We start from the raw sequence: 57,671 nt of genomic DNA, 5'->3' as shown, positions 1-57,671 counted from the left end.
TTAAACTCATCTCTGAGCAGTTTTATATCAAGATACAGCTTTATCACCCTGCTTTCAAAATCAATCATCTTCTCCCAATCAGAACAATATAAAACCTTTTTATCTTTTAAAACCCCGTACTGCATACTTAAAGGCGCATTATTTAAAAATATAATATCAATTTCATCAGTCCCCAGAAATTTGCTCAAATCAGCATAAAGCTCTGATCTCAAATGCAAATACTCTTCTTCCGGCATATCATCACTCAATAATACCGCTATGTCAATATCACTGAGCGGGGTAACCCTTCCCGCAGCATAAGAACCAAAAAGATAGGCTGCCACAATTTTAGCCCGATAAGGGACAAAAATATCTCCTAGTCCGGGCAAAACTTTATCTACTTTATTAAAATCAACCTTGCTCCTTTTTATCATTTTTTCATCTCCTCAAAAGCCACTTTTCATGCTCCATCATGATTTTACCTTATTTTTCCTTTATAAACAACCTGCCCATAAAAAATTCCCGGTTTTAAAAACCGGGAACTTAAAGTTTTTATTTACCAGATAAAACCCATTTTAAATTATTATTTTCCGTAAATATCCTGGCTTTTTTGCAGTTGCACAGATAGGAAAGATAGGAAGAGACAGTTCCTGAAATAAGTATGTACTGATTGCGGTTATCAGGAAGAGCCATCTCTTTTATCACCCGAGCCACAATCTCTTCCCGGCTGCGGGGGACTTTTATAAATTCCTGGATTACGTCTAAAATACATTTTATTATCTCTTCATTCTTGATTATGGTTTCTCTTACATCGTTTAATACTCCTCCATGGGCAACTACCGTATAAGGATAAATATTTTCCCTTAGATACCGCAAAGTATCGAGGTGTTTACCCATATCAGCCATATAAACAAAAGGGAATTTTTCCAGATTATGTTCCGTTATCACCGCATCTCCGCTGAAAAGCACCCCATCCGGGGTAACCAGCCCTGCATGTTCCATAGCATGGCCAGCCAGGTCAAGCACTTTAAAACCCTTTTCATTTATAACCAGTTCTCCAGGTTTTACCTTATGGGTAACCTGGCTGGGCTCAGGCATCAGAAATTTGTTGCGCAGCATATCAACCGGGCTTGCTGTATAGAGGCAAAAAGGGCCTAAAAGCTCATTTTCAATAAAGGCTGCTTCAAAAGAGGTAGCATAAATATCGCATCCATACGTTTCCTGAAAAAACCGGTTTCCTCCACTATGATCGGCATGGGCATGGGTATTAAATATAGCCCTTACCTTAAGTTTTTCTTCATCCAGGACTTTTTTGGCTTTTTGGGCAAAAGCACGGCTGGCACTGCTGTCAATAAGCAGGCAACTCTCATCAGGGAAAATATAGACGCCAATCAAGCTGGGAAAATTTATACAGCAGGTATTGCCTGCAACCAGCTCCAGTTTCAATTTCTTCGGCCTCCTTACAAATCCATGCTGCATCACATCAGCAAAACCTTCAGCAAATCCTCCCTGGAAGCAGCAGGCAGGTAGTCTGCCACCTCTATTTCATTTATCCTTTCTTTTATATCTTCTTCGGCATAACGTGTGCCAAGCAGCAATTTCTCAAACTCTTCTATTTCTTTAGCAGCAAAAAAATCTCCATATATCCTGCAGCCTTTAATAACCCCTTTTTCCACATTAAGCCTTATATCCATGCTTCCCCAGTCAAAGCGCATTTTTTTCTGCACATTAAAAGCCGGAGAAGTACCGTAAATCCATTCCCAGGTTTTAAACTTTTTATCCCTGAGTTCATTTATAGCTTTTAAATCTTCTGCCGTCAATTCATATTCCTGGTTAAAATCTTCTTCCTCCAGGATAGTTTCGGTTAAAATCTTTTTAAAATCCTCAACCGACATGGGAAAAGCCAGATGCTCACTTATGTTGGTTACCCGGCTGCGTACCGACTTTACCCCTTTGGAAACCATCTTGTCCGGATCTACATTAAGTGCCTGCACCATATCTTCAATATTGACATCAAACAGGATAGTCCCATGGTGCATCACCCGGTTTTTATAGCGGTACTGGGCATTGCCGGAAAATTTTTTGCCCTCGATAGTTATATCATTGCGCCCGGTATGTTCAGCCTGGATGCCTATTTTCTCCAGGGCTTTTATTACCGGACGGGTAAATTTTACAAAATCAAAGCTGGTGTGTTCACCGGCATCGGCTATAAAAGTAAAATTTAAATTTCCCAGATCGTGATAAACAGCTCCTCCTCCTGATATGCGCCTTACTACCTCGATCCCTCTCTTCTTTACAAAATCAAGGTTTACTTCTTCAAAAGCATTCTGATTGCGGCCTATAACTACAGTAGGCTTATTCTGGTAAAAATAAAAAACCGTCCCTTCCGTAAAATTTTTGGTAGCATACTCATCTAATGCCATATTGAAATAAGGGTCATTAGAAGTGTTGTTTATTTTTATCATGATATTCTCCTCCTTCAAACCGCCATCATCTAGAAAAAAGACCAGTATAAACATACCGGTCTTTTTGAAATGTTATCGGAAATATTGCTGGTATTAAGCATAAAGCGGATATTTCTTGCAGAGTATGCGCACCTGTTCCTTAATATAATCAACATGCTTGCCTTCTTCGAATAAGGCTTTGTAGAAAAGGTCAGCAATAATAAGCATTTCTTCTTCCTTCATGCCGCGGGTAGTAAGCGCCGGAGTTCCCACCCTTATACCGCTGGTGACAAACGGGCTTCTGGTTTCCCCGGGTATAGTGTTTTTATTAACTGTTATTCCTACTTCTTCTAAAAGCTGCTCTGCTTTCTTGCCGGTCATACCTTCAATATTGGTAAGATCTATAAGCATAAGGTGGTTGTCGGTCCCGCCAGATACAATCTTGAATCCTTTTTCCATTAAAGCATTGGCCAGCACGGATGCATTCTTTACTACCTGCTTCTGATATTCAACAAAAGACGGCTGCATAGCTTCAAAGAAGCATACCGCTTTAGCAGCAATGATGTGTTCCAATGGCCCTCCCTGCGTTCCCGGGAAAACAGCCTTATCTATATCTTTGGCATATTTTTCCTTGCACAGGATTAGCCCGCCTCTAGGCCCTCTTAAAGTCTTATGGGTAGTGGAAGTAACAAAATCAGCATATTCTACCGGAGAAGGATGTATCCCTGCTGCTACCAAACCTGCAATATGGGCCATGTCTACCATGAGGTAAGCGCCGACTTTATCCGCAATTTCCCGAAATCTCTTAAAGTCTATAACCCTTGGATAAGCAGAAGAACCTGCCAGAATCATCTTCGGTTTATATTTAAGGGCTTTTTCTTCTACATCATCATAATCAATAAATCCCTGTTCATTTACCCCATAAGATACTACATTAAAATATTTTCCGGAAATATTAACCGGTGAGCCATGGGTCAAATGTCCGCCATTGGTAAGGTCCATGCCCAAAAAAGTATCTCCCGGATTCATTATGGCCAAAAATACCGCCAGGTTAGCATTAGCTCCACTGTGAGGCTGGACATTAGCATGTTCAGCCTTGAAAAGTTCTTTGGCCCGATCTATAGCCAGCTGTTCTATTTTATCAACTACATAACAGCCCCCGTAATATCTTTTGCCCGGATACCCTTCAGCATATTTGTTGGTAAGTATACTTCCCATAGTCTTGATTACTTCCATGCTGGCAAAGTTTTCAGAAGCAATCATCTCCAAACCATTCTGCTGCCTTTCCAGTTCCTCCTCAATATACTGAGCAACCAGCTTGTCCATCATAACAGAATAACTCCTCCTTTGCTAGACTTATTTTTTACGCGGAGCTAGATGTATAGCTTCGCCGTGAACATCCAGAACTGCTTCCATGATAGCTTCTCCCAGGGTAGGATGAGGATGGATAGTTCCTATAACATCCTTTATCCGCATACGGTTTTTAACCATCATGGTTCCTTCCAGGATAAGGTCACTCGCATGGGGGCCAATAATATGTACCCCAATAATTATATCATTTTCATCCGCCAAAATCTTCACCAAACCTTCTGCCTCACCCATAGTCATAGCCTTGCCGTTGGCAGCAAACTGGAACTTACCTGTTTTATAGGCTATTCCTTTACTTTGTGCTTCTTCCTCACTCATACCTACTGTGGCAATCTCAGGGAAAGTAAATATACATCCCGGTACAGCATGATAATAAACAGAAGTATTTATGCCTGCCATTTTCTCTACAGCTGCTATACCTTCTTCTGATGCCTTGTGGGCAAGCATCTGTCCTCCAATAACATCTCCTATAGCATATATCCCTTTAACACTCGTCTGATAATTTTCATCCACTTTTATAAAATCCCGTTCGGTTTCTACTCCTACTTTATCAAGATTTAACCCTTTTATGCAAGGCTTTCTTCCCGCAGACATCAAAACCAGATCAGCAGCTACGGTAAAAGGCTCTTTTTTCCCCTGAACATGTACCACAAGTTCTCTATCCTTTTTTTCTATTCTGGTTACTGCTGCACTTGTATGCACATCAACATTCTGTTTTTTAAGAAATACACCCATGCGTTTGCTTATTTCTTTATCTAAACTGCCAAGAATATTAGGCATATATTCTATAACCGTAACTTTACTGCCAAAGGCACTAAAAATACAGGCAAATTCCAGGCCAATAACCCCACCGCCAATTATAACAAACCTATCCGGAACTTCTGTAAGTTCCAGGGCTTCATCACTAGTTATAACTCCTGGCAGATCAGCTCCTTCTATCTGCAGGCGGGCAGGAACAGAACCAGTAGCTATAAGTATATTTTTGGCCTTGATTTCTTCTCCATTTACAGCTACCGCATCGGAAGCGGCCAGAGAAGCCTCTCCTTTTATAAGCTCTACACCGTTAGCCTTGAGCAGCTGTTTTACTCCGGAAACCAGATTATTTACTATACTGTCCTTTCTTGCCTTGGCCTTTTCCAAACTGAATTTAAAGCCATCAACCTGAATGCTGAACTCTTCCGCCCTTTTTAAAGTATGGATAGCTTTGGCATTTTGGAAATAGGCTTTGGTAGGTATGCATCCCCGGTTCAAACAGGTGCCGCCTACCTCATCCTTCTCTATCAGGGTTACCTGCATTCCCAGCTGGGAAGCCCGGATGGCTGCCACATAGCCACCCGGCCCTCCGCCTATTATTACTAAATCCTTCATTTCCCTGCCTCCCATTTTACAATCGGATTACGGGCTGCCCCCACTTCATCAATTCTTTTTACTACCGTAGTATGCGGGGCATTCTTGACCTTTTCCGGGTCCTCTTCCGCTTCTTTGGCAATATCGATCATGGCTTTTATAAAACTGTCCAGCCTTTCTTTACTTTCTGTCTCCGTAGGTTCAATCATCAAAGCCTCATTTACTATAAGCGGGAAGTAAACGGTCGGCGGATGATAGCCATAATCCAGAAGCCTCTTGGCTATATCCATAGTAGTAACATGGTTTTTCTCCAGCTGGAATTTGGAATTAGCTATAAACTCGTGTTTGCATAGACGGTTATAAGGTATATGGTAGTACTTGCTCAGGTGGTGCCGCAGATAATTTGCATTAAGCACAGCATTATAAGCGACATCTTTTAATCCATCCCGTCCTAAAGACTTGATATAGGTATAAGCCTTGACTACTACCCCAAAATTGCCGTAGAAATTTTTTACTTTACCTATAGACATAGGCCGGTCATAATCAAGTACATATTTATCGCCTTTTTTCTCCACCAGCGGTACTGGCAAAAATTCTGCCAAATGCGCTTTTACCCCTACCGGCCCTGAACCTGGCCCGCCTCCGCCATGCGGGGTAGCAAAAGTCTTGTGCAGGTTCAGGTGTACAATATCAAATCCCATATCCCCGGGCCGGCATACTCCCATAATGGCATTGAGGTTAGCTCCGTCATAATAGAGAAGGCCGCCACCCTCATGAACAATGGAAGCAATAGTCACAATTTCCTCTTCAAACAATCCCAGAGTATTGGGATTGGTCAGCATAAGCCCGGCCACTTCGTCATTCATCTTGGCTTTCAGGTCCTCAATATCGACCAGGCCTCTGGCATTGGATTTTACTTCTACTACATCAAAACCTACTACATTAGCAGTAGCCGGGTTAGTGCCATGTGCGGAGTCAGGCACCAGAATTTTGGTTCTCTTTTCATCTCCCCGTTTTTTATGATAAGCCTTTATTATCATTACCCCGGTCATTTCACCATGAGCACCGGCAGCTGGCTGCAGGGTAAACCTGTCCATCCCGGCAATTTCACAGCACATCTTTTCCATTTCATACATGAGCTCCAGAGCTCCCTGCACCGTTTCTTCCGGCTGATAAGGATGAATATTAGCAAATCCCGGAAGACGCGCTGCCCATTCATCAACTTTCGGATTATACTTCATGGTGCACGAGCCTAAAGGATAAAAACCGCTGTCAACACCATAAGCCTTTTTAGAAAGATCAGTAAAATGCCTTACTACTTCAACTTCACTCACTTCCGGAAGGTTTAGGCCGGTACTGCGCATAAAATCCTGAGGAATTTCTAAGGTTTCCGGAACTTCACAGGAGGGAAGGCTGAATGAATTACTGCCCGGTACATGCTTTTCAAATATAAGTTTACTCATCATTTTTCCCCTCCTAACACGGCAATCAGCTTATCAATTTCCGCTTTGGTCCGTTTTTCCGTAAAAGCCACAAGCATGGCATCCTTCAGCTCATATCCGCCTATAATACCATTGGCAAGCAGCCTGCGGTTCATTTCCCCCGGATTATCCATTTTTACAGCAAACTCCCGGAAAAATGGACCTTCATATTTAAGCTGAAAACCTTTTTTAAGAAACTCATTTTTTGCATACACTGCCATCTGGTGAGACCTTAAGGCAATGTTTTTCAATCCTTCCGGCCCTATAAGGCTTAGATAAATAGTGGCCGCCAGGGCACATAAAGCCTGGTTAGAACAGATATTGGAACTTGCCTTTTCTCTCCTTATATGCTGTTCCCTGGCCTGTAAAGTGAGGACAAAAGCCCTCTTGCCTTCGCTGTCTACTGACTGGCCTACAATCCTTCCCGGAATTTTGCGAAGGAGCTTCTCACTGGCTGCAAAAAATCCCAGATAAGGTCCGCCAAAACTTAAGCTGTTTCCTAAAACCTGCCCATCCCCTACTGCTATATCAGCTCCATATTCGGCAGGAGATTTAAGAATGGCCAGGGAAATAGGATCAACGCTCATTATCAAAAGCCCTTTGTTTTGATGTACTTTCTCAGCCAGTTCTTCAATTCCCGCTTCCAATAATCCGTAAAAATTAGGCTGCTGAACAATTACCCCGGCTGTCTCTTTATCTATCTTTTCTTTCATCGCCTCTACATCCATAAAACCGTTTCTTCCAGGCACCACTTCAAGATAGAACTTTCCTGACAGCTCATAGGTTTTTAGTATAGACAGGTTTTCCGGATGAATAGTATCCGGCACCACTATCTTTTTAGCCTTGCTAGAAGCGGCTACCTGACAGGCTTCCGCCAGGGCAGTGCCCCCATCATACATGGAGGCATTGGAAACCTCAAGTCCGGTGAGATTGCATATCATAGTCTGATATTCAAAAATGGACTGGAGTATTCCCTGGCTTATCTCTGGCTGATAAGGAGTATAGGCAGTATAAAATTCAGATCTCAGGAGAATCTGGTCCACCACCGCTGGAACAAAGTGGTCGTATGCTCCTGCCCCCAGGAAACAAGGGTATTCATCTACAGTTATATTTCGCCTGGCCTTATTGATAAGTTCGCGCCTTACTTCTATCTCGCTTAAACCAGGAGGTAAATCAAGCTCCCTTTTAAGCTTTACCTCTTCTGGAATATCAGCAAATAAATCTTCAAAAGAGCTGAACCCAATGCTTTTTAACATCTCCTCGGCTACCTGCGGAGGATTAGGAGTATATCTCATCAATATCTCCTCCCTAAAAGATTACTCTTCCTGCTCAGCGCAAAAAGCTTCATAAGCTTCCGCATTCATGAGTTTATCCAAACCAGATTTGTCTTTTATTTCGATAAGTGCAATCCAGTTAGCATAACAATCCTCATTCAGCAGTTCAGGAGACCCTTCCAGCTCTTCATTTACTTCTACTATAATGCAGGATACCGGTGTATAAACAGAAGAAACTGCTTTTACCGATTCTACCACGGCAATCCCTTCATCAGCGTCAAATTCAGCATCTACTTCCGGTAATTCAACAAAAACTATATCTCCCAAATGTTCCTGTGCATAATCCGTTATGCCTATATAAGCTTTATCTCCTTCTACTTTCAGCCATTCGTGATTTTCAGTATAAAGCAAATCTTTTTCAGTACGCATAATATATCCCTCCGTTTTTATTTATTTTTTTTGTTTCTGGTTTGTTTTTGATAAAAAGAATTTTTCATTACCCGTGCCTTTACCGGCTTATTGCGAATCATAATATCAATCTCGGTACCTTCAGAACTGTAATCTTTCTTTATCAGCGCCAGGCCTATGCTCCTGTCAAAAGTGGGAGAATGGGCACCACTGGTTACCCAGCCTATTTTTTCCCCATCTTTATATACTTCATAACCATGGCGCGGTATCCCCTTGCCTATCATTTCAAACTCAACCAGGATGCGTTTTAAGCCTTCTTCTTTCTGCCTTAAAAGAGCATTTTTGCCAATAAAATCATCTTCCGATTTAAGCTTTACAAAATATCCCAAACCTGCTTCCAGCGGGGTAATATCCTTATCTATTTCCTGCCCATATAAAGGAAGTTTGGCTTCAAACCTTAAAGTGTCGCGAGCTCCCAACCCTACTGGTACTACATCCTCACCTCCCGCTTTAAGTATCTCTTCCCAAACATGTACAGCATCTTCAGGCCTTATATAAATTTCAAAACCATCTTCCCCGGTATAACCAGTACGGGAAACTATACAGCTGACCCCAGCCACTTTTACATCCGGATTAAACCAGAAGAAATCAATGGTTTCCAGATCAGTATCCGTCAGTTTCTGCAAAATCTCCTGTGCTTTTGGCCCCTGCAGGGCAAGCTGTGCATACTGGTCAGAAACATTCTTCACTTCTACTCCAGAAAAAGCATGTTCCTTTATCCATGCAAAATCTTTTTCTACATTCGCCGCGTTTACCACCAGGAAGAAATGATGGGGATTATACTTATAGACCAACAAATCGTCTACTATTCCCCCATCTTCATAACACATCAGGGAATACATAACCTGATAGTTACTAAGCTTTTTGGCATCATTGGTAACCAGATACTGCACAAAATCTTCGGCTTTTTCCCCGGTAACTTCGATTTCTCCCATGTGGGAAACATCAAAAAGCCCGGCTTTAGTTCTTACCATGTGGTGTTCTTTGATAATTCCTTCAAACTGTACAGATAATTCCCAGCCTCCAAAATCAATAAGCTTTCCCCCATATTTCTCATGCATGGGAAAAAGGGGCGTCCTTTTAAGACTCATAACCTTTTACCTCCTTTTTAGCCATGTTGTGCTGCCAGCTGTCTTTTGAGTGCCGTTACCGTATTTTTCATTAAATAGGCAACGGTAACTGCTCCTACCCCCCCGGGTACCGGTGTTATATAACTGGCTTTCTTTAAAGCCCCCTCAAAATCAACATCACCAACAATATCCTTGCCTACTCGATTAATTCCAGCATCGATGACTATAGCCCCTTCACGGATCCATTCGCCAGGAATAAGGTTCGGTACGCCAGCTGCCACTACCAGGATTTCCGCATTGCGTACATGGTGCTCCAGCATCCCCCGCCTGGAAGTTTGATAGTGGCATATAGAAACTGTCGCTTCTTCCTTAAGCAGCATAGTGGCTACCGGCCTTCCAACGATAGAGCTGCTTCCTACTACGGTAACCTCTTTTCCTTTAAGATCAACCCCGGTCGACCTTATCAAAGCCATTATAGACTCGGCTGTACATGGATAAAGCGCTTCTGCTCCCAAAAAGAGTTTACCCATATTATAGGGAGTTACCCCTTCTACATCTTTAAGGCTGTTTATGCTCCACTGTACCTTGCGTGCATCAATATGTTCCGGAAGCGGCATATGCACCATAAGCCCATTTATAACAGGGTCGCGGTTTATGCGGTCAATCATCTTAAGAAGCCTTTCTTCGGAAGTATTGCGGGAAAGCTCAATAGTTTCATAATTTATACCAATCTGAGCTGCCAGCTTGCGCTGCGATTCCTTGTAAACAGCAGTCGCCGGATCATTCCCAACTTCAATCGTCATAAGGAAAGGTGCTACATGCTGTTTCTTGAGTTCCTCTATTTCAGCAGCAACTTCAGACAAAATCTGATCTCTTATCACTTTGCCGTAAAGCAGATTAGCTTTCTTAACATCATAAAGAGCATTCACTTTCCTTCTGCCTCCTCTTTGCTTTATTTTAGCTTTCCCTTTTAAACAGGTGGTATACAATGATGTCTATATCGGAAGTAAAAAAACGGTGAGCCTATAATATTATGTAAAATGTGTATACATAAAAAATTTCGACAGGGAAGAAAATGTGGCATTTTCTTCCCTGTCGAAATTGCTTCTTCAGGGCTTCGTCTGGATATGATCCTTTTGCCTGAAAGTTCCACCTTTGATTATGCCGATCAAAGGCTTGCCTCTTCGGCGATTTTTTAAAAAATCCTCTCTCATATCCTTCATCCGAAAGTATTCAGTTTTATTGAAAATAAAAATCCAATTCATAGAATTAACTCTTTATTTACATCTTTTGGACAATTATATAAAATTCTTCTTCCTCTTGACAAGACTTTTTTAAGTTAAAATTTTCACAACTTTATTTATATTCAAAATATTATTTTTCGATTAATTTGATATCAAAATAATCTTTTCCCGTGTCGATAAGCATATATGTACCTTTTAATCTTTGTCTGGGCTTTGCTGGGCTGCCTGGGTTTAAAAAAAGTATATCACCAATCCTCTCACAAAAAGGCACATGGGTATGTCCAAATATTACTACATCAGCCTCAACTTCCAGTGCCCTGTAATAAAGAGCATTTAAACCTTCCTTTACCCGGTACTGATGCCCGTGCAGAAGATAAACTTTTTTACCCCCTATATCAATATATTCTTCCAGAGAAGCCCCGGTCTTTCCGTTTATAAGGTCACAGTTCCCCAGAACACCGGTAAATCCAATCCTGGCCTCCCTGGCTAACCTTATTGCATCATCATAATAATCACCGGTAAATAAAAAATATTCAACTTCCTGCCTTTTAAGCATGGCAGCCAGATGATCTATGTTGTTGTGGGTATCCCCTAAAACAGCAATTCTTTTGTAATCCAAAGCCTTCCACATCATACATCCCTGCTTACAAGTTCCTTGATAACAGCCACCGCTTTCGCCAAGGCTTTTCCTCGATGGCTTATTCGGCTTTTTTCCCCGGCATCAAGTTCAGCAAAGGTAGCATTATAACCTTCCGGAATAAAAAGTGGATCATAGCCAAAACCTTTGTCTCCACGCGGAGCAAAAGCTATTTTCCCTTCACATTCGCCTCTTACTGTAAAAGTTTCTCCTTCTGGTGTACAAATAGCTATAACACATACAAATCTGGCAGTTCTTCTATCCTCTGGAATATCTGCAAGCATTTTCAAAAGCTTCAGGTTATTCTGCTCATCAGTTGCTTTTTCTCCTGCAAAACGAGCGGAATAAACCCCCGGCCTGCCATCCAGAGCATCTACCATCAAACCGGAATCATCAGCCAAACATATATATCCAGTAATTTTAGCCGTTATGGAAGCCTTTTTAACCGCATTTTCTTCAAAAGTAGCGCCATCTTCTTCAATCTCCGGCACTTCTACATCTATTTCTTCCAGCGTAATAACCTGTACCTTAAGGTCAGACAGTATCTCCGCAAGTTCCTTCTTCTTCTTCTGATTCCTGGTCATAAGGAGTATCTTTCTCATATTTTATCTCTCCTACAATTTCTTTTTGCATTTCAATAAGCCTTTCTATGCCTGCTGCTGCCAAAGCAAGCATATCATCAAGCTCTTCCCGGCTAAAAGGCCTTCCTTCTCCTGTTCCCTGCACCTCAACAAATTCTCCCTTTCCGGTCATCACCACATTCATATCTACTTCAGCTGCTGAATCTTCTGCATATTCCAGGTCCAGAATGGGTACCCCCTCATAAATACCTACACTGATAGCTGCCACATAATCTTTAATCGGTATCGTCTCAATAACCCCTTCATTTTTGAGCTTCTGCAGGGCTAAAAACAAAGCGACAAAACTGCCAGTTATGGAAGCAGTTCTGGTCCCTCCATCTGCCTGGATAACATCACAGTCAATCCAGACGGTTCGTTCTCCCAAAGCATTAAGATCTACTATCCCCCTTAATGCTCTGCCGATAAGCCTTTGGATTTCTGAAGTGCGCCCGCTTATCCTTCCTTTGCTTACTTCCCGCGGCGTCCTGGTAACTGTTGATGCAGGCAGCAGGGAATATTCAGCAGTAACCCACCCGCTTCCCGTACCTTTCAGAAAAGGAGGAACTTTATCTTCGATAAAAGCCGAACACAATACCCTGGTATCTCCCACCTCAATAAGCACTGAGCCATCAGGATGTTTTACAAAACCCGGGATAATCCTTACCGGTCTCATTTCATCAGCTGCACGGTTGCTAGGCCTTTGCATAAAATACCTCCATAACGTTTATTTTTTCCATAAGTTTCTATTCCCTATTATAAATATTATTTCCTTTTGCATCTATAGCCACAATACACGGGAAATTTTCCACCTTTAATTTCAGCAGTGCCTCCGGACCCAAATCCTTATAGGCTATCACTTCCACCTCTTTTATTTTGTGTGCCAAATAAACTCCAGCTCCTCCCACTGCTGCCAGATAGACAGAGCCATATTTTTTCATGGCTTCGATTACCTCAGCTGAACGTTCTCCCTTGCCGATCATCACCTTTAGCCCACAGCTTAAAAGAAGGGGCGTATAACTGTCCATCCTGCCACTGGTAGTCGGTCCGGCAGAACCAATAATTTTTCCCGGGGGAGCAGGACAGGGCCCTACATAATATATTATCTGCCCTTTAATATCAAACGGCAGGGATTCTCCTTTTTGCAGACTTTCTGTCATCCGTTTATGAGCAGCATCCCTGGCTGCATAAACTGTCCCTTCTACCAGCACCTCTTCTCCCATTTTAAGGTTCAATATATCTTCATCACTAACCGGTGCTTTGATTATCTTCATAACTGCCCTCCCTAAATTACCACCTTTGCTCTTCTGGTAGCATGACATCCCAGGTTTACTGCTACCGGAAGGCTTGCTATATGGGTAGGATAAGTTTCTATATTTACCGCCAGTGCCGTAGTTTTCCCTCCCAACCCCTGGGGGCCAATATTTAAGGCATTAATTGCAAAAAGCAGTTCCTCTTCCAGTTTTTTTACATCCTCCCTTTCACTGCGCACATCAATTGGCCTCATAAGCGCTTTTTTGGCAAGATAAGCAGCCTTTTCCATATTGCCTCCTATCCCTACCCCCACAATAACAGGAGGGCACGGATTAGCCCCTGCTTCCTCTACCGCTTTAACGACAAACTCCTTTATCCCTTCCACTCCCTGGGAAGGCTTCAGCATGGCAACCTTGCCCATATTTTCACTGCCTGCCCCTTTGGGCAATACGCTTATCTCAATATTCTCTCCCGGCACCAGCTCAATATGGATTATTCCCGGAGTATTATCACGGGTATTCTGCCGCACAAGGGGATCATTTACAACTGAAGGCCTGAAATAAGCTTTCCTGTACCCTTCTCTTATGCCTTCATTTACTGCTTCTGTTAGGCTCCCCCCGCTTATTATAACCTCCTGTCCCAGTTTAACTTCTACTACCACCATTCCTGTATCCTGGCACAAGGGCATCTTCTCTTTTACAGCCATATCAGCATTGGCAAGGAGTATTTCAAGTATTCTGCGGGCAATTCCTTCTTCTTCCTCATATGCTTTTTTAAGCCCCTGTCTTATATCATCAGGCAGCCTAATATTAGCATCTATAACCGCCTGACATACCCCGTTTTTTATCACTTCTGCTGCAATCGTGCGCATAGACATCCTCTCCACCATCATATATCTATTCTTAAACCAGCCTCAGCCATAAAAAGCTTCCCTTTATATGCCTCTTCTATTTCCTTTTTAAGTTTTTCTACCTCATATTCCGGCCAGAAATGAGTAGCCAGCAGAGCTTTCGCCTGCAGCTTGTCAGCCAGAGCTGCCACATCATTAGTAGTCATATGCCCCATCTTTCTTGCATATTCGGTTTCCGATTTGAAAAGGCAGCACTCAGCTACCAGAAGATCCACATCTGATTTTCCTTTATACAGTCCAGGAAAAAGCGAAGTATCGCCGGTATACAAAACCTTTTTTCCCCCGCTTTCCAGCACCACCCCATAAGATGGAATAGCATGACAGGTGCTGAAAAAACTCAAATCGATATCCCCGGCTTTTACTTTTAATCCATCCCTGACCTTTATAACCTCAAATTCCGGAACCTGTTTAAAATACTCGTACTCTTTTTCCGGTTTTTCCGGAATAAAAACCTTAAGCTTATGGGTACGCCTTTTTAGCACGAAAGCTCCTCTTACGGCATGTCTTAGAGCATATAAATCGACATAATGATCAGGGTGAAAATGGCTTATAAAAACCCCATCCAAAAAATTATAGTCTATATAGTTTCCCAAACATGAAAAAACCCCGTGTCCGCAGTCCAAAAGCAGAGAGATATCTTTCTCCTGCAGCAAATACCCGGAACAGGCTTCTCCCTTTTTGGGATAAGGTGCCCAGCATCCAATTACGGTAAACCTCATATCTTTTCATCTCCCCATATGCAGCACCCAATAGCCCCATTAAGCTGGGGATAGGGAAGCCTTATCACTTCCGCCCCCGTTTCCTTTCCCGTTATACTAAGGAGAGCAGAGTTAAATGCCCCTCCTCCCGAAAAAAGAAGCACATCGCTTTTCATTTTCTTCAGATAAGAAGCAAACCGCCGGTAAAGCGCATAATTGACTCCTGCTGCCAGTTCGGGAATAGAATAGCCTTCCACAATTCTGGCTATTATCTCGGTTTCGCCGAAAATAGCACAGGTAGAGTTTAATTCCACCGGGTTTTGGCTGTAAGAAGACAGTTCCTCCAGGCTTATCCCCAGGATAGAGGCCATATTTTCCATGTATCTGCCTGAGCTGGCTGCACAGCGGTCATTGGTCATAAAATCTACCGCCCGTCCATCTCTAACCTGTATAACCTTGGTATCCTGGCCTCCAATATCTATGAGGGTAAAATCTTTAAGTCCGCTCTGAAATATCGCTCCTTTTACATGAGCCTGAATTTCCGGTATATGTTGAGCACCGGCAACCTGGATGGTAATCTTTCCATAGCCGGTAGCTACTATTCTGTCATCACCAAAACCTAGCTCCTTTGCATCTACTTTAAGGGTTCCTTCTCCCTTGCCAGCATAGCGCCTGTAAAACCAGATGGTATCATAAACCTCGCTCTTTACCATCTTTCCTTCCTTAAACTGTACCATTTTCACACTGCGGGAGCCTAAATCTATTCCCAGCATAAATATCACCCTATCCTTACTCTTTTAGCATATTTATAAAGGCTTCTAGCCTCATGCGGCTTCTGGCATCAAGCTTTCCCGGCTTGTCCCCCTCCAGAGTCAGAAAAGGGATCTTAATCTTTTCCCGGTAGATCAAATCTTCAATCTGCCGGAAACAGAAGGTCTGGGTATAGTGAATTACCCCATCCACCCTTCTTTTATCTATTTCCTGCATTATATCCTCAAGCCTGGCAAAAGCGCCATAAGGATAAGTGTATTTAAGATACTGGTCGAATATATCATCAGAAGGAAAAGGCATAGAAAACTGCCTCTGCACCTCATTGTATACTACCCTGGCCCCCATATCCTCCAGAACCTGGTAAAAATCTGTGAATATCGGGGGAACCCCTATATAGGCAAGCCTTACCTTATCCTTATAGGGCTTGCGTTCATAAGCCCTGGCAATAAAAGCTTCAATCTCCTCTTCATATTTACAGGGATCACCATTAAAATCACTGGAGGAAACCAGATAATAATGATTTTCAAAACCTGATACCAGGTTATCCTTCCAGGTCATCTCATCCACCTTATGGCATAACCTTCTTATCCTATCCAGCCTCTGCTTAACCTCCATTACCTGTTCCATACTAACGCCAAAATAGCGCATAAGCCTTTTTATATTGTGCTCAATCATCTCCCTATCCCTTTCATAAGGGAAAGCAAACGGTATTATTTTTATCCCCTTTATTTCCAGGGTTTCCATCAAAGCCAGGGTATTGCTGCAGTCTCCATGCATAACAGCTATCACGGCTTCCAGATCATTTTCCAGAGCTGCTGCATAAAGCCCTTTTATCCATCCGCAGGTATTGCGCGGATAACCGGCTTCTTCCGCCATTTCCACCATTTTACCGGCATTTTCTGAAGTTATAAATATATTATTTAAATCCACCGGCTCTTTACCGGCAGCCAGAACTACTTCCACCGGTATGGTAGTTGTAAATCCTATCTTGCCCATTTTTTTCTACCTCATGCCAAATTTATTCTCTCTACTTTATCTATTACCTTTCCTATAAGCCTTCTTCCTACTTCATAAAAAGATTTATCATCACCGCTTACATAAAACCTGTAAGAGGGGGGTAAAGATCCATCCTGCACCAGGTTTTTGGCATGTAAAATCCCCTTTACCTCTGCCACTGTTTCCCAGGCTGGATCTACCAGCACTACATCATCGCCTACAAAATCCTTTATCACTGAACTTAAAAAAGGATAATGGGTGCATCCCAGTATTAAAGTATCAATATCCCTTTTTAAAAGCGGAGTTATATATTCTTCAACCGCCTTTCTCGTTTCTTCCCCTTCCAGCTTCCCGTCTTCGATCAAAGGCACAAAACGCGGGCACGCTTTTTCATATACCTCCAGGCGGTAATTTATCTCTTTGATATTTCTGGTATAGGCCAGGCTATTAACCGTAGCCTGGGTAGCAACTACCCCAATCTTTCCATTACGGCTCACTTTGGATGCTGCCCTGGCCCCTGCCCTTACCACTCCCAAAACCGGAAAAGGATACTCTTTTTCTATCCTGGGCAGGGTTACTGCCGAATGCGTCCCACAGGCTACTATTACTGCCTTTACCTCACTTTTTTGCATAAAATTAAGGATGCTGTAAGCATAGCTAAAAAGTTCTTCCCGGGTCTTATCTCCATAAGGAAGATGTGCAGTATCTCCAAAATAAATGAAACTTTCCCCGGGCATTTCCTCCATAAGCGCCTTTACTACGGTAAGCCCTCCCACCCCTGAATCAAAAATCCCTATCGGTTTTGATTTATCCACTAAAAAAAACACCTCTTTAGTAAAATTAAGCCAAAATAAAAACTCAATAAATAATTTATCACTTTTGTTAAATATATTCTACATAAACTTACGTTGATATATACAAAAACTCCCTTTTAAAAAGGGAGTTTTTATATACATAAAATTTTATATATTGTAATCAGGAGTTATAGCTTCTGGCCATTTAACATAGCCAGCAATAGTATCAGCTTTTTCCCCTTCTATCCTTATAACCACCCTGTCTACTGTAGGGAACTGGCATAAAGTATTAACCAGTGCATATACCAGCAGCTTTTCTTCCCTGCTGTTTTTAAGCCTTTTTACCTCTGAACTCAAATCGACTATACAAACTCCATCCGGCTTTATATTTATATCCAGCAGCTGGCTTCCGGGAGGGAAAATATTGATAAAACCAGGATTCTCAGGCCCTCTAATAAGCTCTTCTACAGTTAACCTGGCAATCCCTTCTTCCCGTTCTATATCCCGTTCTTCCATGCCCAGGCTGCTTTTATCACTTTTCACAAAATAAAGTTTTACCCTTACAGTATCTTTTGCTCCTTCACTTTGTTCAGGATGATCTTTATCATTTTTCTCAACATTTTTATCCTCTCTCGTCTTTTCTTTTATCCTTTCTAAAATATTTTTTCCGTAGTCTTCTTTAGAAATTTTTATAAGCTGTTCTAAAACAGGCGCATCCTCATCAACCGGAGCACATCCCCCGCTTATTAGACAAACCGCCAAAATAACCAGAACTATTATAAAACCAAACTTCCTCAGCATATTTTGCCGCCCCCCTATACACTTCTTTTATAAAATACTTGGGAGAACGTCAAAATATGCCTCTAAAAATAAGACAGGCAGTAAAAAAGAGAGCACCATACGGTGCCCTACATGAAGGAGGAGTTATTAAAGCAAACTACAGGTTGTACCAACGTGCAACAGTATTTAGTTACTTTGTATTGTATACTATTATACAGGATTATGTCAATAACAATTTTTGCTGTCTTTTTTTGTAGTAACTTGTCGATATCAGGCCATTTGCTTGCCTTTTAACATCGCTTTTTTCTCATATCTTACAATATTTATCAGGTTATCCCGGTTAAGGTCATCTACAAAATACAAAACCCCTTCTCCCTTATCGGCAACCTTTTCCAAAAAGCTTCGGTTCGATTCTACCCCAATGCATACAAATCTTATATCTTCCTCTGCAATAAAGGAGGCTGCTTTTAAGGTATCCGCTTTGGCATCCAGGGTCCATAAAGGTACATTAGGCACCCCATCAGTAATCAGAACCAGCAGGGGATTCTTTATCCGGCTTTCTTTAATAAGTTCCAGGGCCTTCATAATTCCATGGGCCATGGGAGTCAAGCCGGCTGGATTTATAGTCGCCAGCCCTTTTTTAAGTTCACTTTCCTTACGGGTAAATGGTACAACTATCCGGCTGCTCCTTTCCTGGAAAGCTACTACCGCTACTTTTTCCTTGCCAGACAGCAAAAGATGCTGGGCCAGATAGCAGGCAGCCTGCCTTTTTTCACCGGCCATACTGCCAGAACTGTCTAAAAGTATGCATACATTTACGGGCACATAATTCCTTTTCTGGTAATAGTGAAGATCTTCTTTTTGAATGGTAAAATCGGCATCTCCCCGCAAAAAGCTGTTCTTTTTAGCCTGCACAATACTTTCCGGTACTGCCAGATCTCCCGTCCAATTCCTCGGGTTATTTACTGTTTTATTACGGTTTATATATTCGATGCGGTGGCTTTTAAAATCACAGCTCCCCAGTTTATTAAAGCGCCCGCTGCCGCCAGACGGCATTTTTCTTATACTCCGCCTTATCTCCGTTTCCAGTTCGCACTTATGGTTTACTATATATTCTTTTAATTCCTGCCCTTTACGCGTTAGTATCTTGCCGGCGGGAGTATCCTTCAATATCCCCAGCTCTTCCAGCTGCTCAACATAATGCTCCACATCGCCCCATTTTTTCTTCTGCTGGTCTATTCCCTTGCGCTTGAAAATATTGGTAGAATAGGACTCCATAAACTCTTCAATTTCTTCCACGCCGCCAAACTTTTCAGCCAGCTTTACAATAAGCTGGTTTACATTTTCTTTGGCAGGCAAAGGAGCTGCCTTCTGCCCTTTAAACCTTTTCCACGGCAGTTTTATATAACCGACAAAACTGTCTTCCTTTTGCTTTTGCAATCCGTGTACTATATTCCTGACTCTGGCCAGTTTTACTTCCGAAGCCAGCACTACCTCTTCCACCGCTTCCGCCATTACATATACCAGGTAATATTCTTCGCAGTTCAGCCTGGCCAGAATGTGGACATGGTCATAGCCTTCCTCTCCTGCCGCGATGGGAGCGACCTTATCCTGCAGAAGATCATAAAAAAGCCCCTTCCCCTGGTTAGTCACAATATATACCCGGTGATAATACGCGCTTACCATCCGGTAAAGCTCATCTTCCGCATATTTAAGCTGGGGCTCCCGTTCCAAAAAATATTTGTACAGGGCATGATAGATGCCGCGCGCCACATCTTCAGCATAAATATCTCCCCGTTTATGATATACATCTATGTGTACAACCTGATCCTCATCCACAAAATCCAGGTAAGTCTTGCCGGCATCCCGGTTGGTCAATATCTTTATCTGTCCTTTTATTTTTTTTTCCGGCATACGGCTGTGGGCTTTACGGCTTACTACTACGCTTTCTCCCAGCCTTACCCCCTGATTCTGCCCCAGATAAAGGTTTAAATAATTGCCAACCGAAACCGCCTTATCAACATGCGCACTTTCCCCCATACATTATCCTCCCTTAAAAATCCGACGGGGTTAAACTTTTCTCTGTATTTATAAGCTCACTCCTGGTCATATCTTTAAGAGGGCGGGCCGTCTGTTTAAAATAATCAGCATCCATTTCTTCATTTTGCTTCTTTTTGCGGCCTTTAAAATTAAGTATGCTATCTCTTACCCCCCGGGAATCAACCTCATTCATAAGCCGTACCAGAGCATCACCATCAATACGATGCTTCAGCACCAGGGGGATCATGTAAGTCACATCATTTACGATAGGAGTGTTGCGCCCCTTTATAATACTATGCAAAACAGCTCCCTGCTGCATGGCTTCAATAGCCCTTATGCTTTCCAGGTTATGTTTGATATAAAGCCGGGCAATAAAATTGCGCAGGAAATCCGGCAAATCAGTATTCATATAGGTTTGGGCCCATTTAATTATATTCTGCCGGTATTTATCATTCTGCTGCCGGTCAAATTCCGGGTCAGCATGCCTGCTATTTTTATTCAACTTGCCGCAGTGTGAATTTTCTTTTAAGATATTAGCCAGAATATCAACCGAATTAGGCCTTCCCATATAGCAGACCATATCAAAACGGTCAGAAAGCTGCCTTCTTATCTCTTCCAGGGGCCCCGGCTCTTCATCGGGGTTGGAAGCAGCCCATACCGAAACATTTACCGGAATATCTACTACCGGCAGCCCAGCTTCTTCTATTTGAATATGACCAGGCTTATTTCCCATAACATCAAGCAGAATATCTGTTATTTCCGGGGAAGTGTCCGCCAGGCGGTTTATTTCGTCAACAAAGATTATACCCCGATGAGCTTGCGGTATGAGGCCTGGCAAAAGGCGGGCTTCGGGATGAAGACGGTCTGTAAGCTGGCTCAAATCAATACTGCCAGCCACCGTACCTACCTTGGCAGAATGGGAAATTTCCAAAAAAGGCATGGGAATTTCTTCCGTACCAATCCGCGCAATTTCTTCTTTGCTCATATGCCGGTGTTGAGGACAATGGGGATTTTCCGGATCACAATTATAAATACATCCCTTGATGCGGGTTATATTGGGCAAAATGTCTCTAGCTGCCCGCATTATAGTAGTTTTACCCGTTCCTCGCAATCCTTCAGCATGAATATGGAGAGGTTCTCCTGCATAAGTGGAAACTATCGACATAAGTACCATGTCAAAAAGGGCCGCATTTCCCTCGTACCGTTCCAGCCGGTAAAATGGTATCATAGACCATTCCCCCTATTTTTTTCTAACCTTATCCCCGTTTATTTTTCGTCCCATTTCTTCATTTTTAACTATATAATATTTTGTGATTTTTTTCTCTATTTTGGTAATAATCGGTAGGTAACAAGGATTATTTTGTCCTACCTTGTTATTTTTGTAACAAATTTATATTTTAGATAAAAAAAAGAAATTTTAAAATATCTTGGCAATCAAAAAGCTCTAAAATAGCCTTTGACTTTCTTTTCTAAAATTTTAAACAAAAAGGATAACTAGCAGAAAAAAAGTAATATAATGCATTTTTTCTTTCTTAATTGGCAGCTTGTATACCATTCCTTGATGCACATCCACTATTGAATACCCATCTTTTGTCTTAGAATCTTGGCCCGCGACCTGCTCAATATTATATTTTTGTTGCACCCGTCCAGCTTCAGCACATAGGATCCTTCTCCAAAATTTATGATTTCCTTTATATAGTTGAGATTTACAATAAACGCCTGATGAGCCCGGAAAAAATGCACATCATCCAGCCTGGTCTCCAGCTCGCCCAGGGTATAACTGCTGGAATAAGTTTCATTTTTGGTGCAAATAAAAACCTTCTTGCCCTGACTCTCACAGTAAATGATATCTTCCTGGGGAACCAGGGTAATTTTCCCCTTTTCCCTTATAGGAAGCTTGTTCGCATAAACTTCATGGCTTTTATACCTTTCCAGCATGAAATCTATGCGTTCTTTTAATTTATTCCTTACCATCTGGTCGATAATATCTTTATGCGCAATCTGGTATTTGGCCCTCTCAAGGGTCTTATAAAGGCGATTTTGCTCAATAGGCTTAATTATATAATCCAGAGCCCCCAGCTCAAATGCCTCTACTGCCATATCCCTCTTGGCAGTAACAAAAGCAAAAAGGGGAGGTTCCTTTAAAGTCTTAAGTTTGGCCGCTGTTTCCAGCCCCCCCATCTCCGGCATTCCGATATCCAAAAAAACCAGGTCTATCTTCTTTTCCTGGCAAAAAAGGAGAGCTTCCAGCCCATGTACTGCTTCTCCTACTATTTCTACCTCACTAAACTGTTCCAGAACATAGCGCAAAACTATTCTTTCTCTCTGATCGTCATCTACAATAAGCACTTTTATCATAATCTTTCTGCCCTCTGCCTTACTATTCATAATCTTGCTTATTTTGTGCATTTTAGCACTAACTTCAGTTTTTTTTATCATATAATTAATTTAAAAACAAAACAACCTCTAAATTTTCCTTTATATTTTAAAAAAACCATTTATCTGGTAATCTAAAAACGAAAGGAGGTTTTTACATGCGGTATGAAGGAACTATCTACCGTCCACCCAGCGAAGCCAACAGCCTTTTAATCCAGGCTACCATAGGCTGTCCTCACAATAAATGCACCTTCTGTGCCATGTACAAGAATACCAGGTTTCGTATAAGACCGGTGGAAGAGATCAAAGAAGACCTTTTAGAAGCCCGCAAATATTATGGAGACATAGTAGAATCCATCTTCTTCCCTGACGGCAATACTATCATCATGAAAACCGACCAGCTGGTAGAAATATTCAGCTATGCCCATGAACTATTCTCCAGGTTAAAGCGCATAACCGTTTACGGCTCTGCCCGTTTTGTCGATAAAAAAAGCGAAAAAGACCTCTTAAGGCTCAAAGAAGCTGGCCTTACCCGTGTTCACACCGGTATGGAAAGCGGGGATGATGCTGTCCTTGCCAGGATATGCAAAGGCACCTCCTCAGAACAGATCATAAGGGCTGGGCTTAAACTGAAAGCCGCCGGCATTGAAGTCAGCGAATACTATCTGGTGGGAATCGGCGGCAAAGAGCTCAGCATCGACCATGCTGTAAACAGCGCCAGGACTCTTAACTCTTTCAGCCCTGAATTTATCCGCCTGCGCACCTATGTGCCGGTACCTTTTACCCCTCTTTATGAAGAATACACAAAAGGCCTTTTTAGACTTTTAAGCCCGCATGAAGCCTTAAGAGAAGTCCATCTTCTTATCGAGAACCTGGAATGCAAAGGGAGCATGGTTCTGAGCGACCATGTTTCCAACTACTGGAATGTACACGGCTATCTTCCCCGGGATAAAGAAAAAATGCTTCAGGAAATCGATGAAGCATTAAAAATAGATGAAAAACATTTCCGCCCTCCACATATAAGCAGGCTTTAAAAAATTAAAAATTGATCATCAAGCCGCCTTCCCCCGCATAGGTACCAACCGTCGCGCTCATGTCTGATACTATAATTTTACGCGGGTTAAAGCGGTTTTTTATTTGTTCTGCCAGCCTGTTAGCTTCTTCCAGGCAGTTCACATGGCTTACGCCCACTATCTTGCTGCTTATCGCCTGCCCTGCTATCTCTTCTACCATTTCCACCATTCTTTTTACCGCCTTTTTGCGTCCCCTTACCTTTTCCACTATTTCCGGAACCCCTTTTTCATTTCCTCTCAAAATAGGCTTTATATGCAGAATATCGGCAGCCAATCCTTCCAGGCGGCTCAAGCGGCCGCCTTTGACTACATTTTCCAGGGTATCCAGGGTAAAAATAACCTCCCGCTCACTTCTTGCCTTTTCCAGCTCATCCATTACCATTTCTAAATCCATTCCCTTTTGCCCCATTTCACAGGCCCTGATAGCCATTATCCCGGTCCCTAAAGAAGCGGTAAGGGTATCAAAAATCCTGATCTTGCTGCTTTTAATCATATCCCTGGCCAGACAGGCTGCCTGATAGGTGCTGCTGAGCCCGGAAGATATGCTTATGAAAATAACTTCCCCTGCTTCCTTAAGCCCCCGCTCAAAATACTCTATCAAGGTATGGGGATCTGGAGCAGCCGTTTTGGGCAAATTCCTGGAACGGCGCATTTTTTCCACAAAAACCCTGGGATTAAGCTCAAAACGATCCAGATAAGTCTTGCCATCATCAAAAGTAACTTTTAAGGGCACCATCTCTATACCGTATTTTTTCAGTTCATCATCGGGCAAATCACAGGAAGTATCTGTAATAACCTTTAAAGCCACCTTTTTACCTCACTTTCTAACACTTATTGATACCCGGAGGCACTATATACACATCTTCACCCCTGAAATCAAAATAATCACTCAGTTTCCAGTAAACCCCCCGGCTTAAACGGGTATCCCCTTCCCATTTAAAAGTAATATATGGGACTTCCCCCTTAAATATTATCTTCATTTCCCGATCCAGCAGCATCTCCTGCAGGTCGTGGAAAACCAGCTTAATCTTCCCATCTTCTTCTGTTATACCATTGGCATAAAAAGGTACATCCTCAACTATTAGAGGATTTCTCTCTTCCCCCATTTCTATATAATAATTCCCTTTTTCATCCCTTTTGATATGGCTGGCCAAAATATTAAGTATATTGCGCCTGAACATCTCCGCCTGCCCAAAATACCACTTTCCATTCTTGCGAATAGTTATCGGTTGCGCTTCCACCTTTATTCCCCCTCATATTTGTCTATTTCTTTATAGCTTACATCAGGCAAAAAAAAAGGTAAAGCCTGTTTAAGCGCTTTACCTTAATTAATAACATCCTAAATGCTTTCCGCTTTCTTCATGCGCAGTGAGTTATTATAGATCTTATCTATATCTTCATCGGTTATTTCCCGTCCTCCCATTACCAGTCCTGCCAGCTTGAAACCGTGTTTTTCCCCCAGCGACCTTAGATAGGCTACCGTATCCAGGGAAAGCTTGGTTCCAATACTGTAATCATTATAATCCCCTTCCAGGGCCAGAAGTACTGTTTCCGAAAGACAGGCCAGACTTACGCCGTCCCGGTAGCCAAAATTAGGCCCAAAAACTACCGGTTCAGGATACTGAACCAAACCGCCTTCCAGAACCAGCACATCATTTCTTTTTTCCAGCACTTCCGGGGCCACATCAGCTGGCCTTGCCACATCACAAACTACAGCTCCCGGCTTAAGGTGGTGGGAATAAATTATATATTCAGGAGAATTGCTGGCTGCAATTATAAGGTCACACCTGGGCAAAGTATTTTCAACATCTAAACTTAGAGATACCGGCAGGCTTATCCCCAAATAGCTGCAGGTTTCCTGCATCAGTTCCATATCAAAATAGTCCCTTATCTCCCATTCCCTTTTCAAAAAGGCTGCCTTTTCTTCATTTTTGCGTTCCAAAAGATTTAAAACTTCATCCATCCAGGCACTGAGCCCTCTTATCTTCCCTTCTCTTCTTCTCTGCCAGGCATAGGCAAACATCTCATTAAGCAAAGAATTAAGCCGATTCTTGCTGCTGACAGGATGTTCAGGATTACCCAGAAGGGTTATATATCTTACCTCTTCTGACATAATAAGGGCGCAGGCCCTGCCAATAGAACCGGTGGCTCCTACCACCGCTCCCCGCGATTTAGGCACATCAATGCGCATTTTTTCCGCGCCCAGGAATAAGGCCTCCAGAGCCATTATAGTTGTAAAACTGTTGCCACTGGTAACTGCTACCCCTCTTCCCTGAACCGATCTTCCGCCTCTGGTAACTACTGAAGATAAAGCTCCCAATCCTACAATCTTGGCTCCCAAATCTTTGCCCAGATCAACTGCCTTTTGCACCGCCTGCACGGTAATCTCGCGCGGCAGGCTCATTATCTGTTTGCCCCCGTAGGGAATGCCTATAAGCCATCCCTCAGCAATCCTTCCCGTTTTGGACTTTATAGCCGGCATATGGCATACCACGCCAGGTTCATCATAGGAAGTCTGCCAGTCCATAAACTTGTAAAGTTCCTCGCGGCTAAAAGCTGCAAAAGAAGGATTATTTATTACCACATCCTCTGGCCCAGGATAGTGAATAATAAAAGCAAATTTTTCGGTGGCTTCTTCTCCTGCCTCCAGTTTGGACCCTTTGATATTTCTGCTCATGCTCCTGTAATCATCAATTTTTACAGGCTTGGCATCATCTCCCAAAAGATACCTGTAAAGTTTGGCATAATCCCGCTTATCCAGGATTTCACAAACCTTATCCAGGGCTTCCATAACATAGTCTATTTCTTCATAGGTTATAGTAAGGGGAGGCTCCAGCCTTAAAGTCATAGGATTATTAAGGAAAGGAGCCAGTCTTATATTGTATACATTCAGCAAAAAGCCAGCCAGAAGAGCGGTAAATCCTTTGACATCTGCCAAATAAGCCATATCAAAAGAACCGCAGTCATTAAACTCGTAAAACTCTATCCCTACCATAAGCCCTTTGCCCCGGACCTCTTTAATAACCTCAGGATATTTATTCCCCAGAGCATGAGCCTTCTTTAAAAGATAATCGCCTTTAGCCTTAACCTCTTTAATAAACCTGCGATCATCTCTGGTAAGGTAGTCCAGAACTGCACTCCCTACCGCACAGGTAAGGTTATTATTGGCAAAAGTTGAGCTGTGCAAAGCTCCGAAATCGTCATTATATACACGGGGGGAACTCAAACATACACCCAGAGGAACCAAACCTCCCCCCAGAGCTTTGGCAAGGAGCATTACATCAGGCTCTACCCCTTCTTCCTCACAGGCAAAAAGATAACCGGTGCGGCCAAGCCCCGTCTGGATTTCATCAACAATAAAAACTGCTCCCTGCTGGCGGCATAAGGCTTCTGCCTTTTTAAGATAGCCAGGAAGAGCAGGAATCATGCCTCCTTCTCCCTGCACCGGCTCTACAATAAAACCGGCAATTTCTCCTTCATAATCCTTAAATACCTTTTCCAGAGCTTCAATATCATTATAGGGTACATGTATAAAGCCAGGAACCGGAGCCCCAAAAGGAGTCTGGTAAACTTCCCTGCCGGTAGCTGAAAGGGCACCTAAAGTCTTCCCATGGAAGCTTTTTATGGTAGATACGATTATTTTTCTTCCAGTAGCTGACCTGGCAAGCTTAATGGCAGCCTCTACCGCCTCCGCCCCGCTCTGGCAAAAAGTAGAATAAGCAAGATCCCCCGGAGACACTTCCATGAGTTTTCTGGCCAGCCGCAAAGCTTCTCCCGGCAGAGATGGCTGGGTAAGGCTGGGTATCTTTTCCCTTCTTACCCGTTCCAGCGCATCCCATATAAATTCAGGATTATAACCAAAAGGTATCGCTCCATACTGGGCAATAAAATCCAGATGTTTTTTACCTTCACTATCGGTAAGATAATTGCCTTCTCCATATACATAATCTTTATCCAGCCTGAAAGTTTTAAGCAGTTTAGCTATTGTAGGATTAAGCAGTTCATCATACTTAACCGTCATCGTGCTCCTCCTTTTAAATGTGCACATTATTGTGCAAGTTCGATAGCTACCTATATTGTATGAATTTAAACCTGATTGTCAAATTATTTAGCCGGTACATAAAACAGTTTTTTTCGGGAAATAGTAATAACAGGCAAACCATAAATAGAAAATTTTGCAAAAGAAAGGAGGAAACTTGATGAACGGTGAAAACAACAATAACAACACGATAAAATTCGACAAAACTGAAACCGGTTATGACCTGGGTACTTTTAACTTTCTCAGAGCCGGATGGTGGATATGGCACATCATAGCTATACTGGGCATTTTCTACCTGGGCTGGGTGTTTGGAGGGGCTATTTTTTAGAAACATAAAAAAAGGGACATTCTCCAGGAACCAGAGAATGTCCCTTTTTATTTTTACCACTCCGGCGGAAGCTGTTTCAGCTGCTTCAGGGTAAATACCGGCCCGTCCAGGCAGATATACTCGCTTCCTATATTGCACCTGCCGCATTTGCCTATACCGCACTTCATGCGCATCTCCAGGGTAGTTATTACCTGTTCATCGGTATAGCCCATCTTTTCTAAAACTTCCAGCACAAACTTTATCATGACCGGCGGTCCACAGGTAACTGCTATCGTATTTTCCGGACTTATATTCAATTCTTCCAGATAGGAAGGCACAAAACCCACATGGCCATCCCATCCTTCTTCCGGTTTGTCAATAGTAACATAAACTTCGGTATCCCTTTCCTGCGGCCATTTTTCAAAAAGCTCTTCCTTAAAGCACAGGTCAGCATAGCTGCGGCTGCCATAGATTATCGTTATCTTGCCGTAATCTTCCCGGTGTTTAAAACAGTATTTTATAAAAGACCTTAAAGGCGCCAGGCCTATTCCGCCGCCAATAAAAAGCATGTTTTTGCCTTTGCAGCTTTCCACAGGAAATCCGTTGCCGTAAGGACCCCTTATACCCAGTTTTTGCCCCACTTCTATGCGGTGCAGTTCATCAGTCATCAGACCTACTCTTTTTATGGCAAACTGGAGGTGGTCATCTTCTTCCTGCCAGGAAACAGAAAACATACCTTCCCCTACCGGCACCAGGGAAACCATAGCCAGCTGCCCGGGCATTACATTGAACGGAACCCCGCCTCCTATTTTCCTGACCTTAAAAGTTTTGACATCGGGAGTCTCGTCAATTATATCAACTACCTCAACTATTTCCGGCACTAAAGGGTTTTCGCAATTACATTTATGCACTTTCTATGCCCCCTTAATCTCCTCAATTATCTTGACAATACTTACACCTGACGGACAGGCAAATACGCATCTTCCACATCCGGTACATAAAGGTTTGCCATATCTTTCATTGAAAAATTCCAGCTTGTGCAAAAAGCGGTTTCTGAACCTCTCCTTGGCAGTTTCCCTTGGATTATGTCCCCCCGCCATCTGGGTATATTCTCTATACATGCAGGAATCCCAGCAGCGGAAGCGGTAACCTTCTTCTCCCCAGGCCTTAACCTGAATATCAAAACAGTGGCAGGTAGGGCAAATATAGGTACATATTCCACAGGTCTGACAGGGCTCAGAAAATCTTTCCCACATCGGATGTTCAAACATTCCCTTAAGTTTTTTGTCTACTCCTTCATAATCTACTTTAAGGGTGCATGCCTTGGGTGCAGGCAGGGATACATCCTTTTCCTCCAGAATATCAGCCAACAAAGCGGTAATTTTTTCTCCTTTGTCAGTCTTTACTTCCCATACATAACCTTCATTATATTCCCGCAAGACAACATCAGCCAGCTCAGGCTCCGATGGGTTTACTCCCATAGAATCACAGAAACACTGCCTTCCCGGATTATAACAGGCATTGGCTACAAAAATCGTGTTATCCCTTCTCTTTTTGTAAAAGGTATCCTCATAGCCCCTGGTTAAAAATACTTCATCCAGGCAAGCAACAGACTTCATATCACACGCCCTTGCCCCAAAAACAATCTGCATATCTTCATTTTCATAGACTTTGTCTATGATTACATCCTGGCCTTCCTGCTTAAAGCTGTACATCCTTTCCGTCTGGGGAAAAACAACTTCTTTGGGAGGCCTTAGTACATTCAAAACTTCCAGTACTATCTCATCATAATCCGCGTTATAAGTCCTGTAATCATAAAAACCGGATTGGGCTCCTCTTTTCATGGGAACATACAGCTGGTATGACTCAGACAGCTTATCCAGCACTTTTTCCAGTTTGGCTCTTTTAAAAACCTTCATCCCAACCACTCCTTATATAAAATCATCCGGATCATCTTCTTTATATACGCTCAGAGGCGGTTTAGCCCCTTCTTTATATTCCATGCCTGCTTCATAGGGACCGAAAAATTCGCCTACATCCTTAATAAGTTTGCGGTTTATAAGCATAAGCGGGATATTGACCGGACATACCCTCTCGCATTCTCCACATTCCACACATCTTCCAGCCATATGGAAAGCCCTTACCAGATGGTACATCATATTATCGCTTACGCTGGTTTCCCTGCCTACCCACTGCGGCCTGGTCTCATCGAATATGCAGGTGCGGCAGTTGCAGGCCACACAAGCCTGGCGGCAGGCATAACAGCGAATACAGGTAGATAAAACCTGTTCAAAAAAGCGGTATCTCTCATCATAAGATTTGGCTTCCAGTTCTTTTACCTCTTTAAACCTGTCCTCCTTGACCAGAGGTTCCCTCTTTTCCCCTATCAGCTCATCATATATTACCGGATTAGGTTGTATGCAGTACTTACATTTATCAGCCAGTTCAGAACTTCCATTTACCTTAACAGCAAAACCGGAATCCTGGTACATCTTTTTGAGAGGATCCTTCATGCCCGGGCAGCATACCCCCACTATATAAAGCCGTTCCCTCTTAAACTGGTTATCTTCCAAAAGCCGAACAATTCCCCGTGAATCACACCCTTTTACGACTATGCCAATTTTTTGGTGCCCATCCCGGAACTTCAAAAGGAAATTGCTCAGGTTGTGGATAGAATATTCATCAAAAACCAGTTTTTCAGCCTCTTCTGCACTATGGGCAAAGAAAGGCTTGGTATTATAATCAAACTCCCCTTTTTGCCAGCCTATAAAAATATCCACCTTACCTTCAGCAAGGAGCCGGGCTGCAGTTTCCTGAATCTTAGCCGTTATTTCCTTCATCTTGCATCCCTCAGCTTTCTATTTGGTCCTAATTTATAAACATCATTCACCAGTTTTTCCATGGTGTCTCTGAATTTAATACCTTCTGCTCCCGAAATCCATGCCGTCTGATATCTTTCCGGCTCTATGCCAAAATACTGCATAAGGCTTTTTACTACCGTATGCCGGCGCCGGTTGTAGTAATTGCCACTACCATAGTGGCACTCACCAGGGTGTCAGCCGGAAAGGAGCACGCCGTCTGCCCCCCGGTTAAAAGCCCTTAAAACCAGCATAGGATCCATACGTCCGGAACAGGGGGTTCTTATGATCCTTACCTGAGCCGGATATTCCAGATGATTAAGCCCTGCCAGGTCGGCTGCAGCATAAGTACACCAGTTGCAGGCAAAAACAATTATTTTAGGTTCCCAGTTCTTTTCACCAGCTATAGACACAGTGCATCCACCTCCGCTACCAATTGCTCATCTGTAAATCCTTTAAGGTTAAGTGCTGCCGTGCGACATGCCGGAACACATGCCCCGCATCCCTGACAGAGGCTTCCGTTAACCTGAGCTACCTGCCTTATTACCGGTCCATGATGTCCTCTCTCGGTTATTTCCACCAGGGAAATAGCCTTGTACGGACAGATAGGTACACAGAAACCACAGCCGGAACATTTGGCGGCATCGACTTCAGAAACCATAGGTTCCGTAGCCAGCATATCTTTAGCAAAAAGTCCGCATACCTTCACTGCGGCACCGCTGGCCTGGGCTACCGTATCCGGTATATCTTTAGGCCCCTGGCAGGCACCTGCCAGATATACCCCGGCGGCAAAAGTTTCTACCGGCTGCAGTTTAGGATGAGCTTCCTGGTAAAAACCATCCTTGTCAACAGAAAAACCTATAATTTTGGCCAGATCCTGCGCTCCTTCCGCAGGAACCATAGCAGTTGCCAGAACCACCATATCCACTTCTACCTCAATCGGCCTTCCTAACAGGGAATCTTCTGCTTTAAGCACCAGGCTTTCTCCCCGGGGATAAATCTTGCTTACCCGGCCTCTTATATATTTAGCCCCGGCATTGAGTGAACGCTGATAAAATTCTTCATAATTCTTGCCTGCAGTACGCACATCCATATAAAATACATAGGCTTCACTGTCAGGTATCTTGTCCTTTACCTGATAGGCATGTTTGGCAGTATACATACAGCAGGCCCGCGAACAATAGCTTTTACCTTTGGTATCATCACGCGAACCTACGCATTTTATAAAAGCGACCCGCTTAGGCTCTTTGCCATCTGATGGGCGCTTTATCTTGCCACCAGTTGGTCCGCCAGCACTGGCCAGCCTTTCAAAATGCAGACTGGTTATGACATCCGGATACTTGCCATATCCATACTCTCCGTAAACTTCTTCCCATTTGAAAAGATCATAACCAGTAGCCATAACAATGGCCCCTACTTCAACCGTGACATATTCTTCTTTGTCATCGAATTTTATAGCCTTGGTGGGGCAAATCTTTTCACACACCCCGCATTTGCCTTCTGTAAGCTTGCGGCAGTGCTTGTCATCTATAAATGGTTTTCCGGGTACTGCCTGGGGATAAACTTTGCGAATAGCCGTAGTCATCCCTAACCCCAGCTCAAACGGATCGGGAATCTTCTTGGTGGGACATTTTTCAATGCAGGTTCCACAGCCGGTACATAAATCCCAGTCAACATACTTGGGTTTCTTCTTGATGGTAACTTTAAAATTGCCGATATAGCCGGCAACATTGGTAACTTCTGCATAAGTTATAATTTGGATATTAGGGTGCTGTGCCACAGCAACCATCTTGGGAGTCGCTATTCAGGCCGCACAGTCCATGGTAGGGAAAGTCTTATCCAGTTGAGCCATTTTTCCCCCAATAGTAGCCTGCTTTTCTACCAGAATTACCGGATAGCCTGCGTCAGCAATATCTAATGCCGCCTGCATACCGGCAATTCCGCCTCCTATTACCAGAGCTTTTTTGGTAATGGGGATGTGGGAAATATAAAGCGGTTTATTGCGCAAAACCTTGCTTACCGCCATTCTAACCAAATCTTTGGCTTTCCTGGTAGCTTCATTTCGGTCATGATGTACCCAGGAATCCTGTTCACGTATATTAACCATTTCAAACAGATAGCCGTTTATGCCTCCCTGCTCCACTGCCTTGCGGAAAGTTTTCTCATGCATGCGGGGAGAACAGGAAGCAACCACTACCTGCTCCAGGTCATGTTCCTTTATGGCTTTTCTTATCATTTCCTGCCCCGGATCAGAACACATATATTTATAGGTAGTGGAAAAAACTACTCCGGGTAAATTGGCTGCATATCTGGCAACTTCCTCCGTATCAACTACGGAGGCAATATTGGTTCCACAATCACAGACAAAAACCCCAACCCTTTTTCTCATTCTCCTTTTCCCTCCTCAAAGAAATCCTTTGCTCTATCGTTTATCAAGCCTTTTCGCGTTTTTTAAGTTCGCCAGCTACCAGAGCCTCCGCCATTTTTATTGCCTTTTCCTTATCCATAACCATCGCTTCAGCCAATTTAACCCTCTTCTTTTCGTCAGCTTTTATTATTTCTGCCAAAATCCCGATCTTTTCCTCATCCTCTAACAGTTTGGCAACTGCCTTCTCCGGATTTTTTTCCAGTCCCTTAAGCATGGCATCTACTTTCTTCCTGGCTTCTTCATCATTTTCTTCCCCGGTCTTTTCAGAAGCTTTGGCTCCCTTGGCCGCTTCTTTCGCTTTTTCCTCCTCTTCTATAAGAAGGGCCTTGGCAGGAAGCCCCTTGAGGTAAGAAACTGCTTCCACAAAATGTTTATTTATGCCAAGCTCTTCTGGTTTATCCCCGCAAGCCAGAGCTACCAGTTCAGTTATATAATAAACCGGGAGGTTAAATTTCTCTTTAAACCTCTTTTCTACCTGTCCCTGGCGCATATCCAGATTCATCATGCAGAGTGGGCAGGCAGTAACTATACATTCAGCTCCCGCTTCTCTGGCATTTTTAAGGACTTCATATATCATTTTGCTGCCTATTTCCGGGCGGGAAGTAGCCAAAGCCGCACCACAGCATTCAGTTTTATAAGCCCAGTCTACAGCTTCTGCTCCCAAAGCCTTCACAATAGCATCCATGCTCTGGGGATCTTCCGGATCATCAAATCCGGTATGGCTGGAAGGCCTGACCAGAAGGCATCCGTAATAACACGCTGCCTTCATCCCTTTAAGGGAGTTCTTTACCCTGGACTTAATATTTTCAATCCCTATTGCAGTAAGCCACTCCAGAACAGAAACCGTGTTATTGCTTGCTGTATAGGGCATGTCAATTATATACTCTATCCTGGCCTTTAAATCCTCATTTTCCCTTACTGCATGTTCAGTAGCCTTAAAACGGTTATAACAGGCAGCACAGGGAGCCAAAACATCAAGCCCTTCTTTCTCTGCCAGAGCCAGGTTTCTGGCTGGCAATGCTAAAGATAACAGCCTGTCCGTATTATGTCCTGCCGTTGCTCCACAGCAGCTCCAGTCCTCTATCTCCTTAAGCTCAACTCCCAGTATAGAAGCTGTCCTTTTAGTTGAAATGCCATACTCAACTGCACTTCCGTCCAGAGAACATCCCGGATAATATGCCAGCCTCATCCTTTATTCCCTCCCCATCTCTTCTGCTCTTTTAAATATTTTCTGCATCTGTTCCCGTCCTTTTATCTTTTCCGGGAAGGGACTGGCTTTGCCTCTTTTCATCATAGGCAGCCCAAGTTCGGCATCCTTGAAAAACTGGCGAGTAGCCAGGTTGTGGTAAAGAAGGATTCCCGCTTCATAAGACCTTCCATATTTTTTGACTGTATCCAGAAAAGCCCGGTTAAACAAGGCTACTTTCCTGTCGGTAATCTTCCCTCTCCTTAATGCTTCCCGCCGCAGAGCATCCATAAGGGAGGCTATATCTACACCACGCGGGCAACGTTCAGAACAGGTTTCACAGGTAGCACACAGCCAGATGCTCTCAGCACTTAAAGCTTCTTCCACCAGGCCCAGCTGCAAAAGCCTTATCACCTGGCGCGGAGTATAATCCATGGCAAATCCTACCGGACAGCCAGCAGAACACTTGCCGCACTGGTAGCAGAGATTCACATCTGTGCCTGCTTCATCTTCTAATTTTTTAAGTAGTTTCTTGTCTTCTTCAACAGGTGGGCCAATCTTTGCCACAGTTTCCATAAACCGCTCTCCTTCCTTCCCCAAATTTAGTGCGTTCTATAATTTTTTATATTTTAAAACTTTTAAAAATTTTAGGGTAGAGGTTAACCGATAAATTAAAAATTTCACAATTTGCCAGATAAAATTCTATATATGTAATATATTTTTTTATATTTTCTAATATAGTATAACTCATTATAATATATCAAGGTGCGAGCATAATGTTAAATTTATGTTAATAAAGCTTTCTTTTTGTTTATCAACTTTGAAAATAGTCTAAAATTATATAGAAAACCCAGCTTGTGAAAGCTGTGCAGAACGGAGCATCGGCTATGTCATCCTCCCAGATTATTTTTGCAGTATCAGCAGCGCTGTTTATTCAATTTATAATTGCCATTCTTATGTATAGAAACTTAAAGTCAAAAATAATGAAAAAATACCACCCTGATACCATGGAAACAGAAAATATCGAAGATGTAGTTATAGCCCTGGCCCGTACCATTGACGCCAGGGACAGATACACAGAAGGACATACCGAAAGGGTAAGCCAATATGCTGTCTTTTTGGGGGAAAGGTTAGGTCTGGACAGTAAAACCTTAAATAAAATCCGGATAGGGGCCTTGATACATGATCTGGGTAAAATAGGCACCTGTTCCGAAATATTAAATAAACCCGGACCTTTAAGCCCGGAAGAACGTCTCCATATAAACAAGCACCCCGAACTGGGGGAGCAAATATGTAAACCTCTCAAAGCTTTTGAAGAAATAAGGGATATTATAAGACACCACCATGAAAAACTTGATGGCAGCGGCTATCCTGACCAGCTGAAAGGGGAAGACATATCTCTTGCCGTACGGATCGTAACTATTGCTGACATATTCGATGCCTTAACCTCTGACCGCCCCTACCGTCAGGCATTAAGCCCGGAAAAAGCCGCAAAAATACTTTTTGAAGAAGCCAGCAAGAACAAACTTGACAAAAAGCTGGTAGAGGAATTTATCCTCATGTTAAACGATATGGGAGTTATAGAACAGGTGGGCAGGTAAACCTGCCCGCTTTTAGGCCCTTAAAGTCGCTATAAGCCGCATCGGGTTTATAATAAGATCCAGAGCAGTATTAATATCAGTAACTGCCACATCCGCTTTTAGCAGCGCTTCTACCGCACACCCTTCTCCTCCGATAATTACTATGGAAAGAGCCGCCTCCTCCAGCATTAAAACATCATTAAACCCATTGCCGATAGCAACTGTTTCATCTTTGCCCAGTGATTTAAGAAAATCCAGCTTATCCATTCCTCCACTTGTTTCGCTCACCTTGAAGACTTCAATTCCCAGTTCCCTGGCAATCATTCCTCCTGTACCGAAAGTATCAGCGGTTAAAAGATAAATCGAAAACTTGTTTTTAAGTATGTTTATTCTCTCTTTTACCCCCTCCTGTAAAACCCCATTTACAGTCAAGGTACCATTCAAATCCAGAAGAATATTTTTAAGATTTAAAGTCTTATCCCGTCCTGGTATTGAAATCTGCAGCATATTCTCTCTCCTATTCCCAGTTTTTTTCATTGAGATAACTGTATAAATCATAAACCACCATTTCAGCTTCATAAAGTGCAGCTTCTATATCCCTCGGCTCTCTGGCATCACCAATAATATAACACTTTCCAGAGTATTTTGCATATTCATCATGAGGCCAGTTTTTCCTGTAACCACAGGCTGCTACTATCCTGCTTATCCCATCAATCTTTATTTTTTTCTCACCATTTAAATAAGCAGCATCCCCTTCGATTTTTTCGACTTCATATCCTTTATAAACCTGTACCTTTTTCTCCTTTAGCCTCGCCAAAAGCTCCAACCTGGTCATATTTTCTAAATCCCTGGCCAGTTCCCGGGTTTTTTCGACTATAATGACTTCATTTTCTCCTGCCAGATAATCAGCGGCCTCACACCCGCTGCTTCCTCCTCCTATTATAAGCACCTTTTCCCCTCTAATACTTGTCTTTTCGTCCAGAAGCTCTTCCAAAGAAATTAAACAAGCATTTTCTATCCCTTCCACAGGGGGGATAAAATTCTTAGCTCCCGCTGCCCATACTAAAACTGCAGGGCCAATTTCTCTAATCAGCTTATCCGAACAGGGAGTATTGAGCATAACTTCCACCCCTGCCTCTTTAAGCCTCTTCTGAAGATAATAATTTAAAAGGTTTATCCTTTCTTTATAAGGAGGTTTAGAGGCTATATGGAGCTTTCCTCCCAGCTTATCCCCGGCTTCCAGCAAAACCACCTCACACCCTGCCTTTTTAAGTCCACAGGCAGCACTCATTCCTGCCGGTCCTCCTCCTACCACCACAGCCTTAACACCATCAAGCCTTGCCTCTTCTTTAAAACGGCTTTCTCTTCCAGTACGGGGATTTACGGCACAGCGTATATGCAGTCCGCTATTAATGCTGTTTATACAGGTATTGCATGAAATACAGGGCCTTATATCATCTCCTTTTCCTGCCAGAGCCTTGTTAGCCCAAAAGGGATCAGCCAGCATTCCCCTTCCAATCCAGATAAAATCTGCATATCCATTGCGCAAAAAATATTCCGCCTCTTCTGGCTTGCGCAGATTTCCTCCTCCCAAAACCGGAATATTCACATTCTCTTTGACCTTTTTTACCATTTCCATGCGCCATCCCGGCTCAAAAGAAGCAGTTTCGATAGAAGTATGGCCTGACTCATATATGCCGCACGATACATCCAGAAGGTCAGCCCCTGCCTTTTCCAGAAGAGCTGCCAGCCTTACCCCTTCTTCAACTTCCAGTCCTCCGGGGACAAAATCAGCTACATTAAACCTTACCGCAATTATAAGTTGAGGAACCAGATTTTTTATGCCATTAATTATTTCCGCAATAAGCCGGACCCGGTTCTCCAGGCTTCCTCCATATTCATCCTCCCTTTTATTTGTATAAGGAGACAAAAACTGGCTCAATAAATAGCCGTGCGCGGCATGCAGCTCAATTCCATCAAAACCCGCCTTTGCTGCATAAAGGGCAGCCATGACAAATTTGTCCCTTATCCTTTTTATGCCGTCCAGGTCAAGCTCTTCCGGTTCTGCTCGCATAAACCTGCAGGGAATCGGGGAAGGGGCCACCGGTTTTCTCCCCCCAGTAACTGCCGGCGTAGTCTGTCTTCCTGCATGATGCAGCTGGATAAAGGCATTGCAGCCGTAAGACTTTATCCGTTCGCTCAATTCCTTAAGCCCTGCAATATAGCCCGGCTTATCAATACAAAGCTGGGTTAAACTGGCCCTCCCGACCGGTTCATCTACACAGGCTATTTCCACTATTACAGTTCCCGCTCCTCCTTGCGCCCTTTTTTCATAATAAGCCAGCATATTTTCCGTAACTTCACCGGTTATACTGGCCAGCCCTGTTCCCATAGGCGGCATAACTATACGGTTTTTAAAATATTTTCCTTTAATATAAAAATCTTTTTTAAGTTCCATGCCTTTCCCTCTCCTGTAACATGTTTTATTATCCAATATAGCACATAGAAGTAAAGCCGGGTATAAATTAAGGTAAAATTGTACATAATACAAACCGAAACTGGTGATCCGGTTTTTCTCCCGTATAAAACTTTATTTAAACCGGGAGCTTTTTAGCGGATCACCAGTTTTAAATTTTTTAAAAAATTTTTTATCGTTCATGCATATCTTTTTCTTAACCGGGCATAATAAGACTAGAAAACAGCAGAACAGCTTCATAAGTCCCAATTTAAGGGTAAACTTATAAAAGCACATCTGCTGTTTTCTTCAACAAAAATCCGCCAGAGGACTAACAGCATTGCTTATCAGCACAGCTGATTCCAATGCTACCTCTGGCGGATTTAAAATTTTCAGTCATATTTGGCCGCCAATCCTGCAGGATAAGGTTTTCTCCTCACATTTAAAACTATATAATGCAAAGCTGTTATACAGGGCATTACAAATACCCAGGAAAAAGAAAGCCAGCCTGCCAAAAATTTATGATAAACCAGCCAGGAAACCAGCGGTAAAAAAGGAGTGTACCATAACTGCAGAATAAAAAAAGCCAGGTTGCTTAAATCATAAAAAACAATACTGCTTTTAGCTATCAGTTCTAATACTACAGCTGGAGTTAGCCACCATAAACCCAGCTTGAATTTTTCTATTCTTTCCAGGCAGGAAAAACTCCTTACTTCCAGGCTTATAAAAAAAATATATAAAACAGTACACAGTACATCAAAACCTGGAAAATATGTACTCATCCAGATGGCTAAAACAGCAAAAAAATGCATAAAATACAACCTAAAAGCTGCCTTTTCTGCTCTCATCGCCAGCATCCTTCTCCTCCACTATGCTAACCCATTCGCTCCTTGCAAAAACTTCCGGTGCAATCCACACATCATTGCCGGGATCAAGATTTATTCCCTGTTCAGCATAAGCCTTCCAGATAAGTTTGCTGCAGTTCCAGATCCTTTCCCCTGGTTTAAAAGCCAGGGGAAAAAATATTCCCCCTTTTAAAGACAGCATATAATTTACTGCTGCCTGTTTCTTTTCAGGATCTGCATTTACTCTAAGCAGGCAAATTTTGGGATAATCCCAGTAACGACAGGCTGATACTACTGTTATTCCTTTATCCGCAGCTGCCTCAACAACCTTGTTATTTCCGATATAAACCCCGGCATGAGAAAAACGCCCGTAGGAACAATTGTCATAGCCCCCCAGAATTATATCCCCTGTTTTCAAACCTGCAAAGGAGATATAATTTCCGGCACTAACCGGCACTCCATAGCCAAAATGCCCCTTTCTGGCATTCGCTATATAGCAATATACAACTGCATCATCCCTGGAAAAAATATGAAAATTCTGTTTTGTTATAAGCAGTGCCAGAATAATACTCAGGAAAGGAAAAAACCAGAACCTTATATGTCCTAAATTCTTTCCCATCTTCACACTTCCCGCTGTTCAGCATAAAATCCTCTATTATCTTTCCCCATTCACTCCCTCTTAATAAAAATTCCACCAAAAATTATTTTTAAACTAAATCGCGCCACCAAAAATGCCAAATCCAGTCAGTAACCAATCACCAAAAAATTCATACTGTATACCAGGAGGGGTAAAAAATGAGAAAAAAGTGGGAAAATAGTATGCTTTACGAGGGATATCAAATGCTGGCGAAATATATAGAAGGCAAAAAAATAAAAAAAGTGCTCCATTTAACCGAAACCAGCATAACTCTGCTGATGGAAGATGATACCACCGTTCAGTTTCTCTGTCTGGAAGACGAGATAATCTTTGATATCAAACTGCCTGCCATATAAAACAGGTTATTTTCCTACCAGCCTGGAAAACCACGACTTATTCCTTCCTTCCTGTTCCGCTTTCCACAGGCGCAGAAACTCATCTATCCTCCTTTCCCTTTCTTCATTACGCCTTTCAATCTTCTTTTCCAGCTCATCAATCCTTCTTTCCAGTTCTTTATTCATCCGTATAAGCTCATCATTTTGCTCTATAATCTTCTGGGCCAGAGAAATCACTTCTGCTGGCAGCTGATAGGTAGTAGTCTCTTCCAGCACCAGATCGGCAACCTCTTTCTCCTCCACATTCTGCAGAGCCATCTTTATAGCCGTAGTGTTAAGACCTTTTTCTTTTAGCTTGAGAACCAGCCGCAGGGTATCAATATCAGATTCTGTGTAAAGCCTTTCTCCTTTTTCATTGCGCTTTATCCTGAGCTGAAGGCTGTTTTCCAAGTAACGCAGTGTGTACTGTTCTATTCCCAGCATTTCAGACACTTCGCCAATTTTATAATATCTTTCCCTCATCTGTAACCTTTTCCCCCCTTACTTCATAATTTATTATCAGGTAAGGCAATAAGGTAAAAATCCCGAAAAAAAGGATGTAGAAACTTCACAAACAATTATCAAGCTTCATTATCTGCTCCAGCATCTATCAAGCTCATTGTTAAGTTAACAATCAACCTTATTGTAAACCTGTACTTTCCCTTCCTTAATTATTTAAGCTCATATAAACTGCCTGGTTCCTGCCCCATATATGAGCTGCCGTTCACAGGAACGGCTTTTTTTTATGGTCTTCAATAAATTTTATGGCATATACAGGGGAATAATTACTTAATTATCAACTTAATTTTTAAATTAAAGCTTTCTAGCCAGCATTTCATTTGCCGCTATGCCTGCTGCCAGCAAAATCCCCCCGCCTATAAAGCCAGCTATTACATCACTCATATAATGCACATTAAGATACACCCGGCTTAAACCTATCAAAACGATAAGCAGCACCAAAAAAACAAGGACCGCTTTTCCTGCCTTCTTCGGCAGGTGCTTTAAGCCCAGGTAAGCCAGAAAACCATAAAAAGCAGTTGATATCATAGCATGACCGCTGGGAAAGCTGAAACCGGCTGCATAGGTAAACATTTCCCCAGCTGGCCTTTCCCGGCCAAAAAAAATTTTCAAATAATTATTCAATCTGCCAGCTGCAAACAAAATTAAATTTAACAGCAAAACTTCCCTGAACATCTTTTTATATAAAATAAAAACCGATATAACCAGCGAAATTGCTATGAAGGCATAAGGGGATCCCAGATAAGTAACGGCCTTAAAAAAACTTACCCCTGATGGATTTCTTAATCCCTCTGCTATCTGCTGGCAGGCTTTATCAAAATAAATTATCTTTTCCGCAAAATAAACTGGCCAAAAACCCATTTTAATAAACTCCTTTCCCACATAAAACTGGTTCTTTCCCTAGTATATATAATCAAGGCCGAAATAAAAAAAGCACTTTAAATTAAAGTGCCCAAAATTCATGTCATCTTTTTTTTATGTATAAGTTTTAACTCACAAAACTTACTGTAAAAGGCATATTATCTCTGATCCTGTTTTTCAGCCTTTTAACTTCTTTCTCATATCGGCTGTCTTTGGCCAGCACCAGGCTGAAAGCCCAAAACAGCCCAAAATAAGGCATTATCCTGGTAAAAAACGACTCCCCTGCCGGGTATCTTAAATGAATCAGAGGATTTAAGCCTATCTTTTTAAGTTCCGCACATAAAAGCTCATCCTCTATTCCATAATAGGCCTGATACTCAGCGATATCAAAAATATCCGGCTTATCTTTAGGTTTAAAAAGATTGGCCAGAATCATCTTTTTGTTCGCCCTATCCGCAGCCAGAAACTCAAAAAACTTAAATCTGCGGCTTGATTTTAACCGGTTGGGGTCAGCTATAGTTATTATAACTCCCTGCGGTGAAAGGGCTTTGGCAGCTGTCTTAAGAAGATTTACCGGATCTTTAAAGTGATGGATGGCAGAGGAAAATATTATAATATCATATTCCCTATCCTCTTCCAGAAAACTGTACGCATCGCTTAAAACCATCTCTACATCGGCAAAGCCTTCCCTGGCTGCCCTTTTTCTTGCTATATCAAGCATCTTTTCCGACAGGTCCACCAGAGTAACCCTGGCATCCGGACAGCACTTTTTCAGAGTAAAAGCCCCTTTTCCGGCTCCGCCGCACATGTCTACCGCCCGCACCGGCCCTGAAAGGTGGGGTTTTATCATATCAAGCACAGCCGAAAAAACTACATCATATTCCCGGTAAGTATACTTGGGCTCTTCAAAATCCGCATAAAACTGGACTATGGCATCACTTTCATATTTGAGTTTGTTAGCTTCCAGTATTTCCTCTTCCGAATAATGTTCCCAGGCTTTTGCTTCCTTCATTATTCCCTCCCCAGGCTCATCAAAAAGCCTTATAAAAATTATTTAAAGCCTAAGCTCTGCTTTCCCCTTCATCAGAAATCTGCTTTACAGAAGCAGTTTCTTCATCCTCCCCATTTTTAGCCTTCTTAAATCCTTGAATAGCCTTGCCCAGCGATTCCCCTACCTGGGGAAGTTTGCCTGGTCCAAAGATAATAAGCACAATTATAAGAATAAATGCCACTTCCCATGGCCCAAAATTTCCTATGAGTCCAAACATCTTGCTTCCTCCCCTTTAGCTTTACTGGTTATTTTTTATTATATATCTTTCGCTGCAGATAAAACAAGCAAGATTAGAACCTTCCTCCTTATTTATACCTTATCAAAACCTTATAAAAACCAGGGCCCAGAAGAAAAGCAAAAGCTGCATTGCCGGCTGCGTGCATGGTATCAAAAGGGAACCCGGCCGCATAGACACTCAAAAAAGTCTTCCAGTTAAGCGGGTAAACAAAAGTGAGCCAGTGCCACATATTCATAAGGAACCCAAAAAAATAGCCGCTTAAAAAACACAAAAAAGCAAAAAAAAGCCGGTTAAAGTCCCCCTTTTTCTTTCCCGCCATTCCTCCCAGAGCCCCGCATAACCCCCAGGCTACCATCTGCCACAAAGTCCAGGGACCCTGCCCCAGAAAGAAATTGGACACCAGGGCACTCAATGCCCCTACCGCAAAGCCGGCTTTTATGCCCCAGACATAGCCAGCGAGCAGGGTTATAAAAGTAGAAGGGGTAATATTGGGAAGCGGGGCAAAAGCTACCCGGGAAGCAGCTGCCACGGCTGCTGTTGAAGCAATAACGGCCAAGCGGGCAGCAGAAAGCTTTTCTTTTTCCAGTATCCAGAAAAATAAGCCAATAACAAATACCGCAGCTATCCCGGCAGCTAATCCCAGGTTCATGAGCCTTTTTCCCCCTGTCTGAAGCGGAGCAGTTTTTCCATGCTGTAAGCGCACCCTGCCCGGCTTACCTCTTCTTCTGCCTTAAAGGTGGGATAAAGAAAACCTTTCTCTTTTGCCTTTTCTACATAAAAAACATGCCATTTTTCCCCCGGATAATCCTTATCCTTTCTTATCCCTGCCATGCTGCACAAAACAGCAGCCAGCTCGCTCCCCTTTATCCTGCCTTCTGGATGAAAGCTTCCATCTGGATATCCCCGCATATATCCATAAGAAGAAACCGTTTCTATATAGCTTTTAGCCCAGTAGCCGTCAGGCACATCTTTAAACTTTGCTCTCCCTTCGTTTACAGCCGGTTTCAGGTTTAAAGCCGCACACAGCAGCCTGGCAAATTCAGAACGGCTAAGGCTCTTTTCCGGCCGGAAAGTATTATCAGGATAACCTCCCAGCACCCCTTTTTCCTCTAGGGAACATACGGCATCATAAGCCCAGTGGGAAGGAGGCAAATCTTTAAAAACCCCTTTTACATCCCTTTCTTTTTTCAGAGGGAAATAACATCCTTCCAGGGCCATCAGTGCATAAGCAGTACAGAGCACCGAAGGCTGGGGAGATTCTTTAGTCCATCTGAAACCTCCGCTTTTATCCTGCAGGGAAAGAAGATGGGATACAGCATCTTTCCCGTTTTTCTGCCAGTAGGAAGACCTGACATTTTCTCCCGCTGCCAGCAGAGCCTGTATAACCCAGGCATCTGATGAACTGTTGGCCTGGCTTATGTTCCAGCCGCTTTTAAAACCTCCGTTATCAAGCTGGCATGATTTTATATACCCCAGAGCCTTTTTTATCACCGGGGAATTTTTATCTTCTCCCAGGGCTATAAGTGCCTGCAGGGCAGCCGCTGTATCATCAGCATCCCCTTCTATCCCTTCTGCCCAGGCAAAGCTCCCATCCGGATTCTGCCTCTTGATAAGCCAGCTTCTTGCCCCACTGGCATTAGCTATTTTTTCTCCCGCCGATATAAGCGCAAGAATTCCCCACATATGAGCATTTATGAGCTCATCTTCCCCTTTGTCCTTCTGTCCCAGTTTTCCCTCTTTATCTATCCAGCTTTTAAGCTTTTCGGCCAGATTTTCCCCTTTATAAACCGGCTTTTCCCCGGCCGCTGCCAGTGCAAGCAGGGTGCGGGCATAATCGGTGGTGCTGTCCGGCTTAAAAGAGCTCCCCTTAAGGTAGTCAAGAGGGCTTTTCCCTCCTTTTTTCCAGCTGTTTGACACATCTTCGCCAGCTGCTCCCAGAGCAATAATCACCCAGGAGGTAGTCCCGGCATCACTGGCTTCCCCTTCCTTAAAAGGAAAACCTCCATCGCCATTCTGAACACTCCTTAAATAAGCGAGTGCTTTCTTTACCGCTTCCTTTTCCCCTGCGCCAGCATCTTTTGCATAAACCGGCATCCGGGCAAAAAAAGCGCCTAAAAGAGCAACAACCAGAACCAGGCTGACAAGCTTTTTCCCACTCCTTCTCATGCTGGATTCGCCTCCTTTTCTGTATATGTCATATCCTGCCGGTTTTCTTTAGCCTTCTTTAAAATCTGATAACCTTCTTCTACCGTCAGCACTCCAGGTACCTTCCCCTCAAAAAGCCGGTTAACCGGTGGGGAATAAAAAAGGGCCCCCTCCATAACCTCATACTTGCTGCCTGAAGCGGCTGTCTCCCCATTAAAAAGGAACAGGACATATTCTCCATATTCCGCCGCAAATTCCACATCATGGGAAACGATAACCGCCGCTTTCCCTTCCTCGCTCCATTTCCTTATCCAGAAGCCCAGTCTTTCTTTCCCCCGGTAGTCAAGCCCCCGGGTAGGCTCATCAAGCAGGATTACCTCCGGATTCAGTGCATAAACGGCAGCCAGAAGGAGCTTCTGCTTTTCGCCCATGCTCAAATCCCGCGGATTACAGTCGGCACAGGATAAGAGGCCAAACTCCCTCAATATTTCATCGGCATCTTCTTTTTCCCTTCCTGCCTGCTTTAAATTAAACCTCACCTCTTCCCTTACCGTAGGCAGGAAAAAATAATCATCAGGGTTTTGCGGCAGCAGGGAAACCTGCCGGGCAATCTCCCCGGTAGCCATGGTTCGCAAATCTTTCCCTTTTAGAATTACCTTTCCTTTTCCCGGCTTTAAAATCCCGGCCATAACCTTAAGCAGGGTAGTCTTGCCTGCTCCGTTTTCTCCCATGACCATCCATATGTCTCCCTGACAGACTTTAAAATCTATATTTTTCAAAACTTCTTCCCGTTCCGGATAGGAAAACCACAAATCCTTGACCTCCAGCAAAGCCTCCTTATTCTCCCCTTCCCCTTTTTCACGCCCCCTCTTTACCTCTTTTTCCCCTATCGTATCAAAACGGTACCCTGAAAGCCTTCTTCTTGCCTCTTTCACCGTAAAAGGAAGCTCTTTTTCCCCCAGCCTTGCAAAAAGCCGGGGAAGGGAAGGAAGTAGAGTCTCTCTCCCGCCTTTAAAAACCTCTCCTGAATCCCGGTTGCCGTCATATATTATCCTTCCTTTTTCCATCACCACTATCCGGTCAGCCAGCGCCAGGCATCTGTCCAGCCTCTGTTCGCTCATTACCACCGTTATATTGTACTCTTCATTAAGCCTCATGACCAGGTTAATTATCTCTTCTGCCGACTGGGGATCCAGCTGGGCCAAAGGCTCATCCAGAAGCAGTATCTCCGGCTTTAAAGCGATAAGCGAGGCTAAAGCCAGCTTCTGCTTCATTCCCCCGGAAAGTTCCGCAGTCTGGCTGTCCAGATAAGAAGACAGGTTAAAAAAATCCGCCGCTTCGGCCATTCTTTTGCGCATAAAATATTTGGAAAATCCCAGGTTTTCCAGGGCAAAAACCAGTTCTTTCTCTACCCGGCTGGTAAAAATCTGGTTTTCCGGATTTTGAAAAAGAAAACCTATTTTTTGGGCTCTTTCCCGGCTTTTCATGGCCATCAGCCTTTTTCCATCGATATAGACTTCTCCCGAGTATTCTCCCCGGTAAAACTCCGGGATTATCCCGCTCATAATCTTAAGAAGGGTAGATTTTCCGCTCCCGCTTTCCCCGATAACCAGCACCAGCTCCCCTTCCCGCACACTAAGGTTTATCCCCTTAAGAGCGGCTTCTTTCCTCTGCGGATAAAAATAGGTTATATTATCCACCTTAATCTTTTCCATCTGTCTGCACCCCATTTAAGCCAGGCCGGCAGGCTGAAAAGGAAAAAAACCAGCCCGGCCCGCAAAATATCGCCAGGTTCAATCATATCCAGCTCCGGATAAAAGCGGTAGCCCATAAAACCTTTATAGAACCCAAAAAGGTTGAGCAAAACGCTGGCCAGAACAGCACCCAGCACTATATAATCCCTCATCCGCCAGCGATAATTATAGTAACAGCTCCTTTCTCCCGCTCCATACCCCTTTACATACATGGCTTCCGCCATCTGCAGCGATCTTTCCAGACTGGACAGCAAAACACTGTTTAAGAGCATGCCGCCTTTCTTAACCTTTTCTTTAAGGCTCCCTTCTTCAAAGTTAAGTCCCCTTAAAGCCTGTACCTGCGCCGTACGCCTGAAATCATGCACCGTAAGCGGAAAAAGCCGCAGGGTCAAGTTACCCAGGACAGCAAATCTGCCGTTTTTAAAAGAAAAAAAATCAAAAAACCAGTCCGGATCTACCACACAGTTAAAAAAGCAGAAAACCGCGACTACCGCCAGAAGCCTTATCCCCATAGCAAGGCCGTAAACCAGGGCCTCCAGGGTAAAATCCCACGCTTTTCCCCCGGCTTTAAAGCTTGCCAGCACCGTATGTCCGCCCGGGGAAAAAACTACATTTATAAGAATGATAAGGAAAAAGAGAAAAAAGCTGTAGTTAAGATACTCCCTCAGTATTTTCCCATTGCCGGAAGCTCTGGTTACCAGCACTACAGCCAGAAAAACCGCCGCCGGATAAAAAGGATGGGCAGCCGTAAGGGATAGCAGAGCCGCTGCCAGGCAAAAAAGGCTTACTGCCAGCGGGTTTAAAGTATATACTAAATTATCCCTCTTTCGGTAAAAATACATCCCCACCGCTCCTTATTCCAGAGGAAGCCTTACCACTTCACCATTTACAAAAGCCGCGCTGTACATATACCTTATTTTTTCCGGATTTTTGAAGACCTCTACCGCTTTCGCCACACTTTCCGCATCTGTTCCGGTTATAAGCCAGAGAGGATTTCCATCTCCCAGCCCATCACCGGTAGCCCCGATAACTGCTGCCTTTTCCCGGTACAGCTTGGCTTTTTTCCCTTCATAATTTAAGAGGTAGAGCCCTTCTTCCCCAAAATAAAAGCTCATGCCGTGTCTTACATAAGCCTGGTTCAGCCCTCTAAAATAATCTATTTTGTCAAGCGCTTCCCATTCCCCAACTACCAGCAGGGGACAGGAACGGGGATAAAGCACTCCTTTGCCCAGCTCCTCCAGGACTATCCCTTTTGCCCCGCTGCCTTCCAGAGCGGATTTAAGCTGTTCTGCCCCTTCCCGGCAGGATGGGGAAAAAACGATTTTGACCGCCAGCGGCTTTTTATTATACCCATTGAGGAAAGGCTCCGGATAAGCCCCTATTACCGCCGTATTGGCCATTCCCGCCTTCCAGGGATGGTAATCCCACCATATGACATCCCCCGGCATAACCTTCTTTTCCCCTGCTCCGGAAGCGGCACAGATACCGTTTACATAATAAAACCAGTCTCTGGGAGGAAAGCCCTTGCTGCTTTCTATTCCATTTATCCCGTTTACAAAACCGCCGCCATAGCCAGTATCCACCCTGGCATTCCCTTTTAAAACTTCCATTACCGTACTTCCCGGCACAAAAGAAATTTTCTTGTCCAGGACAACATCGCGCCCAAAGCCGGCAGTGACTGCCAGATGGGCTTCCTTTAAGTTTTTGCCTGTATCTTCCCTTAATGCCTTCTCATCTTTTAAAGTAGCTTTCTTTTTCTCCTCTTCTGGCTTTTCCTGCTCAGCACTGGCTTTTTCCTTTAGCCCATCTTCCTTTCTTGCTAAAGGCTCTTTTTTATCTTCGCTTTTCTCAGCTAATTCAGCCCTTTCGGCTATCTTTACTTTTGGCTTTAAGCCAGAATTTTCTTTCTCCGCATGAATACATCCGAAGAGACCTAAAGCCAGCACCAGGGCTAAAAATAAGGATAATACCTTTTTCCTCAAAACACATCACCCGTCTTTAATATTTTAAAAAGGGCAGGAAAGCTTCCCTGCCCTTTTATATTTCAGGAAGCAGGTTTCAATATGCGGTAAATAATAACTGCCGCTTCTGCCCGGCTAAGGCTCTTGTCGCCTTTAAAAGTCCCATCCGGATACCCGCTCATTATGCCGGATTCCTGAAGCAGGTAAACCTTATCCCTGGCCCAGAGAGGGATAGCTTTCTCATCCCTGAATACTGCCCGCTCTTTTTGCTTCAGGCCTTTGGTATAAAGCCCTGCCAGCATAACTGCCGCTTCTTTCCGGCTCACCTCTTTTCCTGGTTTAAAGGTGCCATCCGGATAGCCTTTAACCATATTGTTCGCATAAGCTGCATTTACATCCCGGTAAAACCAGTCTCCTTTTTTCACATCGGTGAAAGCCGCCTTTTCTTCCCCTGCAGCAATTCCCCCGGCCCTTACCAGCATAGAAGCCAGTTCCGCCCTGGTAATGCTGCGGTAAGGCTCAAACCTGTTTTCCCCGGTTCCTTTTATTATTCCGGAAGCAGCCAGGCTGTAGATGGCTTCTTCAGCCCAGGCCAGATTTTTGTCCACATCGGCAAACTGGCAAACAGCTTCCTTTTTCTCCTCACTTTTAGCTTCCTCCATTTTCTCCACTACCGCAAATTTGGTAAAATGTTCGGTCCTGAAAAAAGCTACCCCTTCCTCAGCATCGATAAGGCCCGGCAGAGTCTTCCAGGTTTTCTCCTTTTCATCATAAAAGGCTGAAACCAGTTTATCCAGCCTGTCTTCAGGGAAAACAGGCATTTTTATCATTATGGTAACCGGTTTCAAAAACTTAATGCCCTCCGGCCCAAAATCATAAACCCCGGAAGCCAGACGGTACCCTTTAGCTTCGGGATAAGCATCTTTTCTTATTTCTCTTATGGTAAACCTAAGGCTCCGGTTTACCGCGTCAGCAGGAACTATAAGAACTGCTTCCTTATCCCCCAGGACGCCTCCTTTCTCGTCCAGCCTTCCTTCTGCTTCCACCAGATTAGCTTCCAGCTCCTTTTTTATCTCTTCAGCCTTCTTGGCATCCATTCGCTTATCCAGATTTAAAACCAGGTTTTTATCCCCTATTTCCCTAATTTTCTCCTCATATCTGTTTTTTAGCTCTTCCTTAACCGGCAAAACCAGAATAGCATCTTTCGGTTTTTCAAAACCTGTTGCATCCGGATCCCTGGTATAATCCAGGGTATAAACCCATTCTACCCGGTCCCCTTTTCGCAAAACATAATCTGCCGCTGATATTAGCGGATAAACCCCGTTAACCCGGTATTTCCATCCGCTCCTCGGATAACCCGGCTTTTTATGGGCAAGGCCGTTAATGCTCTTCACATAGCCGCCTTCCACTTCCAGGCTTATACCGGTTGCCATAGCTGCCCTTCTCAAAAATGACAGTACAGTATCCCCATCCATAAGGGGGAAATCCCCGCTTATGACAGTTCTGCCATTATCGTCTGTTATGCTGAGGTAGGCCCGGTTTTCTACCTCCTGCCCGCTTCCCCCGCCAGGGGAAGAAGGGCTGTCAGTTACGGTTATGCTGGCAATGACTGTCGTTGTTCCTCCTCCCAGATAAGCCCGGTAACTGCCCGCAGGCAGGATAATGCGGAAACTGTAGCTTCCGCTGGCATCGCTCAAGGTTTGCCCTATATAAGCCTTCTTGCTCCCATCCGCCTTTTCTACCACCAGGCTTACCCCGCTCAAAGGGGAAGCGTCATTTCCGCTTATGACAACCGTATTTCCACTTACACTGGCCTCTGCCCCCCACGCCGGCAGGACAAGGCTTAAACAGAGGAAAAGGGAGATAAGAAAAGCTAAAAATTTATATTTGCCTCTTTTCATCCCTCAACTCCCCCTTTTAGCTGTTTACCTTAAACACTACCGGCTTTGCAAGCGGAGTTCTGTTCTGCCAGTTGTCCCACACCATAATCCTTGCCTCATAGGTTCCGTTTTCTATAATGCTCATGCCGCCGCTTATGCTTTCACTCTGGCCGGCAGCTACATTTTTGGCCAGAGAGGTGTAATACACCATCTTTTCCGGCTTGTCTTTTTCTACCCTGTAAAGCCCTGCCACCGTCAGGGTTTCCTTATCCTGTCCTTCCGGATTATTTATCCTCATAGAAAAGCTCCAGTCAGTTCCCGCATTTGGAGAAGAAGGCACAGTAATGCTTATATATAATCTCTCCAATGGGGGAAGAGAATTATTATACTTGGAAACATAACCTCCGTTTACCTTCTTTAAGTCAGCCAGGGCAAGAAGCGCACTGCGGGTAGACATAGTGTTTGCCTCACCAGGCTTCCAGGGAGCATAAAAAGCTCCATTTTCCAGCTGATATTTGAGCAGGGCATCCACCATAGTCTTGTTATCCTTTTTCCATTCATCTCCCTGCGGATCTATGCCCAGGGCTACCAGAGCTTCAATGACTGCCGCAATAGAATCCGGGGATTCGCTCTGGACTTCTTCTCCATTCCAGATATAAAACCCAAAACCAGCTTTATCATTCTGCTTGTTCTTTAAAAACTCCAATGCCCTGTTTATCGTTTCATTTACATTTCCGTCATTCTTATACGGTGCCAGGGCTACAAGGGCATGCGCGGTCGAGTCAATATCTACCCCCCAGCCGCTTTCGTCAAACCCGCCGGCATAAGGGTCACCCTCCGGCTTCTGTTTGGAACATATATAATTTACCGCCCCGGTTTCATTAAAAGAAACACTTATTCCATTTTTCTTTGCCAAATTAAGGGCAATTACTGCCCAGATAGTCTGGTTCAGGGTATCTTCATTGTCAGTTGAGCTGAAATATCCGCCTGCTTTCTGCATACTCTGCAGGGTACCTACATAGCCTGCCACATCTTCACCCCTGGCCAGTCCGCCTATGATTAAGCGGGCATAATCCGAAGGCTTTTGCGGATTTTGCGGGCTTAAAAGAGCTATCTCCAGATTTCCCGCTTTTCTAAGCCCCAAAGCCGCCCAGTCTCCATCACCTTCGCCAAAAGCCGCAATATTGCTGTTAACATAAAGGCAGGCCTTCGTAAGCGCCTCATTTATATCGTCATCGCTTGCTGCCTTTACCGGCAGGACATAAGAAAAACCCAGAATAAGCTGCCATAAAATAAGCACCACCAGTATCGAATAAAACCTGCATACCGACCTTTTTTTCATTTTTCCTAACCTCCCTGTTTAATGCTTGCCAAAAATAAAAAAACGCCCGACTAACTGGTCAGACGCAGGTCAGGTGGCTTTTTTCGCACCATCCTTTTCTCCTCCCTTCTTATCCCCAGAAGTCAGATTTTTTCGCCCTGCTGGCAGGTCTCCTGGCTTAAGGTCATCCTACTCCCGGCTCCTTCCCATATACACCCCCGGCTCCTGCCAAAGCATGTATACAGTGGATTTGATGCCGGTTTCGTCCCTAACACAGTAGGGGGAACTGCAGCGGATTCTCACCGCTTTCCCTTTTAAAACAGCCGCATAAACGGCTGTTACCAGCAAAGCCTATTCATTTTTAAAGCTAGAAGATATTTTAAAGCAAAAATATGCTAATAGCAAGGATATCAAAAACCTTTTCAAATGAAACAGATGAAACAGGGGACGGTTCTTTGTTTCACTAAAGTGAAACAAAGAACCGTCCCCTGTCAAAAAAAATCCCCCATTAAGGGAGATTTAAAATCAATTTCTATTCAATCTATGCATCATATTCCCTGTCTCTTGGTAAAAGCAGATTAAGTACCACAGCCGTAATAGCACCGGTAACAATACCAGAAGAGAGAAGAATCTGCAGTGCTTCCGGCAGATGGGATAAAATATCCGGTCTAAAGGTTACTCCTAAACCGAGTCCAAAAGATACAGCAATGATAATAAGGTTTCTTCTGGTCAAATTTTCCTGTCTCATTATATTAAGACCAGCACCGGCAATCATTCCAAACATGATTATTCCTGCTCCACCTAAAACCGGATTGGGCATAATAGCAATTAAAGCTCCCAGTTTTGGGAAAAGCCCCATCAGCATAAGGATTATACCTGCCAGCATAACTACATAGCGGCTGGCCACACCGGTGAGAGAAACTACCCCGATATTCTGGCTAAAGGTAGTAGTAGCACCAGAGTTGAAAATTCCAGCAATTCCAGCACCAACCCCGTCACAGAGGATACCAGCTGCCAGCTCATCATCATTTAGTTTTTTGCCCGAAGCTTCACCCAAAGCCAGCAGGTCTCCGATACTTTCAATCGCCGAAACCACATAAGCTACAGCAAAAGGTAAAATAGCTGCCCAGCTAAAATGGAAACCATACTTCAAAGGAACCGGAACGGAAAACCAGGCAGCCTGGACAACCGGTGTAAAATCAAGTTTGCCCATAAAGAAGGCTACAATATAACCAAAGATTATTCCCAAAAGAATAGCCGAGGCACTTATCATACCTTTCCCAAACTGGTTTAAAAGAATTACCACAATCATTACTAAAATTGCCAACGCCAGGTTGGAAAGGCTTCCGTAGTCAGGAGCACCCACGCCACCTGCAGCCCAGTCAATACTTACAGCAATAAGGGTTAATCCGATCAAAGATACTACAGAACCAGTAACAATAGGAGGGAACAATTTTCTAAGCTGAGGAATAAAGCGGCTTAAAATAATCTCAGTAAGAGAGGCAACTATAGTAGCAGTATATATGCCACCCAATCCTAATTTACTTCCCACAGCAATAGAAGGACCAACAAATCCGAAGTTAGTTCCCATAACACAAGGCATTTTAGCTCCCACAGGCCCTACTCCGCGGGATTGAATAAAGGTAACCAGTCCGGAAGCAAAAAGTGCACAGCTCACTATAAATGCTAAATCCTGAATAGGAACTTTTAAAACACCGCCAACTACCAGAGGAACAGCAACAACACCAGCAAAAGCAGCCAAGATGTGCTGAATAGCTAAAGGAATGGCCACTGCTAGAGAAGGTTTGTCCTCGATGTGAAAACGAATTTCCGGATTCACTTCACGGCTTACAGTTTCTACTGACATCAAAACCCTCCTTATTGTTTAGTACAGTGCATTGTTTAGTACGACCAAACAAGAAAATAGCCAGTAAAATTTTCTAAATCTTTACCTTTTCCGCCACCTCCTTTAGCCAACTGCAACCTTATGCCGTCCCTCCTTCTAAAAAATTTTTAATTTACATATAATCCTGTCTTATATCCATGCAATGACCATGCCAATATAGGAAACCTAATAATACTTATATTTTGTCGAAAAGTGCGAAAAAAATACCCTGAAAATATTTCCTACAAAGAAAAAAATTCACCTGAAACAGGGGACGGTTCTCTGTTTCATTTTGAAACAGAGAACCGTCCCCTGTTTCAGAGATGTTTCAGAAAAAAATAAATCCTGGCAACGACCTACTCTCCCACAGCTTCAGCTGCAGTACCATCGGCGCTGGAGGGCTTAACTTCCGTGTTCGGGATGGGTACGGGTGTTTCCCCTCCGCTATCGTCACCAGGAATTCTTCTTCCCTGAATCCCTCAAAACTGCAGATAGCGCTTTCATCACCTCAAGGCTCCTAGGTCAAGACCTCGATCTATTAGTACCGGTCGGCTTAATACATCGCTGTACTTACACCCCCGGCCTATCTACCACCTAGACTCGATGGGATCTTACCTCCTTACCGGAGTGGGAGAACTCATCTTGGGGTTGGCTTCGCGCTTAGATGCTTTCAGCGCTTATCCATTCCAGACATAGCTACCCAGCTGTGCCCCTGGCGAGACAACTGGTACACCAGCGGTCTGTCCATCCCGGTCCTCTCGTACTAGGGACAGCTCCCCTCAATTCTCCTGCGCCTGCGATGGATAGGGACCGAACTGTCTCACGACGTTCTGAACCCAGCTCACGTACCACTTTAATGGGCGAACAGCCCAACCCTTGGGACCTTCTCCAGCCCCAGGATGTGATGAGCCGACATCGAGGTGCCAAACCTCCCCGTCGATGTGAACTCTTGGGGGAGATAAGCCTGTTATCCCCGGGGTAGCTTTTATCCGATGAGCGACGGCCCTTCCACTCGGTACCGCCGGATCACTAAGCCCGACTTTCGTCCCTGCTCGAAATGTCTCTCTCGCAGTCAAGCTCCCTTCTGCCTTTACACTCTTCGCGCGATTTCCATCCGCGCTGAGGGAACCTTTGGGCGCCTCCGTTACCCTTTAGGAGGCGACCGCCCCAGTCAAACTGCCCACCTGACACTGTCCCTGCACCAGATTATGGTGCCAGGTTAGAACCCCAGTAATCCAAGAGTGGTATCCCACCAGCGGCTCCAGCAGACCTGGCGACCTGCTTTCTCTGCCTCCCACCTATCCTGTACATGGACTACCAAGATCCAATGTCAAGCTGCAGTAAAGCTCCACGGGGTCTTTCTGTCCTATCGCAGGTAATCGGCATCTTCACCGATACTACAATTTCACCGAGCCCCTCGTCGAGACAGTGCCCAGATCGTTACGCCTTTCGTGCGGGTCTGAACTTACCAGACAAGGAATTTCGCTACCTTAGGACCGTTATAGTTACGGCCGCCGTTCACTGGGGCTTCGGTTCAGAGCTTCGCCCTCTCGAGCTAACCCTTCCCCTTAACCTTCCAGCACCGGGCAGGCGTCAGCCTCTATACTTCATCTTTCGATTTCGCAGAGACCTGTGTTTTTGGTAAACAGTCGCCTGGGCCTATTCTCTGCGGCTCTCTCACGCTCGCTAACGTCTGCTAGCTCACGCTACCAGAGCACCCCTTCTCCCGAAGTTACGGGGTCATTTTGCCGAGTTCCTTAACGAGGGTTCTCTCGCGCGCCTTAGGATTCTCTCCTCGCCTACCTGTGTCGGTTTGCGGTACGGGCACCCTGCTTCTCGCTAGAGGCTTTTCTCGGCAGTATGGATTCAGTGACTTCGGTACTTACTTTCCCTCCCCTTCACACCTCAGGATTTCGTGAGGCGGATTTGCCTACCTCACTCCCTACGTGCTTGGACGCACTCTTCCATCCGTGCGCTTCACCTATCCTCCTGCGTCACCCCCTCGCTCAAACGAAGCTCGGGTGGCACTGGAATCTCAACCAGTTGTCCATCCCCTACGCCCTTAGGCCTCGGGTTAGGTCCCGGCTTACCCTGGGCGGACGAGCCTTCCCCAGGAATCCTTAGGCTTCCGGCGGGCAGGATTCTCACCTGCCTTCTCGCTTACTCATGCCAGCATTCTCTCTTCCTGTAAGTCCACCACTCCTTTCGGTATGGCTTCTGCCCTACAGGAATGCTCCCCTACCAATTACCTTCCACGGTAATTCCGTAGCTTCGGTACTATGCTTAGCCCCGTTATATTTTCGGCGCAGTGCCACTTGACCAGTGAGCTGTTACGCACTCTTTAAATGATGGCTGCTTCTAAGCCAACATCCTGGCTGTCTTCGTAGCACTACCTCCTTTCCCACTTAGCATAGATTTCGGGACCTTAGCTGACGGTCTGGGCTCTTTCCCTCTCGTCCATGAACCTTATCACCCATGGACTGACTGCCAGTCACCACCTTATGGTATTCGCAGTTTGGGAAGGTTCGGTAACCCGGTAAGGCCCCTAGCCTAACCAGTGCTCTACCCCCATAAGGCTCCTAACTGACGCTAGCCCTAAAGCTATTTCGGGGAGAACCAGCTATATCCGAGTTCGATTGGCATTTCACCCCTATCCACAGCTCATCCACGTACTTTTCAACGTACTCTGGTTCGGGCCTCCACGATGTGCTACCATCGCTTCACCCTGGCCATGGATAGATCACCCGGTTTCGGGTCTACGGCAACAAACTTAGCGCCCTCTTCAGACTCGCTTTCGCTTCGGCTCCGCCCTTCTCAGGCTTAACCTCGCTTGCTACCGTAACTCGCTGGCCCATTCTGCAAAAGGTACGCAGTCACACGCTCTCAATCGTGCTCCTACCGCTTGTAGGCATACGGTTTCAGGTCCTATTTCACTCCCCTCCCGGGGTGCTTTTCACCTTTCCCTCACGGTACTCTCCACTATCGGTCGCCAGGTAGTATTTAGCCTTGGAGGGTGGTCCCCCCTGCTTCCCACCAGATTCCACGTGTCCAGTGGTACTCGGGATTGCCGCCTAACTGCTGCGCAAATTTCGGGTACGAGGCTTTCACTCCCTGTGGCCCAGCTTTCCAGCTGCGTTCCCCTATTCGCTCCGCAGTTACGTATAGTCTGCAACCTATACCCGCGACATCCCTCAACCCCTGTTAAGCAACGCTTGCAGGCTTCTGCACTTAACAGGTTTGGGCTCCTCCCCGTTCGCTCGCCGCTACTTGGGGAATCTCTCTTGATTTCTTCTCCTCCGGTTACTAAGATGTTTCAGTTCACCGGGTTTCGCCCCTCATGCCCTATGTGTTCAGGCATGGGTGACAGAGGTTCTCCTCTGCCGGGTTCCCCCATTCGGACATCCACGGATCTACGCTCGCTTGCAGCTACCCGTGGCTTTTCGCAGCTTGCCACGTCCTTCTTCGCCTCCTGGCGCCTAGGCATCCACCGTACGCCCTTACTATCTTGACCTATTCCTACGCGCGATTCACCCTTCGGTGAAATCTCCCTACGCTATCTGCAGTTTTCAAAGATCCTCTCTATATTATATACATAAAACGAACAGCAAGGCCTCGCGCTTCTCTCCTTAGAAAGGAGGTGATCCATCCGCACCTTCCGGTACGGATACCTTGTTACGACTTCACCCCAATCACCGACCCCACCTTCGGCGGTTGCCTCCGCTTACA

At 44.2% G+C, this 57,671-nt stretch carries 53 protein-coding genes, 3 rRNA genes and 2 riboswitches (2 of these 58 only partly in view); of the genes, 4 read left to right on the top strand and 52 right to left on the bottom strand.

Translation table 11 applies throughout. The features are described from left to right. The 23 genes from mntA to ACZ42E_RS02070 all read right to left on the bottom strand — a co-directional run. On the bottom strand, positions 1-413 hold the 5' portion of the coding sequence (mntA, locus tag ACZ42E_RS02180; RefSeq protein WP_464892821.1) for a type VII toxin-antitoxin system MntA family adenylyltransferase antitoxin. It extends 40 nt beyond the left edge of the window; the window shows 413 of its 453 coding nt (coding positions 1-413); its start codon is at positions 411-413; its stop codon lies beyond the left edge, outside the window. Positions 414-531: 118 nt separating this feature from the next. Then, positions 532-1,425 carry an MBL fold metallo-hydrolase gene (locus ACZ42E_RS02175; protein WP_464892820.1) on the bottom strand — a complete coding sequence of 298 codons (894 nt, stop codon included), beginning with the start codon at positions 1,423-1,425 and terminating at the stop codon, positions 532-534. Positions 1,426-1,457: 32 nt separating this feature from the next. Continuing rightward, positions 1,458-2,444 (bottom strand): lipoate--protein ligase, encoded by a 987-nt coding sequence (locus tag ACZ42E_RS02170; RefSeq protein ID WP_464892819.1) that lies wholly within the window; start codon positions 2,442-2,444, stop codon positions 1,458-1,460. Positions 2,445-2,537: 93 nt separating this feature from the next. After that, complete coding sequence (locus ACZ42E_RS02165) at positions 2,538-3,752, bottom strand: serine hydroxymethyltransferase (RefSeq protein WP_464892818.1); 1,215 nt, start codon at positions 3,750-3,752, stop codon at positions 2,538-2,540. Between the two features lie 27 nt (positions 3,753-3,779). Further along, positions 3,780-5,159: a dihydrolipoyl dehydrogenase gene (lpdA, locus tag ACZ42E_RS02160; protein ID WP_464892817.1), complete on the bottom strand. Its 1,380-nt coding sequence runs from the start codon at positions 5,157-5,159 to the stop codon at positions 3,780-3,782. Beyond that, complete coding sequence (gene gcvPB, locus ACZ42E_RS02155; protein WP_464893459.1) at positions 5,156-6,601, bottom strand: aminomethyl-transferring glycine dehydrogenase subunit GcvPB; 1,446 nt, start codon at positions 6,599-6,601, stop codon at positions 5,156-5,158. Before gcvPB ends, lpdA begins: the two co-directional genes overlap by 4 nt. Beyond that, positions 6,601-7,914: an aminomethyl-transferring glycine dehydrogenase subunit GcvPA gene (gene gcvPA, locus ACZ42E_RS02150; protein ID WP_464892816.1), complete on the bottom strand. Its 1,314-nt coding sequence runs from the start codon at positions 7,912-7,914 to the stop codon at positions 6,601-6,603. Before gcvPA ends, gcvPB begins: the two co-directional genes overlap by 1 nt. 21 nt (positions 7,915-7,935) lie before the next feature. Further along, entirely contained in the window at positions 7,936-8,322 is a 387-nt protein-coding gene (gene gcvH, locus ACZ42E_RS02145) for a glycine cleavage system protein GcvH (protein WP_464892815.1), read from the bottom strand. 17 nt (positions 8,323-8,339) lie between these two features. Further along, entirely contained in the window at positions 8,340-9,452 is a 1,113-nt protein-coding gene (gene gcvT / locus ACZ42E_RS02140; RefSeq protein WP_464892814.1) for a glycine cleavage system aminomethyltransferase GcvT, read from the bottom strand. Positions 9,453-9,469: 17 nt separating this feature from the next. Next, complete coding sequence (locus tag ACZ42E_RS02135) at positions 9,470-10,360, bottom strand: bifunctional 5,10-methylenetetrahydrofolate dehydrogenase/5,10-methenyltetrahydrofolate cyclohydrolase (protein ID WP_464892813.1); 891 nt, start codon at positions 10,358-10,360, stop codon at positions 9,470-9,472. Between the two features lie 189 nt (positions 10,361-10,549). Beyond that, a riboswitch (glycine riboswitch) is annotated at positions 10,550-10,654 on the bottom strand. A 151-nt stretch (positions 10,655-10,805) separates the two neighbouring features. Beyond that, complete coding sequence (locus ACZ42E_RS02130) at positions 10,806-11,294, bottom strand: metallophosphoesterase (RefSeq protein ID WP_464892812.1); 489 nt, start codon at positions 11,292-11,294, stop codon at positions 10,806-10,808. Between the two features lie 11 nt (positions 11,295-11,305). Then, positions 11,306-11,914, bottom strand: coding sequence for an XTP/dITP diphosphatase (locus ACZ42E_RS02125; protein WP_464892811.1), 609 nt, complete (start codon positions 11,912-11,914; stop codon positions 11,306-11,308). After that, positions 11,847-12,638 carry a ribonuclease PH gene (gene rph, locus ACZ42E_RS02120; protein ID WP_464892810.1) on the bottom strand — a complete coding sequence of 264 codons (792 nt, stop codon included), beginning with the start codon at positions 12,636-12,638 and terminating at the stop codon, positions 11,847-11,849. Before rph ends, ACZ42E_RS02125 begins: the two co-directional genes overlap by 68 nt. A 37-nt stretch (positions 12,639-12,675) precedes the next feature. Next, positions 12,676-13,203 (bottom strand): Fe-S-containing hydro-lyase, encoded by a 528-nt coding sequence (locus ACZ42E_RS02115; protein ID WP_464892809.1) that lies wholly within the window; start codon positions 13,201-13,203, stop codon positions 12,676-12,678. An 11-nt stretch (positions 13,204-13,214) separates the two neighbouring features. Beyond that, entirely contained in the window at positions 13,215-14,054 is an 840-nt protein-coding gene (locus ACZ42E_RS02110; protein ID WP_464893458.1) for a fumarate hydratase, read from the bottom strand. A 17-nt stretch (positions 14,055-14,071) separates the two neighbouring features. Then, positions 14,072-14,812, bottom strand: coding sequence for an MBL fold metallo-hydrolase (locus tag ACZ42E_RS02105; protein ID WP_464892808.1), 741 nt, complete (start codon positions 14,810-14,812; stop codon positions 14,072-14,074). Further along, entirely contained in the window at positions 14,809-15,564 is a 756-nt protein-coding gene (locus ACZ42E_RS02100; RefSeq protein ID WP_464892807.1) for an acyl-CoA dehydratase activase, read from the bottom strand. Before ACZ42E_RS02100 ends, ACZ42E_RS02105 begins: the two co-directional genes overlap by 4 nt. A 16-nt stretch (positions 15,565-15,580) precedes the next feature. After that, positions 15,581-16,558 carry a 2-hydroxyacyl-CoA dehydratase family protein gene (locus tag ACZ42E_RS02095; RefSeq protein ID WP_464892806.1) on the bottom strand — a complete coding sequence of 326 codons (978 nt, stop codon included), beginning with the start codon at positions 16,556-16,558 and terminating at the stop codon, positions 15,581-15,583. Positions 16,559-16,569: 11 nt separating this feature from the next. Next, positions 16,570-17,373 carry a glutamate racemase gene (gene murI / locus ACZ42E_RS02090; protein ID WP_464892805.1) on the bottom strand — a complete coding sequence of 268 codons (804 nt, stop codon included), beginning with the start codon at positions 17,371-17,373 and terminating at the stop codon, positions 16,570-16,572. A 147-nt stretch (positions 17,374-17,520) separates the two neighbouring features. After that, positions 17,521-18,153, bottom strand: coding sequence for a GerMN domain-containing protein (locus ACZ42E_RS02085; RefSeq protein ID WP_464892804.1), 633 nt, complete (start codon positions 18,151-18,153; stop codon positions 17,521-17,523). Between the two features lie 249 nt (positions 18,154-18,402). Beyond that, positions 18,403-20,172: a vWA domain-containing protein gene (locus ACZ42E_RS02080; RefSeq protein ID WP_464892803.1), complete on the bottom strand. Its 1,770-nt coding sequence runs from the start codon at positions 20,170-20,172 to the stop codon at positions 18,403-18,405. A 13-nt stretch (positions 20,173-20,185) separates the two neighbouring features. Further along, positions 20,186-21,400 (bottom strand): ATP-binding protein, encoded by a 1,215-nt coding sequence (locus tag ACZ42E_RS02075; protein ID WP_464892802.1) that lies wholly within the window; start codon positions 21,398-21,400, stop codon positions 20,186-20,188. Between the two features lie 344 nt (positions 21,401-21,744). Continuing rightward, positions 21,745-22,611, bottom strand: a complete 867-nt coding sequence (locus tag ACZ42E_RS02070) for a LytR/AlgR family response regulator transcription factor (RefSeq protein WP_464892801.1) — start codon at positions 22,609-22,611, stop codon at positions 21,745-21,747. Positions 22,612-22,706: 95 nt separating this feature from the next. On the opposite strand from ACZ42E_RS02070, the gene ACZ42E_RS02065 reads away from it, so the two are divergent. Continuing rightward, complete coding sequence (locus ACZ42E_RS02065) at positions 22,707-23,582, top strand: radical SAM protein (protein WP_464892800.1); 876 nt, start codon at positions 22,707-22,709, stop codon at positions 23,580-23,582. Between the two features lie 4 nt (positions 23,583-23,586). On the opposite strand, the gene ACZ42E_RS02060 is transcribed toward ACZ42E_RS02065, so the two are convergent. From ACZ42E_RS02060 to ACZ42E_RS02050, 3 genes are all read right to left on the bottom strand, one after another. Beyond that, a complete protein-coding gene (locus tag ACZ42E_RS02060) occupies positions 23,587-24,429 on the bottom strand; it encodes a DegV family protein (RefSeq protein ID WP_464892799.1) in 843 nt (280 codons plus the stop codon). 16 nt (positions 24,430-24,445) lie between these two features. After that, positions 24,446-24,862, bottom strand: coding sequence for a DUF1285 domain-containing protein (locus tag ACZ42E_RS02055; protein ID WP_464892798.1), 417 nt, complete (start codon positions 24,860-24,862; stop codon positions 24,446-24,448). Between the two features lie 98 nt (positions 24,863-24,960). Then, the gene (locus ACZ42E_RS02050) at positions 24,961-27,642 is read right to left on the bottom strand and encodes an aminotransferase class III-fold pyridoxal phosphate-dependent enzyme (RefSeq protein ID WP_464892797.1); all 2,682 of its coding nucleotides are present in this window, start codon (positions 27,640-27,642) and stop codon (positions 24,961-24,963) included. Positions 27,643-27,820: 178 nt separating this feature from the next. On the opposite strand from ACZ42E_RS02050, the gene ACZ42E_RS02045 reads away from it, so the two are divergent. Beyond that, a complete protein-coding gene (locus ACZ42E_RS02045; protein WP_464892796.1) occupies positions 27,821-27,988 on the top strand; it encodes a hypothetical protein in 168 nt (55 codons plus the stop codon). A 53-nt stretch (positions 27,989-28,041) separates the two neighbouring features. On the opposite strand, the gene ACZ42E_RS02040 is transcribed toward ACZ42E_RS02045, so the two are convergent. From ACZ42E_RS02040 to ACZ42E_RS02010, 7 genes are read right to left on the bottom strand one after another with little or no spacing between them, the layout of a single operon-like run. Further along, on the bottom strand, positions 28,042-28,878 hold the full coding sequence (locus tag ACZ42E_RS02040; protein WP_464892795.1) for an FAD/NAD(P)-binding protein: 837 nt from the start codon (positions 28,876-28,878) through the stop codon (positions 28,042-28,044). Positions 28,879-28,881: 3 nt separating this feature from the next. Next, positions 28,882-29,886, bottom strand: a complete 1,005-nt coding sequence (locus tag ACZ42E_RS02035) for a 4Fe-4S dicluster domain-containing protein (protein WP_464892794.1) — start codon at positions 29,884-29,886, stop codon at positions 28,882-28,884. A 12-nt stretch (positions 29,887-29,898) separates the two neighbouring features. Continuing rightward, on the bottom strand, positions 29,899-30,807 hold the full coding sequence (locus ACZ42E_RS02030; RefSeq protein ID WP_464892793.1) for a 4Fe-4S dicluster domain-containing protein: 909 nt from the start codon (positions 30,805-30,807) through the stop codon (positions 29,899-29,901). Continuing rightward, positions 30,804-31,232 (bottom strand): hydrogenase iron-sulfur subunit, encoded by a 429-nt coding sequence (locus ACZ42E_RS02025; protein WP_464893457.1) that lies wholly within the window; start codon positions 31,230-31,232, stop codon positions 30,804-30,806. The genes ACZ42E_RS02030 and ACZ42E_RS02025 overlap by 4 nt, the downstream gene beginning before the upstream one ends. Next, a complete protein-coding gene (locus ACZ42E_RS02020; protein WP_464892792.1) occupies positions 31,229-33,214 on the bottom strand; it encodes a 4Fe-4S binding protein in 1,986 nt (661 codons plus the stop codon). The genes ACZ42E_RS02025 and ACZ42E_RS02020 overlap by 4 nt, the downstream gene beginning before the upstream one ends. Positions 33,215-33,257: 43 nt before the next feature. Further along, complete coding sequence (locus tag ACZ42E_RS02015; RefSeq protein WP_464892791.1) at positions 33,258-34,442, bottom strand: CoB--CoM heterodisulfide reductase iron-sulfur subunit B family protein; 1,185 nt, start codon at positions 34,440-34,442, stop codon at positions 33,258-33,260. 3 nt (positions 34,443-34,445) lie between these two features. Beyond that, positions 34,446-35,015, bottom strand: coding sequence for a 4Fe-4S dicluster domain-containing protein (locus tag ACZ42E_RS02010; RefSeq protein WP_464892790.1), 570 nt, complete (start codon positions 35,013-35,015; stop codon positions 34,446-34,448). Positions 35,016-35,422: 407 nt separating this feature from the next. Between ACZ42E_RS02010 and ACZ42E_RS02005 the strand changes: the two genes are divergently transcribed. Next, positions 35,423-36,040, top strand: a complete 618-nt coding sequence (locus ACZ42E_RS02005) for an HD-GYP domain-containing protein (protein WP_464892789.1) — start codon at positions 35,423-35,425, stop codon at positions 36,038-36,040. Positions 36,041-36,052: 12 nt separating this feature from the next. Here ACZ42E_RS02005 and ACZ42E_RS02000 read toward each other — a convergent pair whose 3' ends face one another. From ACZ42E_RS02000 to ACZ42E_RS01985, 4 genes are all read right to left on the bottom strand, one after another. Further along, positions 36,053-36,526, bottom strand: a complete 474-nt coding sequence (locus tag ACZ42E_RS02000) for an HAD family hydrolase (RefSeq protein WP_464892788.1) — start codon at positions 36,524-36,526, stop codon at positions 36,053-36,055. A gap of 10 nt (positions 36,527-36,536) precedes the next feature. Further along, entirely contained in the window at positions 36,537-38,477 is a 1,941-nt protein-coding gene (locus ACZ42E_RS01995) for an oxidoreductase (RefSeq protein WP_464892787.1), read from the bottom strand. Positions 38,478-38,866: 389 nt separating this feature from the next. After that, entirely contained in the window at positions 38,867-39,331 is a 465-nt protein-coding gene (locus ACZ42E_RS01990) for a hypothetical protein (protein ID WP_464892786.1), read from the bottom strand. Then, positions 39,297-39,938 carry a YiiX/YebB-like N1pC/P60 family cysteine hydrolase gene (locus tag ACZ42E_RS01985; protein WP_464892785.1) on the bottom strand — a complete coding sequence of 214 codons (642 nt, stop codon included), beginning with the start codon at positions 39,936-39,938 and terminating at the stop codon, positions 39,297-39,299. The genes ACZ42E_RS01990 and ACZ42E_RS01985 overlap by 35 nt, the downstream gene beginning before the upstream one ends. Before the next feature lie 176 nt (positions 39,939-40,114). Here ACZ42E_RS01985 and ACZ42E_RS01980 point away from each other — a divergent pair, with 176 nt between their 5' ends. After that, positions 40,115-40,312, top strand: a complete 198-nt coding sequence (locus ACZ42E_RS01980; protein WP_464892784.1) for a hypothetical protein — start codon at positions 40,115-40,117, stop codon at positions 40,310-40,312. A gap of 6 nt (positions 40,313-40,318) precedes the next feature. Here ACZ42E_RS01980 and ACZ42E_RS01975 read toward each other — a convergent pair whose 3' ends face one another. From ACZ42E_RS01975 to ACZ42E_RS01905, 15 genes are all read right to left on the bottom strand, one after another. Further along, positions 40,319-40,813, bottom strand: coding sequence for a MerR family transcriptional regulator (locus tag ACZ42E_RS01975; RefSeq protein ID WP_464892783.1), 495 nt, complete (start codon positions 40,811-40,813; stop codon positions 40,319-40,321). A 330-nt stretch (positions 40,814-41,143) separates the two neighbouring features. After that, a complete protein-coding gene (locus ACZ42E_RS01970) occupies positions 41,144-41,710 on the bottom strand; it encodes a phosphatase PAP2 family protein (RefSeq protein WP_464892782.1) in 567 nt (188 codons plus the stop codon). 127 nt (positions 41,711-41,837) lie between these two features. Continuing rightward, positions 41,838-42,722 carry a class I SAM-dependent methyltransferase gene (locus ACZ42E_RS01965; RefSeq protein WP_464892781.1) on the bottom strand — a complete coding sequence of 295 codons (885 nt, stop codon included), beginning with the start codon at positions 42,720-42,722 and terminating at the stop codon, positions 41,838-41,840. A 49-nt stretch (positions 42,723-42,771) separates the two neighbouring features. Next, positions 42,772-42,978, bottom strand: coding sequence for a twin-arginine translocase TatA/TatE family subunit (gene tatA, locus ACZ42E_RS01960; protein ID WP_464892780.1), 207 nt, complete (start codon positions 42,976-42,978; stop codon positions 42,772-42,774). An 88-nt stretch (positions 42,979-43,066) separates the two neighbouring features. Then, positions 43,067-43,648, bottom strand: a complete 582-nt coding sequence (locus ACZ42E_RS01955; protein WP_464892779.1) for an ECF transporter S component — start codon at positions 43,646-43,648, stop codon at positions 43,067-43,069. Beyond that, positions 43,645-45,165, bottom strand: coding sequence for an S-layer homology domain-containing protein (locus tag ACZ42E_RS01950; protein WP_464892778.1), 1,521 nt, complete (start codon positions 45,163-45,165; stop codon positions 43,645-43,647). The genes ACZ42E_RS01955 and ACZ42E_RS01950 overlap by 4 nt, the downstream gene beginning before the upstream one ends. Next, positions 45,162-46,859 carry an ABC transporter ATP-binding protein gene (locus tag ACZ42E_RS01945; RefSeq protein WP_464892777.1) on the bottom strand — a complete coding sequence of 566 codons (1,698 nt, stop codon included), beginning with the start codon at positions 46,857-46,859 and terminating at the stop codon, positions 45,162-45,164. Before ACZ42E_RS01945 ends, ACZ42E_RS01950 begins: the two co-directional genes overlap by 4 nt. Then, positions 46,832-47,740, bottom strand: a complete 909-nt coding sequence (locus ACZ42E_RS01940) for an energy-coupling factor transporter transmembrane component T (protein ID WP_464892776.1) — start codon at positions 47,738-47,740, stop codon at positions 46,832-46,834. The genes ACZ42E_RS01945 and ACZ42E_RS01940 overlap by 28 nt, the downstream gene beginning before the upstream one ends. Before the next feature lie 12 nt (positions 47,741-47,752). Continuing rightward, positions 47,753-48,880 carry a DUF4430 domain-containing protein gene (locus ACZ42E_RS01935; protein ID WP_464892775.1) on the bottom strand — a complete coding sequence of 376 codons (1,128 nt, stop codon included), beginning with the start codon at positions 48,878-48,880 and terminating at the stop codon, positions 47,753-47,755. Between the two features lie 62 nt (positions 48,881-48,942). Continuing rightward, a complete protein-coding gene (locus ACZ42E_RS01930) occupies positions 48,943-50,760 on the bottom strand; it encodes an S-layer homology domain-containing protein (RefSeq protein WP_464892774.1) in 1,818 nt (605 codons plus the stop codon). Positions 50,761-50,776: 16 nt separating this feature from the next. Next, on the bottom strand, positions 50,777-52,081 hold the full coding sequence (locus tag ACZ42E_RS01925; RefSeq protein ID WP_464892773.1) for a prenyltransferase/squalene oxidase repeat-containing protein: 1,305 nt from the start codon (positions 52,079-52,081) through the stop codon (positions 50,777-50,779). 125 nt (positions 52,082-52,206) lie between these two features. Beyond that, positions 52,207-52,421: riboswitch (cobalamin riboswitch) on the bottom strand. Positions 52,422-52,601: 180 nt separating this feature from the next. After that, entirely contained in the window at positions 52,602-53,927 is a 1,326-nt protein-coding gene (locus ACZ42E_RS01920) for a nucleobase:cation symporter-2 family protein (RefSeq protein WP_464892772.1), read from the bottom strand. 361 nt (positions 53,928-54,288) lie between these two features. Continuing rightward, positions 54,289-54,403, bottom strand: a 5S ribosomal RNA gene (gene rrf / locus ACZ42E_RS01915). A gap of 60 nt (positions 54,404-54,463) precedes the next feature. Then, positions 54,464-57,456, bottom strand: a 23S ribosomal RNA gene (locus tag ACZ42E_RS01910). Positions 57,457-57,575: 119 nt separating this feature from the next. Beyond that, positions 57,576-57,671: ribosomal RNA gene (locus ACZ42E_RS01905) — 16S ribosomal RNA — on the bottom strand (it continues 1,486 nt past the right edge of the window). Together the 16S, 23S and 5S rRNA genes form the textbook arrangement of a ribosomal RNA operon.

Source organism: Thermosyntropha tengcongensis (genome assembly GCF_055381335.1).
The sequence above is the reverse complement of the archived record's forward strand: the minus strand, read 5'-3'. Positions and strand labels throughout refer to the sequence as shown.

Bases quoted from the DNA above. Each gene is read 5' to 3' on its own strand.
- ACZ42E_RS02170 (WP_464892819.1), bottom strand. From the start codon at position 2,444: ATGATAAAAATAAACAACACTTCTAATGACCCTTATTTCAATATGGCA.
- ACZ42E_RS02165 (WP_464892818.1), bottom strand. From the start codon at position 3,752: ATGATGGACAAGCTGGTTGCTCAGTATATTGAGGAGGAACTGGAAAGG.
- lpdA (WP_464892817.1), bottom strand. From the start codon at position 5,159: ATGAAGGATTTAGTAATAATAGGCGGAGGGCCGGGTGGCTATGTGGCA.
- gcvPB (WP_464893459.1), bottom strand. From the start codon at position 6,601: ATGAGTAAACTTATATTTGAAAAGCATGTACCGGGCAGTAATTCATTC.
- gcvPA (WP_464892816.1), bottom strand. From the start codon at position 7,914: ATGAGATATACTCCTAATCCTCCGCAGGTAGCCGAGGAGATGTTAAAA.
- gcvH (WP_464892815.1), bottom strand. From the start codon at position 8,322: ATGCGTACTGAAAAAGATTTGCTTTATACTGAAAATCACGAATGGCTG.
- gcvT (WP_464892814.1), bottom strand. From the start codon at position 9,452: ATGAGTCTTAAAAGGACGCCCCTTTTTCCCATGCATGAGAAATATGGG.
- ACZ42E_RS02125 (WP_464892811.1), bottom strand. From the start codon at position 11,914: ATGAGAAAGATACTCCTTATGACCAGGAATCAGAAGAAGAAGAAGGAA.
- rph (WP_464892810.1), bottom strand. From the start codon at position 12,638: ATGCAAAGGCCTAGCAACCGTGCAGCTGATGAAATGAGACCGGTAAGG.
- ACZ42E_RS02115 (WP_464892809.1), bottom strand. From the start codon at position 13,203: ATGAAGATAATCAAAGCACCGGTTAGTGATGAAGATATATTGAACCTT.
- ACZ42E_RS02110 (WP_464893458.1), bottom strand. From the start codon at position 14,054: ATGCGCACGATTGCAGCAGAAGTGATAAAAAACGGGGTATGTCAGGCG.
- ACZ42E_RS02105 (WP_464892808.1), bottom strand. From the start codon at position 14,812: ATGAGGTTTACCGTAATTGGATGCTGGGCACCTTATCCCAAAAAGGGA.
- ACZ42E_RS02100 (WP_464892807.1), bottom strand. From the start codon at position 15,564: ATGCTGGGAATAGATTTAGGCTCCCGCAGTGTGAAAATGGTACAGTTT.
- ACZ42E_RS02095 (WP_464892806.1), bottom strand. From the start codon at position 16,558: ATGGGCAAGATAGGATTTACAACTACCATACCGGTGGAAGTAGTTCTG.
- ACZ42E_RS02085 (WP_464892804.1), bottom strand. From the start codon at position 18,153: ATGCTGAGGAAGTTTGGTTTTATAATAGTTCTGGTTATTTTGGCGGTT.
- ACZ42E_RS02080 (WP_464892803.1), bottom strand. From the start codon at position 20,172: ATGGGGGAAAGTGCGCATGTTGATAAGGCGGTTTCGGTTGGCAATTAT.
- ACZ42E_RS02075 (WP_464892802.1), bottom strand. From the start codon at position 21,400: ATGATACCATTTTACCGGCTGGAACGGTACGAGGGAAATGCGGCCCTT.
- ACZ42E_RS02070 (WP_464892801.1), bottom strand. From the start codon at position 22,611: ATGATAAAAAAAACTGAAGTTAGTGCTAAAATGCACAAAATAAGCAAG.
- ACZ42E_RS02065 (WP_464892800.1), top strand. From the start codon at position 22,707: ATGCGGTATGAAGGAACTATCTACCGTCCACCCAGCGAAGCCAACAGC.
- ACZ42E_RS02050 (WP_464892797.1), bottom strand. From the start codon at position 27,642: ATGACGGTTAAGTATGATGAACTGCTTAATCCTACAATAGCTAAACTG.
- ACZ42E_RS02045 (WP_464892796.1), top strand. From the start codon at position 27,821: ATGAACGGTGAAAACAACAATAACAACACGATAAAATTCGACAAAACT.
- ACZ42E_RS02035 (WP_464892794.1), bottom strand. From the start codon at position 29,886: ATGAAGGTTTTTAAAAGAGCCAAACTGGAAAAAGTGCTGGATAAGCTG.
- ACZ42E_RS02030 (WP_464892793.1), bottom strand. From the start codon at position 30,807: ATGAAGGAAATAACGGCTAAGATTCAGGAAACTGCAGCCCGGCTCCTT.
- ACZ42E_RS02015 (WP_464892791.1), bottom strand. From the start codon at position 34,442: ATGAGGCTGGCATATTATCCGGGATGTTCTCTGGACGGAAGTGCAGTT.
- ACZ42E_RS02010 (WP_464892790.1), bottom strand. From the start codon at position 35,015: ATGGAAACTGTGGCAAAGATTGGCCCACCTGTTGAAGAAGACAAGAAA.
- ACZ42E_RS02005 (WP_464892789.1), top strand. From the start codon at position 35,423: ATGAAAAAATACCACCCTGATACCATGGAAACAGAAAATATCGAAGAT.
- ACZ42E_RS02000 (WP_464892788.1), bottom strand. From the start codon at position 36,526: ATGCTGCAGATTTCAATACCAGGACGGGATAAGACTTTAAATCTTAAA.
- ACZ42E_RS01995 (WP_464892787.1), bottom strand. From the start codon at position 38,477: ATGGAACTTAAAAAAGATTTTTATATTAAAGGAAAATATTTTAAAAAC.
- ACZ42E_RS01990 (WP_464892786.1), bottom strand. From the start codon at position 39,331: ATGCTGGCGATGAGAGCAGAAAAGGCAGCTTTTAGGTTGTATTTTATG.
- ACZ42E_RS01985 (WP_464892785.1), bottom strand. From the start codon at position 39,938: ATGGGAAAGAATTTAGGACATATAAGGTTCTGGTTTTTTCCTTTCCTG.
- ACZ42E_RS01980 (WP_464892784.1), top strand. From the start codon at position 40,115: ATGAGAAAAAAGTGGGAAAATAGTATGCTTTACGAGGGATATCAAATG.
- ACZ42E_RS01975 (WP_464892783.1), bottom strand. From the start codon at position 40,813: ATGAGGGAAAGATATTATAAAATTGGCGAAGTGTCTGAAATGCTGGGA.
- ACZ42E_RS01970 (WP_464892782.1), bottom strand. From the start codon at position 41,710: ATGGGTTTTTGGCCAGTTTATTTTGCGGAAAAGATAATTTATTTTGAT.
- ACZ42E_RS01965 (WP_464892781.1), bottom strand. From the start codon at position 42,722: ATGAAGGAAGCAAAAGCCTGGGAACATTATTCGGAAGAGGAAATACTG.
- tatA (WP_464892780.1), bottom strand. From the start codon at position 42,978: ATGTTTGGACTCATAGGAAATTTTGGGCCATGGGAAGTGGCATTTATT.
- ACZ42E_RS01955 (WP_464892779.1), bottom strand. From the start codon at position 43,648: ATGAACCTGGGATTAGCTGCCGGGATAGCTGCGGTATTTGTTATTGGC.
- ACZ42E_RS01950 (WP_464892778.1), bottom strand. From the start codon at position 45,165: ATGAGAAGGAGTGGGAAAAAGCTTGTCAGCCTGGTTCTGGTTGTTGCT.
- ACZ42E_RS01945 (WP_464892777.1), bottom strand. From the start codon at position 46,859: ATGGAAAAGATTAAGGTGGATAATATAACCTATTTTTATCCGCAGAGG.
- ACZ42E_RS01940 (WP_464892776.1), bottom strand. From the start codon at position 47,740: ATGTATTTTTACCGAAAGAGGGATAATTTAGTATATACTTTAAACCCG.
- ACZ42E_RS01930 (WP_464892774.1), bottom strand. From the start codon at position 50,760: ATGAAAAGAGGCAAATATAAATTTTTAGCTTTTCTTATCTCCCTTTTC.
- ACZ42E_RS01925 (WP_464892773.1), bottom strand. From the start codon at position 52,081: ATGAAAAAAAGGTCGGTATGCAGGTTTTATTCGATACTGGTGGTGCTT.
- ACZ42E_RS01920 (WP_464892772.1), bottom strand. From the start codon at position 53,927: ATGTCAGTAGAAACTGTAAGCCGTGAAGTGAATCCGGAAATTCGTTTT.